The organism is Mobiluncus holmesii ATCC 35242, assembly GCF_000185445.1.
In the GTDB taxonomy this organism is placed as follows: domain Bacteria; phylum Actinomycetota; class Actinomycetes; order Actinomycetales; family Actinomycetaceae; genus Mobiluncus; species Mobiluncus curtisii.
On the sequence record NZ_GL622346.1, the window covers coordinates 1138569 to 1195025 of the forward strand.

At 56.2% G+C, this 56457-nt stretch carries 58 protein-coding genes, 1 pseudogene and 1 riboswitch (1 of these 60 cut by a window edge); of the genes and pseudogenes, 10 read left to right on the plus strand and 49 right to left on the minus strand.

Features of this window, described 5'->3' with window-relative positions; all coding sequences use genetic code 11:
- Positions 1-376 precede the first annotated feature (376 nt).
- On the plus strand, positions 377-1612 hold the full coding sequence (locus HMPREF0576_RS04935) for a DUF6688 domain-containing protein (RefSeq protein WP_004010942.1): 1236 nt from the start codon (positions 377-379) through the stop codon (positions 1610-1612).
- A gap of 253 nt (positions 1613-1865) precedes the next feature.
- Here the strand turns inward: HMPREF0576_RS04935 and HMPREF0576_RS04940 are convergent, their stop codons facing one another.
- The 3 genes and pseudogenes from HMPREF0576_RS04940 to HMPREF0576_RS09305 all read right to left on the minus strand — a co-directional run bounded on the left by HMPREF0576_RS04940 (position 1866) and on the right by HMPREF0576_RS09305 (position 5169).
- The gene (locus HMPREF0576_RS04940; RefSeq protein ID WP_004010943.1) at positions 1866-2906 is read right to left on the minus strand and encodes a trypsin-like serine protease; all 1041 of its coding nucleotides are present in this window, start codon (positions 2904-2906) and stop codon (positions 1866-1868) included.
- A gap of 2 nt (positions 2907-2908) precedes the next feature.
- Positions 2909-3865, minus strand: a complete 957-nt coding sequence (locus HMPREF0576_RS04945) for a DUF418 domain-containing protein (RefSeq protein ID WP_004009283.1) — start codon at positions 3863-3865, stop codon at positions 2909-2911.
- An 80-nt stretch (positions 3866-3945) separates the two neighbouring features.
- A pseudogene (locus tag HMPREF0576_RS09305) lies at positions 3946-5169 on the minus strand (IS3 family transposase).
- Between the two features lie 71 nt (positions 5170-5240).
- Here HMPREF0576_RS09305 and HMPREF0576_RS09650 point away from each other — a divergent pair.
- Positions 5241-5432, plus strand: a complete 192-nt coding sequence (locus HMPREF0576_RS09650) for an IS3 family transposase (protein WP_004010946.1) — start codon at positions 5241-5243, stop codon at positions 5430-5432.
- Between the two features lie 39 nt (positions 5433-5471).
- On the plus strand, positions 5472-5645 hold the full coding sequence (locus tag HMPREF0576_RS09310; protein ID WP_004010947.1) for an IS3 family transposase: 174 nt from the start codon (positions 5472-5474) through the stop codon (positions 5643-5645).
- Between the two features lie 262 nt (positions 5646-5907).
- Here HMPREF0576_RS09310 and HMPREF0576_RS04960 read toward each other — a convergent pair whose 3' ends face one another.
- Positions 5908-7131 carry an MFS transporter gene (locus tag HMPREF0576_RS04960; RefSeq protein ID WP_004010948.1) on the minus strand — a complete coding sequence of 408 codons (1224 nt, stop codon included), beginning with the start codon at positions 7129-7131 and terminating at the stop codon, positions 5908-5910.
- A 93-nt stretch (positions 7132-7224) separates the two neighbouring features.
- Here HMPREF0576_RS04960 and HMPREF0576_RS04965 point away from each other — a divergent pair, with 93 nt between their 5' ends.
- Positions 7225-7926 (plus strand): TetR/AcrR family transcriptional regulator, encoded by a 702-nt coding sequence (locus tag HMPREF0576_RS04965; protein WP_004010949.1) that lies wholly within the window; start codon positions 7225-7227, stop codon positions 7924-7926.
- 204 nt (positions 7927-8130) lie between these two features.
- Here HMPREF0576_RS04965 and HMPREF0576_RS04975 read toward each other — a convergent pair whose 3' ends face one another.
- Positions 8131-8775 carry an alpha/beta fold hydrolase gene (locus HMPREF0576_RS04975; RefSeq protein WP_004010950.1) on the minus strand — a complete coding sequence of 215 codons (645 nt, stop codon included), beginning with the start codon at positions 8773-8775 and terminating at the stop codon, positions 8131-8133.
- The gene (locus HMPREF0576_RS04980; protein WP_004010951.1) at positions 8772-8957 is read right to left on the minus strand and encodes a hypothetical protein; all 186 of its coding nucleotides are present in this window, start codon (positions 8955-8957) and stop codon (positions 8772-8774) included. The genes HMPREF0576_RS04975 and HMPREF0576_RS04980 overlap by 4 nt, the downstream gene beginning before the upstream one ends.
- A gap of 239 nt (positions 8958-9196) precedes the next feature.
- On the opposite strand from HMPREF0576_RS04980, the gene HMPREF0576_RS04985 reads away from it, so the two are divergent.
- The gene (locus tag HMPREF0576_RS04985) at positions 9197-9469 is read left to right on the plus strand and encodes a hypothetical protein (protein ID WP_004010952.1); all 273 of its coding nucleotides are present in this window, start codon (positions 9197-9199) and stop codon (positions 9467-9469) included.
- On the opposite strand, the gene HMPREF0576_RS04990 is transcribed toward HMPREF0576_RS04985, so the two are convergent.
- The 17 genes from HMPREF0576_RS04990 to rpsB form a co-directional block, all read right to left on the minus strand.
- Positions 9459-10094, minus strand: coding sequence for a histidine phosphatase family protein (locus HMPREF0576_RS04990; protein ID WP_004010953.1), 636 nt, complete (start codon positions 10092-10094; stop codon positions 9459-9461). The genes HMPREF0576_RS04985 and HMPREF0576_RS04990 overlap by 11 nt on opposite strands.
- 48 nt (positions 10095-10142) lie before the next feature.
- Positions 10143-10604, minus strand: coding sequence for a ribosome silencing factor (gene rsfS / locus HMPREF0576_RS04995; RefSeq protein ID WP_004010954.1), 462 nt, complete (start codon positions 10602-10604; stop codon positions 10143-10145).
- Positions 10601-13003 (minus strand): hypothetical protein, encoded by a 2403-nt coding sequence (locus HMPREF0576_RS09545; RefSeq protein WP_245527340.1) that lies wholly within the window; start codon positions 13001-13003, stop codon positions 10601-10603. Before HMPREF0576_RS09545 ends, rsfS begins: the two co-directional genes overlap by 4 nt.
- Entirely contained in the window at positions 13000-13746 is a 747-nt protein-coding gene (nadD, locus tag HMPREF0576_RS05010) for a nicotinate-nucleotide adenylyltransferase (RefSeq protein WP_004010958.1), read from the minus strand. The genes HMPREF0576_RS09545 and nadD overlap by 4 nt, the downstream gene beginning before the upstream one ends.
- 169 nt (positions 13747-13915) lie before the next feature.
- Positions 13916-15457 (minus strand): GTPase ObgE, encoded by a 1542-nt coding sequence (gene obgE, locus HMPREF0576_RS05015; protein WP_004010959.1) that lies wholly within the window; start codon positions 15455-15457, stop codon positions 13916-13918.
- Positions 15458-15559: 102 nt separating this feature from the next.
- Positions 15560-15820 (minus strand): 50S ribosomal protein L27, encoded by a 261-nt coding sequence (gene rpmA / locus HMPREF0576_RS05020; RefSeq protein WP_004007117.1) that lies wholly within the window; start codon positions 15818-15820, stop codon positions 15560-15562.
- A gap of 11 nt (positions 15821-15831) precedes the next feature.
- The gene (gene rplU, locus HMPREF0576_RS05025) at positions 15832-16140 is read right to left on the minus strand and encodes a 50S ribosomal protein L21 (protein ID WP_004009268.1); all 309 of its coding nucleotides are present in this window, start codon (positions 16138-16140) and stop codon (positions 15832-15834) included.
- A gap of 75 nt (positions 16141-16215) precedes the next feature.
- Positions 16216-17643 carry an MATE family efflux transporter gene (locus HMPREF0576_RS05030; protein WP_004010960.1) on the minus strand — a complete coding sequence of 476 codons (1428 nt, stop codon included), beginning with the start codon at positions 17641-17643 and terminating at the stop codon, positions 16216-16218.
- Between the two features lie 2 nt (positions 17644-17645).
- The gene (locus HMPREF0576_RS05035; protein ID WP_004010961.1) at positions 17646-18854 is read right to left on the minus strand and encodes a M50 family metallopeptidase; all 1209 of its coding nucleotides are present in this window, start codon (positions 18852-18854) and stop codon (positions 17646-17648) included.
- A gap of 25 nt (positions 18855-18879) precedes the next feature.
- Complete coding sequence (gene dxr, locus HMPREF0576_RS05040) at positions 18880-20094, minus strand: 1-deoxy-D-xylulose-5-phosphate reductoisomerase (RefSeq protein WP_004010962.1); 1215 nt, start codon at positions 20092-20094, stop codon at positions 18880-18882.
- A 103-nt stretch (positions 20095-20197) separates the two neighbouring features.
- A complete protein-coding gene (locus HMPREF0576_RS05045; protein ID WP_004007122.1) occupies positions 20198-20782 on the minus strand; it encodes a DivIVA domain-containing protein in 585 nt (194 codons plus the stop codon).
- 38 nt (positions 20783-20820) lie between these two features.
- Positions 20821-21993: a dual-specificity RNA methyltransferase RlmN gene (gene rlmN / locus HMPREF0576_RS05050; RefSeq protein WP_004010963.1), complete on the minus strand. Its 1173-nt coding sequence runs from the start codon at positions 21991-21993 to the stop codon at positions 20821-20823.
- A 43-nt stretch (positions 21994-22036) separates the two neighbouring features.
- Positions 22037-23068: a phosphatidate cytidylyltransferase gene (locus HMPREF0576_RS05055; protein WP_004010967.1), complete on the minus strand. Its 1032-nt coding sequence runs from the start codon at positions 23066-23068 to the stop codon at positions 22037-22039.
- 47 nt (positions 23069-23115) lie between these two features.
- Positions 23116-23673: a ribosome recycling factor gene (frr, locus tag HMPREF0576_RS05060; protein ID WP_004007125.1), complete on the minus strand. Its 558-nt coding sequence runs from the start codon at positions 23671-23673 to the stop codon at positions 23116-23118.
- 61 nt (positions 23674-23734) lie between these two features.
- Positions 23735-24472, minus strand: a complete 738-nt coding sequence (gene pyrH, locus HMPREF0576_RS05065) for a UMP kinase (protein ID WP_004010969.1) — start codon at positions 24470-24472, stop codon at positions 23735-23737.
- Positions 24473-24587: 115 nt separating this feature from the next.
- Positions 24588-25457, minus strand: coding sequence for a translation elongation factor Ts (gene tsf / locus HMPREF0576_RS05070; protein WP_004007127.1), 870 nt, complete (start codon positions 25455-25457; stop codon positions 24588-24590).
- Between the two features lie 78 nt (positions 25458-25535).
- Complete coding sequence (rpsB, locus tag HMPREF0576_RS05075) at positions 25536-26381, minus strand: 30S ribosomal protein S2 (protein ID WP_004007128.1); 846 nt, start codon at positions 26379-26381, stop codon at positions 25536-25538.
- Positions 26382-26748: 367 nt separating this feature from the next.
- Here rpsB and HMPREF0576_RS05080 point away from each other — a divergent pair, with 367 nt between their 5' ends.
- On the plus strand, positions 26749-27315 hold the full coding sequence (locus HMPREF0576_RS05080; protein WP_036324555.1) for a M23 family metallopeptidase: 567 nt from the start codon (positions 26749-26751) through the stop codon (positions 27313-27315).
- 32 nt (positions 27316-27347) lie between these two features.
- Here the strand turns inward: HMPREF0576_RS05080 and HMPREF0576_RS05085 are convergent, their stop codons facing one another.
- From HMPREF0576_RS05085 to HMPREF0576_RS05155, 15 genes are all read right to left on the minus strand, one after another.
- The gene (locus HMPREF0576_RS05085) at positions 27348-28079 is read right to left on the minus strand and encodes a DUF6318 family protein (RefSeq protein WP_004007130.1); all 732 of its coding nucleotides are present in this window, start codon (positions 28077-28079) and stop codon (positions 27348-27350) included.
- A gap of 192 nt (positions 28080-28271) precedes the next feature.
- Entirely contained in the window at positions 28272-29243 is a 972-nt protein-coding gene (locus HMPREF0576_RS05090) for a tyrosine recombinase XerC (protein ID WP_004007133.1), read from the minus strand.
- A 9-nt stretch (positions 29244-29252) separates the two neighbouring features.
- A complete protein-coding gene (dprA, locus tag HMPREF0576_RS05095; RefSeq protein ID WP_004010973.1) occupies positions 29253-30641 on the minus strand; it encodes a DNA-processing protein DprA in 1389 nt (462 codons plus the stop codon).
- Positions 30642-30653: 12 nt separating this feature from the next.
- Positions 30654-32219 carry a YifB family Mg chelatase-like AAA ATPase gene (locus HMPREF0576_RS05100; RefSeq protein WP_004010974.1) on the minus strand — a complete coding sequence of 522 codons (1566 nt, stop codon included), beginning with the start codon at positions 32217-32219 and terminating at the stop codon, positions 30654-30656.
- Entirely contained in the window at positions 32216-32707 is a 492-nt protein-coding gene (locus HMPREF0576_RS05105; protein ID WP_236589646.1) for a YraN family protein, read from the minus strand. The genes HMPREF0576_RS05100 and HMPREF0576_RS05105 overlap by 4 nt, the downstream gene beginning before the upstream one ends.
- A 139-nt stretch (positions 32708-32846) precedes the next feature.
- Entirely contained in the window at positions 32847-33155 is a 309-nt protein-coding gene (locus tag HMPREF0576_RS05110; protein WP_004007137.1) for a DUF2469 domain-containing protein, read from the minus strand.
- Between the two features lie 26 nt (positions 33156-33181).
- On the minus strand, positions 33182-33889 hold the full coding sequence (locus HMPREF0576_RS05115) for a ribonuclease HII (protein WP_004010984.1): 708 nt from the start codon (positions 33887-33889) through the stop codon (positions 33182-33184).
- 10 nt (positions 33890-33899) lie between these two features.
- Positions 33900-35234, minus strand: a complete 1335-nt coding sequence (gene lepB / locus HMPREF0576_RS05120) for a signal peptidase I (protein ID WP_004010985.1) — start codon at positions 35232-35234, stop codon at positions 33900-33902.
- Positions 35235-35401: 167 nt separating this feature from the next.
- A complete protein-coding gene (rplS, locus tag HMPREF0576_RS05125) occupies positions 35402-35749 on the minus strand; it encodes a 50S ribosomal protein L19 (RefSeq protein ID WP_004007140.1) in 348 nt (115 codons plus the stop codon).
- A gap of 253 nt (positions 35750-36002) precedes the next feature.
- Entirely contained in the window at positions 36003-37469 is a 1467-nt protein-coding gene (trmD, locus tag HMPREF0576_RS05130; RefSeq protein ID WP_004010986.1) for a tRNA (guanosine(37)-N1)-methyltransferase TrmD, read from the minus strand.
- Between the two features lie 58 nt (positions 37470-37527).
- Positions 37528-38106, minus strand: a complete 579-nt coding sequence (locus HMPREF0576_RS05135; protein WP_004010987.1) for a ribosome maturation factor RimM — start codon at positions 38104-38106, stop codon at positions 37528-37530.
- A 79-nt stretch (positions 38107-38185) separates the two neighbouring features.
- A complete protein-coding gene (locus HMPREF0576_RS05140) occupies positions 38186-38425 on the minus strand; it encodes an RNA-binding protein (protein WP_036324558.1) in 240 nt (79 codons plus the stop codon).
- 5 nt (positions 38426-38430) lie between these two features.
- Complete coding sequence (gene rpsP / locus HMPREF0576_RS05145) at positions 38431-38940, minus strand: 30S ribosomal protein S16 (protein WP_004009246.1); 510 nt, start codon at positions 38938-38940, stop codon at positions 38431-38433.
- Between the two features lie 183 nt (positions 38941-39123).
- On the minus strand, positions 39124-39771 hold the full coding sequence (locus HMPREF0576_RS05150; RefSeq protein ID WP_245527341.1) for an NUDIX hydrolase: 648 nt from the start codon (positions 39769-39771) through the stop codon (positions 39124-39126).
- 46 nt (positions 39772-39817) lie between these two features.
- Positions 39818-40246: a NifB/NifX family molybdenum-iron cluster-binding protein gene (locus HMPREF0576_RS05155; RefSeq protein ID WP_004009242.1), complete on the minus strand. Its 429-nt coding sequence runs from the start codon at positions 40244-40246 to the stop codon at positions 39818-39820.
- Between the two features lie 189 nt (positions 40247-40435).
- Here HMPREF0576_RS05155 and HMPREF0576_RS05160 point away from each other — a divergent pair, with 189 nt between their 5' ends.
- Positions 40436-41161 carry a Type 1 glutamine amidotransferase-like domain-containing protein gene (locus HMPREF0576_RS05160; RefSeq protein WP_004010989.1) on the plus strand — a complete coding sequence of 242 codons (726 nt, stop codon included), beginning with the start codon at positions 40436-40438 and terminating at the stop codon, positions 41159-41161.
- Positions 41162-41170: 9 nt separating this feature from the next.
- Here HMPREF0576_RS05160 and HMPREF0576_RS05165 read toward each other — a convergent pair whose 3' ends face one another.
- The 6 genes from HMPREF0576_RS05165 to HMPREF0576_RS05190 form a co-directional block, all read right to left on the minus strand.
- On the minus strand, positions 41171-42976 hold the full coding sequence (locus HMPREF0576_RS05165; RefSeq protein ID WP_004009240.1) for an ABC transporter ATP-binding protein: 1806 nt from the start codon (positions 42974-42976) through the stop codon (positions 41171-41173).
- A complete protein-coding gene (locus HMPREF0576_RS05170) occupies positions 42973-44973 on the minus strand; it encodes an ABC transporter transmembrane domain-containing protein (RefSeq protein ID WP_004010990.1) in 2001 nt (666 codons plus the stop codon). Before HMPREF0576_RS05170 ends, HMPREF0576_RS05165 begins: the two co-directional genes overlap by 4 nt.
- Positions 44974-45954, minus strand: coding sequence for a helix-turn-helix domain-containing protein (locus HMPREF0576_RS05175; RefSeq protein ID WP_004010991.1), 981 nt, complete (start codon positions 45952-45954; stop codon positions 44974-44976). It abuts the gene before it with no gap.
- 81 nt (positions 45955-46035) lie between these two features.
- The gene (locus tag HMPREF0576_RS05180) at positions 46036-46797 is read right to left on the minus strand and encodes an amino acid ABC transporter ATP-binding protein (RefSeq protein WP_004010992.1); all 762 of its coding nucleotides are present in this window, start codon (positions 46795-46797) and stop codon (positions 46036-46038) included.
- On the minus strand, positions 46794-47705 hold the full coding sequence (locus HMPREF0576_RS05185; protein WP_004010993.1) for an amino acid ABC transporter permease: 912 nt from the start codon (positions 47703-47705) through the stop codon (positions 46794-46796). The genes HMPREF0576_RS05180 and HMPREF0576_RS05185 overlap by 4 nt, the downstream gene beginning before the upstream one ends.
- Positions 47706-47739: 34 nt before the next feature.
- Positions 47740-48603 carry a transporter substrate-binding domain-containing protein gene (locus HMPREF0576_RS05190; RefSeq protein WP_245527342.1) on the minus strand — a complete coding sequence of 288 codons (864 nt, stop codon included), beginning with the start codon at positions 48601-48603 and terminating at the stop codon, positions 47740-47742.
- A gap of 97 nt (positions 48604-48700) precedes the next feature.
- A riboswitch (Lysine riboswitch) is annotated at positions 48701-48878 on the minus strand.
- 210 nt (positions 48879-49088) lie between these two features.
- Between HMPREF0576_RS05190 and HMPREF0576_RS05195 the strand changes: the two genes are divergently transcribed.
- Entirely contained in the window at positions 49089-49709 is a 621-nt protein-coding gene (locus HMPREF0576_RS05195) for a cadmium resistance transporter (RefSeq protein ID WP_004010994.1), read from the plus strand.
- Positions 49710-49890: 181 nt separating this feature from the next.
- On the opposite strand, the gene HMPREF0576_RS05200 is transcribed toward HMPREF0576_RS05195, so the two are convergent.
- The 3 genes from HMPREF0576_RS05200 to nagA all read right to left on the minus strand — a co-directional run bounded on the left by HMPREF0576_RS05200 (position 49891) and on the right by nagA (position 52638).
- Positions 49891-50607, minus strand: coding sequence for a nitroreductase (locus HMPREF0576_RS05200; RefSeq protein ID WP_004010995.1), 717 nt, complete (start codon positions 50605-50607; stop codon positions 49891-49893).
- 65 nt (positions 50608-50672) lie between these two features.
- On the minus strand, positions 50673-51464 hold the full coding sequence (gene nagB / locus HMPREF0576_RS05205) for a glucosamine-6-phosphate deaminase (protein WP_004009234.1): 792 nt from the start codon (positions 51462-51464) through the stop codon (positions 50673-50675).
- Positions 51465-51516: 52 nt separating this feature from the next.
- A complete protein-coding gene (nagA, locus tag HMPREF0576_RS05210; RefSeq protein ID WP_004010996.1) occupies positions 51517-52638 on the minus strand; it encodes an N-acetylglucosamine-6-phosphate deacetylase in 1122 nt (373 codons plus the stop codon).
- Positions 52639-52995: 357 nt separating this feature from the next.
- Here nagA and HMPREF0576_RS05215 point away from each other — a divergent pair, with 357 nt between their 5' ends.
- A complete protein-coding gene (locus HMPREF0576_RS05215; protein WP_004009232.1) occupies positions 52996-53265 on the plus strand; it encodes an ACT domain-containing protein in 270 nt (89 codons plus the stop codon).
- Between the two features lie 81 nt (positions 53266-53346).
- The gene (locus tag HMPREF0576_RS05220) at positions 53347-54711 is read left to right on the plus strand and encodes a PFL family protein (protein ID WP_004010997.1); all 1365 of its coding nucleotides are present in this window, start codon (positions 53347-53349) and stop codon (positions 54709-54711) included.
- 157 nt (positions 54712-54868) lie between these two features.
- Here HMPREF0576_RS05220 and purT read toward each other — a convergent pair whose 3' ends face one another.
- Positions 54869-56137, minus strand: coding sequence for a formate-dependent phosphoribosylglycinamide formyltransferase (gene purT / locus HMPREF0576_RS05225; RefSeq protein ID WP_004010998.1), 1269 nt, complete (start codon positions 56135-56137; stop codon positions 54869-54871).
- Positions 56138-56199: 62 nt separating this feature from the next.
- On the minus strand, positions 56200-56457 hold the 3' portion of the coding sequence (locus HMPREF0576_RS05230) for a GlsB/YeaQ/YmgE family stress response membrane protein (protein ID WP_004007162.1). The gene runs 6 nt beyond the window's last position; 258 of the gene's 264 nt are visible here — the last part of the coding sequence; its start codon lies beyond the right edge, outside the window; its stop codon occupies positions 56200-56202.

Sequence of the window (56457 nt, forward strand, 5' to 3'; positions counted from 1 at the left end):
TCGTCTCGAAGCCGGTCAAACACCAACCCGACAGCACAATCCCTAAACTCCCGCGAATAATTCCTAGGCATAACACAACCCTCACAAAAAACAAAAAACCTAGGAACAAAACCTGGGACACTTCATTCCCCGACCGCATGGAACCCCACCTATAAACCCCCACTTACACAAACAACTTGACAAGCCTACTTATAGTAGTAATCGACAATATTCGCTAACCACGCGCATATACTGGGCGCGACTTCGAGCTATTTGGGGTCGCGCCCGTTACGTGTGCGACATCAACGGAGCTAAGCACTATATGGCCGGTAAAGTCCTGCGCTAGTTCAAGGGTCTAGAAAACGCGTGTATCGTGTTTTGCAGGAGAGGAGGACAAGTGAAGCTGTACCGCTACGCCAGCAAGCACCCCTCTTTTTCGCGAATCGTTTTGGCTCTGTTGATCGGAATCACCGGAGCGATTGCCTACCTCGTATCCCTACCTCCTTCAGGCGCAAGTCAGATTCTCGGGCAGATTCTGGTTGGAGGAGCCCTCGTCGCGCTCGCGGCCGGTTACCCAGTAGCGCTGACTGTCAGCCAAATAATCCGTGCGGCCAAAGCGGGGAGTGGTAAGGACCTGCCGGTTCTCGATGCGGGCCTGGACGTTTGGACCCTGTGCGTCTTAGCGGTTTATGAGTTCGGATACCTAGGGTTCTTCAAAGAGGTTGTGCCTACTGCGGACTGGCACGTTCAGCTGGCAAACTATCAAACTCATGCGCCGATTTACACGCGGGCATGGCCACACGTGCTGTTCATCTCGTTACTGTTCGTATTCGGGTTCCTCATTTTGCGCTTCAACGAGGCCAAGCAGTTGCCGCCCCTAGTAGTTGTGATTGCGATTGCGGGGCTCTATTTGGGTGTCGCGTTCGGCCTGGCGTGGACTATTCAGATCACAACCTTTGAAAAGCGCCTAGACGCGCTGTTAGTTCTACCTTTGCTGGCTGTGCTTGCGATTGTGGTGAAAATAGTTGCGATCCAAGTTCGAGCCTACGAAGCTGATGAAGACAGACGAGGCCGCATTGATGGCTCCTCAATATTGAGCAAACTGGATGCAATGGTGGCTGATGCGAAACGCTGGCCCGTTCTGGGGTTTGTAGCGGCGCTCCCGCTACTTGCCGTGCTGGTCGGGATTCTAGCTTTGTTTGGCCAATCGCCGAGCTTAGTGGTGAGGGCGTTTACAGAGACCAGTGATTGGAACCTGTCACAGCAGGTTGCCCCGCAAAACGTGTATTTTGACGAACACTACCTTTGCACCGTGGCGGCTGGCGGACACCGAACGGTGGTAAAGCCGATTCGCATGGGATTGCGTCATGGACGGCCGGTAGTTGTCAATCGCCAGTTGCTTGTGGCAAATGCGTTTGAGCAGATGCTGGAAGAGCGTGTGCCCAGAACCCATCGGGTTATTCGGCGCTTATATGACACGTATGGCTTCCCGATTGCCAAGCTAATCAGATCGCAGTGGGCGGCTGATGCTGTGTGGTTTTTGATGAAACCAGCGGAGTGGTTCTTCCTGGCCGTCCTCTATCTGAATGATCGTCATCCGGAAGATCGCATAGCCCTCCAGTACACGGCCTAACGGAGCCGTACACTTTTAACGCCCGTGTTTCGTGACCCGAGCACGGATTGAGCCAGGTTTCGGTTACTGGCTTTCTATGATCTTCCTGTTGGTTCAGCAGCAATGCTGATCGGTTGTGAACTTCAGTAGGCAAGGGGGTCAGATACGGGTCGCATGACTGTAAAAGAGCTAATGTTTGAAGCCGCCACCCAGTTTTCTGGGAGACGGCTTCAAAGGGTGAAATGCTATTCGCTAGACAGTCCAGTAGGAATCCTTACTGGCGCGCATTGCGGATACGTGAGCCGATTGCTCCCACCGCAAGGCCTACGAGTGCGATCGCAAGGTAACCCCAAATATTATCGCCACTGGTTTGAATGTTCTTTGGCGGTGCAGGAGTGTTTTCTGCAGTTAGAACGCTTTGGGTGTCGCGGCCAGAGATAATGTTGTCAATCCATTCGGCGGTGCCTGCAACTGTGGTGATTGCAGCACTAGGGGAGGGAAGGTCCGGATCCCCATTGGCAGTTCCAGCGGTAGCAAGTCCCGCAAGCTTTCCGTCGACAAAGAACGGGCCACCAGAGTCACCGCCCTGCATGCCAGCTCCAGAAACTGACTGCACATCCAAGATAGAGGTTTCGATCCTAGGCTGTATGGAGTTGTCGGCTGGGACTTCCGACATCCCCTCAGGATTAGACTCGGTTTGGCCAGTTTCTGTCATTCCAGGTTTTGACTGTGGAGCCTGTGGCGGGGCAGTCTCTGTAGACGCATCAGCGCCGGTAGGTGCCTTGGAATCGGAAGGAGTTTCGGGAGCACTCGGCGTGTCAGAACCGGAAGGTGCGCCACCTAGTAGCTCTTTGACAACCATTTTGGCCATTGGTAGCTGTCCAGATCGTGCCATTGACGAGCTGCTACTCCAACCGTAAAGAGTTCCCGTCTGACCTGGGGTTGGAATATCGTGGGAGATTTTTGCGGGGGTTGCGTTAGTCACTTTCTCAGTCAGGTGAAGTAACCCCGCGTCAGATGTGGGCGAAAGAGCCCAGGAATCAGCGTTGTAGACCTTTCCAGCGATGCGTGCCTGGGTGCCTTCATTGTTGACTGACTCTAGACAGTGGCGCGCTGTGAGTACCCACTGGTCGGCAATGAGTGTGCCTGTGCAGTCACCAAAGCTGCCGATTTTGCCCATTTTGAGCGCGGCAACGGAACTGCTTTCCGCATTATCGGGCGCCGGATCTCCATATTCGAGTGCGAGAGCCGGAGTGGCAGTCATTAGCAGGGTGGCGCTGACAATGGCAGCGAACGAAAAATGTGATTTTTTCACGGTTAATTCCCTTTCTTAGAAGGAACAATGACCTTGATCGTGGTGGCAACGAGTTTCTCAGCAGGACCCTGTCCTGCAAACTTCTTCCAGAGGCTGGCTGCGACGAGGAAGAATACGATGAAACCGATTGCTGACAAAGTGGAATGCAACGCGACATTTTGCTGCCAGTAGAAAGCGGTGAGAATGTGCAGAATGTAAATGGTTAGCGACATTGTTCCCATGGCAGCGAAAGGGTAAACCAAGGTTGAAGAGAGATCGCCTATGAGCACACATAGGTGGATCACTACGGCTGCAACGGCAACGGAGAGGATAATCTCTCCGGCAACACCGGTGTGACCGGTAAAGCTGAGCCAGCTGGGAATGTCTGGGTCAAATCGGAAGTAGATGCCGATACCAGCGATGACAACGCTGATAGCGGTTACGATCCAGCTCAGTCGAGTGTTAGGGTTGCTGTTCTCATCGGGGTTGCGATGTAGTCGGCCGCGCAGGTACACATCGAAAAGAAGCATGCCACCGATGAAGTATGCAATCCATGCCAATAGCGGATAAATCTGTGGCAGTTCGATGGGGGCGTAAACGATTGTTGCGGCGATTGTGGCGGCAATAAATAGACCGAGCCTCCACCACGTTCCCAATGCGGGCATCCAGGAAACTAGGATCATTACCAGCCCCATTACGATGAGAACCACTTGGATTTGTCCACCCACGGGCAGTAGTGCCAGGCCGATGAGGATGATTAAAGCGCCTCGGGCTATCAGCCGCAAGAAAGTGGCGCTGGTGTAGTTTCGTCCAATAATCATCATCGTCGCGCCGGCGATGATGGCAAATAATGATGCGGGTAGACCAGAGAGTATTACTTTGGTACTCCAAAGTAGCGAGGCCATGTGGATAACTATCATTCCGATGATCGCGAGTGAACGCGCTACATCAAGCCCCACGATTCGTGAAGGTTTAGACACTCAGTTCCCTCCTTTACTAGTGTACTTTAGCGAACTGTTCTTTGGTTAAACATGAAGCGTACTGGGTTTTGTTCCGCTTCTTATACGGGGGTCAGTTCGCTGACCCGAGCTTGATTATACATATCGATGATGTCGGCTGCAGTGCGGTATCCGAGTGCTTCGTGTAGGCGCTCATTGTTCCACCAGTGAACCCAGTTCAGGGTGGCCCATTCGACCTCGGTGCATGAGCGCTAGGCATGGGAATAGATAAGTTCGGTCTTGTACAAGCCGTTGACTGTCTCGGCCAGGGCGTTATCATAACTATCGCCCACGGTTCCGGTAGAAGACTTGATTCCGTAATCAGCGAGTTTCTCACTGTACTTAATGCTCGTGTATTGCGAACCATGATCGGAATGGTGAACAAGACCAGCGATATCTTTAGCGTTCATGATTGCTTGCTCAAGGGCTTCTAGCGGAAGTTCCTCGGTTTGCATGGTCGACCTGGTAGCCCAACCCACGATTTTCCTGCTATAAACATCAGTCACAAAGACCGTATAGACCAACCCGGACAAGGTAGGCACATAGGTGATGTCCGCAACCCACAGCCGGTTCGGCGCGTTGGAGCTGAACCGGCGTTGAACCAAGTCCGGGCGAGTATCAAGCGTAGGCGATGGTCGGGTAGTGACCGGTTTACGACCGCGACGAACCCCACTAATCCCAGCAACACTCATTAACCGTGCTACCTGGTCACGACCGATATTCCAGCCCTCCCGACGCATCGCGTGCCACAGTTTACGCACCCCGTACACCCGATAATTTTCCTCGAAAACCCGGCGCACCACACCAACCAAAACCTCATCACGCAAGGCTCGGCTACTCAGCGGTCGCTTCTTGACCAGACGATAGCCACGAGAAGTAATAAACCCGCCAACCATGTGCTCGTTCAAGACCCGGCAAATACACTCGACCGAGAAACAATCACGACACTCAATCAACAAACGCAATCATCTCATCCCGGGCTGGTCGAGCTCTTTGGCAAAAAAAGCCGAAGCAAGCTTCAGAATCTCGTTCGTACGTCTGAGTTCTGCGTTTTCTTTACGCAAACGTCGTATCTCGGCAGACTCCTCTCGAGTGACCCCGGATCTCTCGCCCTGATCTATTTCAGCTTGATTCACCCAGCGGCGCAGTGATTCCCGGCTGACACCGAGTTTCAGTCCGATATCGCTGATAACCGCCCATCTCGAAACCCCAGAATCGTCTCGAAGCCGGTCAAACACCAGCCCGACAGCACGATCCCTAAACTCCTGCGAATAATTCCTAGGCATGAAACAATCCTCTCAAAAAACCTAGGAACAACACCTGGGACACTTCATACAGTGTTTATGGGATACCTAAGATGTGGCATGATCTTCGCCGTGAGGGTATCAGTATTGGTCGTGAGCAAACAGCTCGCATAATGCGTCTAGCAGATTCGAGAGGGAAGATGCAGGGCAAATGCCCGATAACTACCCGGAAAGCAAGTAGGGAAGATACCCGTCCTGATTTGGTAAAGCGTGACTTTAGAGCGCCAGCCCCGAATCGTTTGTGAGTAGCAGATATTACCTATGCTCACGCAGTCAAGGGATTTGTGTATGCAGCGTTCGTAACTGACGTGTTTTCCCGCAAGATTGTTTGTTGGGCGCTATCGGATTCGATGCGTACGAAATCCCTACCGTTGCAGGCACTCAATCAGGCGGTCGTATCAGCTAAGGAAACTGCGGGTCTGATACATCTCACTCAGATTATGGATCCCAATACGTAAGTATCGTCTATGCCGACACGCTCAACAAAGTTTTCCGTCTTGCCTATATAGCACCAGGTGTTCTCAATAGCTTCAGGGTCATTACCAAGAAGGACATACACACCATTACAAGCGATTGAGCTGAATGCCCCCGTGTTTGCATGGGGTTTTTGAGACGTTTGAGTTTGTTTGAATCTCGTAGCGACTAGACATCATAGTTCGGCTTAAGTCAACACCGCTTTAGCAGGGATTTTTATGGTTATTGCTTCTAATCATAAAGAGATTATTCGCGGAACTCGGGATGGTAAAAACTCAGCAAAATTGCCGCAGCTATCAGGACTGTGCAACATGTCATTGGTAGCCACGGAGAGAGTCCGTAAAGTGCGGTGGAGGCTATCGGTGCCACTACATAGGCTGCACCATTGTTAGCATTAATCAACCCGACCAGTCCACCTTGTTCTTCGGGCTTCATTTGCAAAGTAGGCGCCGTGTTGTAGCCAGGCATCGCCAGGCCTAGACCAAAGCCTGTCAAGATGCTGGCCACGATGAACAGTCCAAGATTTAGTGGATAAACCAAGAGCAGTAACCCGAGAAGAACGATTATTAATCCTCTTCTAAAGAGTTTTTTAGCACCCCAGTTTAACCTTGGAGCCACCAAGGCCTGCGCCAGTATCATCACCACACCCATTATTGACATGCACAAAGCGGTGAGCCCTGCTGTGGCGCCGGCCGCTAGCTTCAAAACATCCTGCAGTAAAAAGCCGAAAAGTGTAGCCACGGTAGAAAAAGCGGTAAACATTAGGAAACCGCAAGCCAGGAACACGAATACTCTTGAATCAAAATAGGAAACTTTTGCCGGTTGAGCGACTTTTTCTTCGCCACCTGTGGGTTTGAATGTTAGCAGCAAAACGGCAACGCCCAAAAGCATGACCAGAGGCATCACCAGCAAGGGCATCATGAAACCTCCTATAGCTGCAAGGCTGCCACCCAATAAGGCTCCAAGAATAGACGAGAATCCTTGTGCAGCGCCCAAGACTCCCAGACCTTTTACCCGTTGCGTCTCATTGTAGGTATGAGTCACAACGTAGGTTTGCGCGGCTGGGGAAACTGATGCGATGGCACCGCCGTACAGCACTCCCCTAGTTATGACTACTCCTAGAATCAACGCTATGCCGGTGAGCAGACCCTTAAATCCTAGCCACACCACCATAGCGAATCCGCTTAGCGCCAGGATTCCGGCAAGCATGCCAATAAGCAAGATACGCCGAGATCCCCATCGCAATGAGATCCGTCCCCACCTGGTGGAGGTAAGAGAAAACATTATGGCAGCTAACGAAATGGTGGCGCCAATGTGCCATTCCTTCAACCCGATTTCGCGCGATAGCGGAGCCAGAATTGGATTAAGAATCATCTGCCCCATATATGCCAGTAACACCGTCAAAAACAGGGGAAACAGTCCCGTTATTTTTGATTCGACTTTCTCGTTTCGTTCATTAGTGGCGCACATTAAAACATCCTTTCCAAAGTGAGCAGCCAATCAAGCTGAAACAATACTAGAACAATGTTCTAGTATTGTCGAGGTTGAGGGTATGCTGTTTTCGTGGGAAATAAAGACAAACGGGTAAACACGGGTAGACGCGCCTGGCTGACGCAGGAAAAGATTATGTACACCGCAATGGAACTGACCCGAGAGTGCGGTCTAGAAAAATGGTCGATTCGTGACCTTGCGCAGCGTCTGGGAGTAGTTCCCTCTGTCATCTACCACCATTACCAAAACCGTGACGCCATTACTGCTTCTGTAATAGGCGAGATCACTAGCACCATCGAGCTACCGGACGAGCAGCTGGAATGGAAAGATTGGTTCATCTCCCTAGCAGAAAATGTCAGACCCGTCTTTCTTGAATTCCCCGGAGTCACCGACAAACTGATGTATGGACATATGGACGCCGCGTTGATACCAATCTTGGAGGTGGCTTACGAAAAACTACGGGACGCTGGTTTTAGCAAGTACATTCACATCGCATACTCAATTATCATCAACACGATGCTGTGGAGCATTACTGCCCGCAACTTGCGCAGCCCAACCAAGCAGGAACAGCGCCACGACCTAGACCAAATGATTACCCAACTTCAGCCCCTAGCTGCCTGCTCCACAACGCTGGCTGACATCATCCAAGGCTACTTAATTCCGCTAGCCAATCCGAAAAACGAAGACCGCATGAGTCAGGAATACTTTGAAATCATCATAGAAGTCGTACTCGCCGGTTTAGAGATAGCAATCTTGCCTCGCGAAAACGCCTAACGAACCCGTGAACAAGAGAAATCATCAAACAGGACGAATTGTGCACGAGGATGCGGCTCTTGACGTACGTGAAAATTTCGCTGCCATATGTAAAGCATCAGGTTGGCAGCCTGTAGACCCATCTGTTCGGAAGATGATATAAAATCCAAGGGGTCGGAAATAGCTGCCAATTTAGAACTTTGGTACCCGCCGCTGCCATATACTTTATTCTTTTCCATCTGTTTCTTGAGCAGTCCCGGCACGCTGCAGATATTCGGCAAATAGTTGAGGATGCGTAGCATGCCACTGATGCCCCACTCCCGGAACGACTGTGAAGCGAGCCCCAGGAATAAGCCGAGCAATTTTACGCGACGCCGGCAGGTTCGCTTTATCTCTGCTACCGCAAGCCACAGTTACCGGCATCCGCAAAGCTGGCAGCTGCGCAGTGAGATCTAAATATTTCAAGCTATCGAGCACCCCGAAAAGGTCAGCTTTACTCAGCTGCGGTGGACAGACCCACTTCGCGGGCAACAGTCGCATCAGCACGCGCTGCAGGCTCATCAACAGTTTGGGCAGCTTGGCTTGCGGAGCCGAAATAAACAACGAAACGACCTTTTCAGGGTGAGAGATGGCGATTTGTAAAGCTATCACTGCACCTAGTGAGAGCCCGACCAGGTGCACAGGTTCAGTGAGCGTATCAGCAATCTCGTTACTTATTTCCTCTAGTGACCAGTCAGCCATCGGCGATTTTACTTTTAAAACCTCGGGACCTGCGCACTCAGTTTGCGGTAGCCGCTTGGCTATTGGATTCCACACCTCACAGGTCTCACCCAACCCGTGCAAGAACACAACTTTGGGAAAATCACTCATTTACGCACCGCGAGAACCCCTATAACCAGGCTGGTTACCAGGAAACCAGCGACATTTCCGATAGCGGTAACCGGTGAAACCACATGCGTGACACCGAGAACAGCAAAACAGATAGCTGCCAGCAACAGTCCAACTGTTGACAACAGTAGCCAGTGGCGTGTTCGCACGTTTTTCTTTTTCATAAGCGTCCTCCCCCCCGGAAGCGTTTTCACCGATTATCCCATAAGTGGGTGAGAGCTATCCTTTCCCCAGAGCCGGCTAACTATTTTTCGATGTTTCGTCTGGTTCCTGGCGGTATGTCTTTCCCAAGGAGATTAAATACGGTCACATGAACCACATAAACAAGGCTACGCAAAACCGGGGACGCTTCAAGAACGCGGTAAAATAAGGGTGACTACTTTCTATCGGACGGAGGACTAAAATGGATGAGGGCGAAGCGGAAATACGTTTGGTTCTCCAGCACCTGCTTGACCACAAAATAATCAGCGAAAAAGAGTTTACGGGCATGTGTACCGCCATTAAGTATGACGGAACTTTGACTGCTCTGGCTGGTATAAGCGCTGTGGTACAGAATGACCCAAATGGCATTCCCTCAGAACTGCTTGACGAAATCCTCGCCCTCGAACCAGTGTTTGACGAGGATTATTATGAAGAAATGCTAGATGCGCTAGCCGACCGAACGGCTATGCCCTAACCGCGGTGTCCGACACTCCCACGTTATAGGAATCAATCCGCCAGTACGGCTCGCGATGCTCGGACTGAATCACCGCCCAATGGCAGTTATCCAAGCCGTGCAGCCCATACCACTGGGCGGGGTCGTGCCCCAGCAAACTCACGATTCCCTGCGAAGTGGCAGACCCGTGAGAGACAAACAAAATCGTTTCACCATCAGCGATTTTGTCAGCCCAGTCGCGGTAAGCCTGGGACACACGCAGCCCGACCTCGTGACGCAGCTCTACTTTCGTAGCCTCCGGGTCGGGATCGCCAAAATCACGCCACGAGGTGAAGTCGTCAGGCCAGCCTGCCTTAATCTCCGTGGCGTTGAGCCCTTCCCAATCTCCAAAAGACCGTTCCATCAGGCGTTCGTCAATCTCAATGGACAAACCAAGCCGATCTGCCAGTGCGTGAGCGGTGTCGAAGGCACGACCCAAAGGTGAGGAAACCACCCTTGTGAAGGGAAACCGAGCCAACCCGGCTGCGGCTTCTTGAGCCTGTGCAATGCCCGTCTCGTTGAGAGGGATGTCAATCTGTCCCTGAATCCGTTGCAGCTTGTTGTAATCGGTTTGCCCATGCCGCCACATCACCAAAGTTTTCGGCATCGCCCTGTCCTCCTGTTCGGTCGGCGCATAAGTCCCTGACCCACGTGTTTAGGAAAAATCCTCGCCAATGAGGTCCAGCGGCGAGATCGGTTGAGGCATCTGCGGGGTGGCACTGGAAGGTGCCGGACCGTCACTCTGCGTGACCGGCACTTCTGAATCAGGTACCTCAATCAGGGGCGCGTCCGCCCACAAACGTTCCAGCGCATAAAACTGCCGGTCGTCCTCTTGCTGGACATGCACCACCAGCAGCCCGTAATCGAGCAACACCCAATGAGCCTGCTCCAGCCCCTCCCGGCGGAGCAACTTTAAACCAGCTTTCGTCATCGCTTCGTCAACAGCATCAACAATCGCCCGCACCTGACGGTCGCTATTGCCCGTAGCCAACACAAACATGTCGGTCAGCACCAAGCGCTCAGAGACATCCAGAGCGATAACCTCCGTGGCTTTCTTTGATTTTGCGGCTTGACCTGCTGCTATGGCGAGTTCGATGGACTTAACGTCAGCACTCATACAGAAAAAATCCTCATTTCAATGGTGGAATCGGGTAAAGAAGTCTGTCCCGGCGAGACGGCGGGAGGGTCTGGTGCTGTTGCGCTCAGCGTAACTCCCGGTTCTAGCGTTGTTCCCGAAGCAGTTGTAACCGCAGCGTTCTTGTCCAGAGCAAAGATGAGCATGGCGACAACCAGGACGGTCACCAACACGACCAACGCCCAGCGCGCTGCTTGCCCCAGCATCAGCAAAGTTTCGCCCCAACGCCCGGACTTGCGAATTAAACGTTCGGTTAAGGACTCCTCAAACTCGAACTCTTCCCAGTCGATGTTTTCCAGTTCTTCATCGGTGATGTCATCGCCGAGTTCCTTACGCAAAACCTCCACGTCGGCCTCATGGAACTTCTTTTCAGCTTCTTTAAGTTCCTCAAGCTGCCGAGCCTCTGCCTGTTCCAGGCTCTCACGGCGAGCCGAGCGGGTTTCTTGCGGATTCCACAAGTTAGGCATTCCAGGACGAGTAGGCATTCCGGGGCGACCGTAGGGCATGGGTGGCATCCCATAACCGGGCATTCCCGGCATCCCAGGCATACCCGGCATTCCGGGGCGACCGTAAGGCATGGGTGGCATCCCATAACCGGGCATCCCAGGCATACCCGGCATTCCTGGCATACCGGGCATTCCCGGCATCCCAGGGCGACCGTAAGGGTTCGGACGCCCCCACATGCCATAGGGAGAACCCGGCTGTCCCGGCATTTGCCCTGGTTGTCCCGGCTGACCAGGCATTCCGGGGCGGTTCGACATTCCCGGCTGGTTCGGCATTTGTCCCGGTTGGTGTGCCGTTCGCGGATTACCGGACGGACCTGCCGAAGTGTGGACCAGCATCTGTCCGGGTTGCCGTGGTTGATTCGACTGACCAGCTTGACCGGGTACCGGCTTGGCTTGACCGGGCATCCGACCCGGTTGCGACGATTGATTCGGCTGACCGGGCTGTTTAGGTTGGCTGAGTTGATTCGGCTGCCCCTGATTTGGCTGACCCGGCTGGGTGGGCTGCCCTGGCTGAACAGGTTGTTTAGGTTGACTGGGCTGATTCGACTGCCCCGGCAGGGAGGGCTGCTCCGGCTGCACCGGTTTACCTGGCAGAGTGGTCGGCACCGGTTGACCCGGCATTTGCCCCGGCTGACCAGGCTGGCTAGGACGCCCTGTCTGACCAGTTTGACCGGGCACCGGCTTGGCTTGACCGGGCATCCGACCCGGTTGCGGCGATTGATTTGGATGACCAGTTTGACCGAGCGCCTGTTTAGGCTGCTGTCTCAGCTGGGCAGGCTGACCTGGCTGAACAGATTGTTTAGGTTGACTGGGCTGATTCTGCTGTCCCTGATTAGGCTGAACCGATTGGGCGGGCTGCCCTGACTTCCCGGGCTGCCCTGGCTGCACCGGTTTACCTGGCTGAGTGGTCGGCACCGGTCGACCCGGCATTTGCCCTGGCTGACCCGGCTGGCTAGGACGCCCTGGATGCCCAGTTTGACCGGGCACCGACCTAGCTTGACCGGGCGCCTGCCTGGGCATTTGTTTGGGTTGCCCTGGCTGAGCCGGCTTACCCGGCTGGTGAGTCTGTCCCGGTTGCTTCGGTTGCCCTGCCGACAGGGGCGGACGGGCTGCAGAGCCCGGTGTCATTCCCGGAACCGCAGGGTTAACTCGCTGCTGTCCAGCCAGCCCCGACTGCGCGGGAGCTGCCTGCGGAGAAGTCGGCTGCTGACGCGGTGTGGAACCCAGCTGACCGGCGCGTGGCACCGGAGGATTCGACCGTGTACCAGGCGTCGTGGCTGGTGCTGCTGCTGGAGATGGCACCCCACCAGGTCCTGGAGTCCGCGGACGTTGCGGAGTCGCACCACTTCCAGAAGCCCCTGGCTGGTGCGGGGTGGAACTGGTCGGAGCGGACGAGGGCGGACGGGACGGGCTGCTCGGAACGGGAGGGTTCGCACCTGTCTTGGGCAGCTTCGCAGAACCTGTCGAGTTCGGTGCCACCGTGGGAATCATACCCGTGGTAGAAGGGGGCACCGGAGTCCCCGGAGTAGGCAACTGACGAACCGGGGTGTCCGCAGGACGATTTCCCACAGGAACCGCCGGCTTTTCCGGCACCACTGGAGTCGTGCCATGCACGAGTGGGCGCTTCACTCCAGCGACTTGTGGTCCCGCAGCACTCACTGCTTGGGCTTTACCAACGACCGGAATCATGCCGGTCAACGCACCGTCCTTGTCAACAGCACGCACAGCTTGGGCAGTGTTGGGGACTTGCAGAGCAGGACCGGTCGGACCGGCACCGGGCAGCACTTGTCCAGGCCTAGGAGCACTGGCTCCCAAGCCTGGAAGATTAATCGACTGCACCGGCACGGGGCGCGGTCTTGGCTTGCCCTCGCTCACATTCCCCCTCTCGACAAGGTCATTACGGATTCCTCTGGTGAAGCTGCATCATTGACAGCCACCGCCGTCAAAGCCGCCTTGGGGACAGCGTAAGACGCATCCCCCGAATCTGACTGCAGTCGCGCATCATCAGCATAGAGTCCGTATTTAGCAATATATTGAACGACACCGTCGGGCACTAAGTACCACACCGGTTGGTGCGATTTTACCCGATTCCGACAGTCGGTTGAGCTGATTGCCATGGCAGGAACCTCAACCAGAGAGACATGCTGTGCCGGAAGGTTGACCGGGTTAAAGGAATGCCCCGGTCGAGTAACCCCTATGAAATGCGCCAGCTCGAAAAGCTGGTCGATATCTTTCCAGCGCATGATGTCAGAAATGGCGTCAGCCCCGGTGATAAAGAATAGTTCCACGTCACCTAAAGCGGATTTCAAGTCGGTCAACGTGTCAATCGTATAGGTCGTGGTAGCTCGGTCTATATCCACACGAGACACCGAAAATCGCGGGTTAGAAGCGGTCGCAATCACTGCCATCAGGTAGCGATGCTCCGCTTCCGTGACTGGGCATCCCAGCTTAAATGGCTGTCTAAAAGTGGGCACAAAAATGACCTCATCCAGACCGAAAACCGCCTGAACCTCGGAAGCTGCCACCAGGTGACCGTGGTGAATCGGGTCAAAAGTGCCACCCATCACCCCAATACGACGCCGACGCTGGTTTAACTTGACCGAATTCTCGGAATCCAACGCCCAAACGCATCTGTGCGTGCGAGACTCCATGACGGCCTTTCTTGATCATTTGGTGCTCCAAAATGAGCGCAAAACTTCCTTTATGAAATTATACCCGTCCAGACCTGAGTGGTTCCTGAAAATGGCAAGGAAATCTGTAACCGGGACTGACACGTGCATTCTGCGCTTAGTCAGTCTCCCCAGGATCATTCCACAGACCCGATTCACGTTCGGCGTCCAATTCCTCACGAGCACGTTTCTTGGCGTCCATCCAAGCGTGATAGTCGATACGACGCTGCTGGTTGGTGCGGCGAGTGTTTTCGTAGAGTCGCGAGTCCGTGCCGCGCGCGCCCAGCAGCTCAGCCCCGGCTTGCAGAGTCGGCTCCCAGTCAAAGACCACACCTGTATCGAGGTCCCCGATGACGACGGTGTCTCCCGCTTGTGCTCCGGCTTTCAGCAGGTCGTCCTCGACTCCCAAGTTTGCCAGGCGGTCAGCCAGGTAGCCTACTGCTTCATCATTGGTGAAGTCGGTTTGTTTGACCCAGCGTTCCACCTGTTCGCCACGGACCGAGAATCCCGGCGTGCCCTCAATAGTGGTTGTCTCAATAGTGTAGGTCTTGGCGGGGCGAGCCGATTTCGGCTGCGGACGCAGCACGGGGCGCTCGGGGTCATTCTCTGGCAAGTGGGAACGGTATTCCTGGACCATTTCAGCCAGCCCAAAAGCGAGTTCTTTCAAGCCTTCGTGAGTGGTCGCCGAAACCTCAAAGACCGGCCAGCCAAGTTTCGCAAGCTCCGTTTCCATCAGGGCTGCCATATCTCGCCCGTCCGGGACATCGATTTTGTTGAGGATAATGGCGCGTTGGCGCTCCATCAGGGGTGGTAGGAAGTCTCTGCCGGGTCGATACCGGTCCAGGGAACTGGCGTAATGCGCCAGTTCGCGCTCCAAAGTCTTAATGTCTGCCAGCGGTTCACGTTCCGGATCCCACGCCGCCAAGTCCACCACGTGCGCAATCACGCAGCAACGTTCGATGTGACGCAAGAAATCCAGTCCCAGTCCCTTGCCTTGGGCAGCACCGGGAATCAATCCGGGCACGTCCGCCACGGTGTAGCGTGCCGCCGGATTATCCACCACTGCCAGGTTCGGCACCAGGGTCGTGAAAGGATAATCCGCAATCTTGGGACGCGCCGCGCTCATAGCAGCGATGAGGGAAGATTTTCCCGCCGAAGGGTATCCCACCAGCGCCACGTCTGCCATCGACTTGAGTTCCAGGATGACGGTGCGTTCTTCACCGGGTTCCCCCAACAGGGCAAAGCCCGGCGCCTTGCGTTTCGCGGATGCCAGACCGTAGTTGCCCATGCCCCCGACCCCGCCACGAGCGATGACCAGTTGCGCCTCCGGGGAGTCTAAATCTGCCAAAAACTCGCCATCCTCGCTGGTGACGACCGTGCCTTGGGGAACGTCCAAGAACAAATCCTCACCGCGACGTCCATCACGGTAATCGCCCATCCCCGCTTGACCATTCTCTGCTTTCACGTGCGGGCGATGATGGAAAGGCAGCAGGGTCGTCTCTTGCGGGTTGACACGCAAAATGACGGATCCTCCGTGACCGCCAGCCCCGCCATCCGGTCCCGCCAACGGCTTGTACTTTTCGCGACGAATGGACGCGCAGCCGTTGCCACCAGTTCCGGCTTGGGCAAAAATTTTTACGTAGTCCACAAAGCTGACCATTTGGGCTGCTGACCTCCTCCGGCTCTCTCAGAGAGCCATCGTTACGTTAAACAGCAAGAGGGCTCGAACGAGCCCCCTCACAACAGTAGTCACTACCAACATTTAGGCGTTGGCAACTTCCTTAATGCTCACGATGCGGCGATCGCGATGACGACCGAACTCCACTTCGCCGGTCTTAAGGGCGAACAGTGTGTCGTCCTTGCCGATGCCCACGTTGAAGCCGGGGTGGTAGTGGGTGCCGCGCTGGCGTACCAAAATTTCACCAGCGTTGACCAGCTGACCGCCGAAACGCTTGACGCCTAGGCGCTGTGCGTTCGAATCGCGACCGTTGTGGGAGGAACCGAGACCTTTCTTATGTGCCATTGTTACGCCCCTTACTTAATGGAAGTTATCTTAATGCGGGTCAACGGCTGACGGTGACCTTGACGCTTCCGATAACCAGTCTTGTTCTTAAACTTGACAATGGAAATCTTGGGACCCTTGGCAGCACCCAACACTTCTGCGCTGACCTTTACCTTAGCCACGTCGGCAGCCTGGGACGTCACTTTGGCGCCGTCAACCAACAGAATCGCAGGCAGCTCAATCGTCTCTCCCACTGCCTTATCTACCTTTTCTACCAGCAGCTCTTCACCGACAGAGACTTTCTCCTGTCGACCGCCGGCCTTAACGATTGCATATACCACGTCGAAACTCGCTTTTCTGAATGTATTTCGTTCAATTGTGCCCTCACTATGCGCAAGAAGCACCGAAGTTCTAAATTAGCGGATTTCACCTGGTTTTGCAAAATCGAGTTTCATCCACTGGTCTTGGCGGATGCGCCAACCCAAGGTTGCCATTCTTGCCAGGAAAAACACCCCGCAATAACATCCCCACAGCCACGCCAATCCCAGGATTCCGTCAGGTGCGAAACGCCACACCAACACCAGAGCCGGGATATAGACGACCAGGTTAATCAGACCCGCGAGAGCCAGGTACCACGTGTCGTTAGCACCAATCAAGACCCCGTCGAACACAAAAACTACCCCCGCGAGCGGCTGGAAGAACGCCGATACTAGCAGCGCCAGTGCGGCGGCAGCCAGAACCTCGGAGTCGTTAGAAAAGACCCGCGGCCAGAGCGGAGCCAGAACCGCAATAATCACCCCCAGCACGACACCCAAACCTAATCCCCACAGTGTCACCCGGTGAATCAGGTCGCGCACTGCCCGGCGGTCGGCACGCCCCAGCTCGAAACCAATCAGTGCCTGCACTGCGATAGCCAGCGAATCATGCAGGTTCGCCCCCAAACTCCAGGTGTTCGCGGCAATCTGACGCCCGGCAATGGCAACTTCCCCTTGAGACGCCGCCACCCACAGGGTGCCGAGAACAACAATCTGTATGGTGAGGGTGCGAATCATCAGGGGCACGCCCCCGGTCAGAGCCGCGAAGATTGCTCGGAACTCGGGATGCAGCGCGACTTTGGCGCGCCGGGCTCCGACCATAATTTTCAGCGCAAATGCCACCCCCATGCCGATACCGGCGAGAGAAGTGCCGATTCCTGCCCCGGTGACACCCAGCTTGAAACCGTAGATAAACGTGGCGTTGAAAGCCACATTAGCGATAGCCCCGCTCACGGAAATCACCAGGGGAATCTTGGCGTCCAGCATCCCGCGCATCGCGCCGGTTCCTGCCAGTACCAGCATCATTCCCAGCATCGAGGGAGCCGCCGCGCGCAGATACGCCGCTCCCTGGATATTAACCGGCTCGGCAGCTCCAAATAACGAAACAATCGGCAACGCCCCGACCCACAGGACTGCTGCCAACACCGCTCCCACCAGCAGCCCCAACCAGGCACCATCCACCCCGGTCTTGACCGCGCCACGGCGATTCCCTGCACCCAGCTGACGGGACGCCACCGCGGTCGTGGTATAGACCAAGAAAATACAAATCCCTACCAAAAACACGTTGACCGACGAGCCGAGGGTCAATCCTGCCAGCTCAGTGGTACCCACGTGCCCAATCATGGCAGAATCCGCCATCACCATGAGTGGTTCAGCCAGCAGCGATCCCAAGGAGGGCACAGCGAGGGACAAAATCCGGCGGTTCAGGGGCTGGTTCTCCGCTTCAGCGGTCGCATTCTCCGATTCAACAGCTTGGTTTTCCGGTTCAGCAGGTTCGTTCGCGGACGGCACGGTGTCCCCCGGTTTCATGTTCACAGTACCGGTTTCAAAATATCGGCAACAATCAGCAACACCGTCATCGCGATGAAAGCGATAACCACCGTAGCGGTCACGGGCAGCATTGCTGCCAAATCGACCGGACCGCCATCATCCAGACCCCGCGCCCGGCGCACCCGCTTGCGGATTCCTTCATAAATCGCACCCACGGCTTGCCCGCCATCGAGGGGCATCAGCGGAATCAGGTTGAACATGAACAGGGTCATGTTCAACGAGCCGAACAACAGCAGGAAAGACCGCAACTTTTCCAGGAAACCGTAGCCGACAGAATCACTGGCAGCGATAGAACCCGCGACCTGCCCCATGCCGACGATTCCCATCAGCGAGTTCGGGTCGCGTGGCTGATTCGGTTGAAACAGCCCGATAGTGGTCTGCCACAGTTTCACGGGCAGCGCCAGCAGGATTTTCGCGGTGCCTTTCCCGGTCTCCCACTGGTAGTTAGCGACTTCTCCCCAGGTGGCATAGTGGCGTTCGGTGGCAGCAATGACACCGATGACGGCACGTTTTTGCCCGTCCATAGCTTTGGGAGTCACCTGGATAGTCTGGGTTTTGCCGTCACGCCGAACCGTGAGAGTGGCAGGTTTCCCCGGCTGACTCACCGCTACTTGGCTGATAACTTCGTCCCAGGTCTTTGCAGGTTTACCGTTCCATCCCGTGATAATGTCTCCGGGCATCACCCCCGCCGCGGCAGCGGGAGAATTCGGAGAAACCGTGGCAACTTCGCGAGTGGGCAGCTCATAGCCAATTGCGCTTAACGCCACCAGCACGCACAGGAAACTCAACGCCAAATTCACCAAAGTGCCGCTGACCATCACAATCAGACGCTGCCAGATGGGCTTGGCATAAAACGCCCGGTGTTCCTGACCGGGAGGGATTTCTTCGTTCGAGGCGAGACGGGCTTCTTCCGCCGCGGTCAATTCACCTTTGCGGTTTATCGTGCGCCGCCCCGGATGCCCCGGCGCGTACATCCCCACCATTTTCACGTAGCCACCCAGCAGCACCCACTTCATTCCGACTTCGGTTTCACCGATTTGGCGCGAAAGTATCTTTGGTCCGAACCCTATGAAATACTGGGTACACAGGATGTCGAAACGTTTTGCGGGAATCAGGTGACCCAGCTCGTGCAGGGCAATAGACACCAGCAAACCCAGCACGAGGGCAATGATTCCAGTTAAATAATCCATAGCAGTGACGGTTCCCGTAGCGTGTCTAGCGGTTCTCGATGAGCGCAACGGCTCGCTGTTTGGCCCAATCCAAGATGTGCTCCAACGCGGACAGGTCCGGGTCGGACACTCCGTGGTGTTCGCTCACGACCTGCTGCACCACGTCATAGATGCCCAGGAAAGGCAGACGTCCGTCCAAGAAAGCATTAACGGCAATTTCATCCGCACTAGCCAGGACCGCGGGGTGGGTATCAGAAGCAGAGATAGCGTATCGAGCCAAGCTGACCGCCGGGAAAATTGATTCGTTGAGAGGCTCGAACTGCCAGGTAGCGGCACTGCTCCAGTCACAAGCGGGGGCTACCTCACGCAGCCGGGCGGGTGCGGACAGACCCAGGGCAATCGGAATACGCATATCGGGCGGGGAGGCCTGGAGCAGGGTCGCGCCGTCCCGGAACTGTACCATAGAATGCACAATCGATCCGGGATGTACCACGACGTCGATGTCTTTCGGTTCAATGTCGAACAGCAGCGAAGCCTCGATAACTTCCAGCCCCTTGTTAAACATGGTGGCTGAATTGACGGTCACCAGCGGACCCATGTCCCAAGTCGGATGGTTCAGGGCTTGCTCTACCGTAACGTGTTCCAGTTCCGCGCGGGTTTTCGACCGGAACGGACCGCCACTGGCAGTCAAGATGAGCCGTTCCACTTCGCTGTAGCCGGTGACGGTTGGCGAGCACAAGCCGCGTTCGTGCTTGCCGGAGCGGAGTGCTTGCCAAATCGCGCTGTGTTCGGAATCAACCGGCACGATTTGCCCCGGTCGCCGCAAAGCGTCCCGCACCAGGGAACCGCCAATGACCAGGGATTCTTTGTTTGCCAACGCCAACCGTGCCCCGGAATCTAACGCCCGCAGGGTCGCGTGCAAACCGGAAATCCCTGCGATGGCGTTCAACACGATGCCCTGAGGCACAAATCCAGCCGCCGCTTCGACCCCAGCAGGACCGGTCAGCAGGTTATGGCTGGCACGAGACTTGCCCAGCTGGATTTCTGCCTCCCGGATTGCCTCATCCAGCTCCCCCACGGAGCCGTTCGCGACTGCCACCATGGGGACTTCAAATTCGACGGCTTGACGCGCCAACACATCCAGATGCCGCCCGGAGGCAGCCAAACCTTGCACCCGAAAATGTCCGGGATGAGCGCGAACGATGTCCAGAGCCTGAGTTCCGATTGAGCCGGTAGAACCCAAAATTACGATGTCTTGCACCAGTTCATTCTAACGGCAAGTTTAGTTTTCGCTCATTTATAGCGACCCGGAACCCCGCCAGGGGACGGACGAAGCCGCCCCAACGCCCTCGTGAAAGGCAAAATCACTCGACTGCCAGCAACACTTCCACCGCGCGAGCCAGGTACGCGTCAACGGGACCTTCCAGGTATGCCCTGGTTCCTTTCGCCTCCGCAAACACCGAGTCCCGGATTTCTTTGCTGGTCAGAGGCTTATTTTCATCGAAATATGCGACCAGGCGATCCAGCAGCGCGTCCACGTCCTCAATGCGGTAGCCGCGCTGGCGACCCTGGGGATGAGCAAAACGTTTCCCCACCGGACGCAACAGTCGCGGATAGAGGGTCGTGGCCTGTTCCGCCACCAACGACATCCACGCCTTTTGCCCGTTCACCGCAATATGGTCAGCCCGCGCCCGCGCCACAAAGGCAGATTCCAGCCGGTCCATCGCCGCGTCTACTTCGACAAAGTTGTATCCCCCGCGCACCACGTTGAATCCCTGGGCGCGCACCTGTGCCGCCCCGAAATTTGCTGGTCCACCATTGCCTTCGTATGCCGAACGTGCCTTCGCCAAGAACTTGTCGACCTGGTTGCGGTCGTAACCCTTGCCGAGGAGTTTAGCGGTGCGAAACGTCGTGTCGCTCACGTTCCGGCCCTTTCTTTGTCTCTCCATGCTCTCAACAGTCTGTCCACGCGCTTTCGGAGTGTTCCCTAGGCTGCGGGAGACTGCTTCGCTTTCGCCGCGAGCTGCCCGCAAGCTCCGTCAATATCCGAGCCACGGGTATCTCGTAGCGTAGTGCTGATTCCAGCTTGCCGTAAAATCTCCATGAATTCGTCCATGACACGCGGCAGAGACGCATCCCAGATGCTCCCAGGGGTGGGATTGAGCGGAATCGGGTTCACATGCGCCCAGGTTTTACCCCGTTCATTGAGTTTATCCGCTAGTAGCTGCGCTCGCCACGGGTGGTCGTTCATGTCCCTAATCAGGGCATATTCAATAGAAACACGTCGACCGGTGGCTTGAAAATACGCATAAGCGGTGTCCAACAGTTCGTCGACTTGGTAGCGCCGGTTCATGGGTATCAGTTCGTTACGCAGCTCATCATCGGGGGCGTGCAGGGATACCGCCAAAGTGACCGGCAGCCCTTCCTGAGTCAGCTTGCGTATTCCGGGCACCAAACCGACGGTGGAAACGACCAGGTTACGCGCCGAGATGCCAAAGCCTTGCGGGACTTCCGCAGTGAGGGTCCGAATCGTGTGCAGCAGGGATTTGTAGTTGGCGAGCGGCTCGCCCATCCCCATAAACACCAGGTTAGACAGCCGGGCGGGGCTGCCAAGTTCCCCGTCTTGGGCTGCCCTAGCTGCGAGCCGGACTTGTTCCAAGATTTCTGCCGCCGACAGGTTTCGGGTCAAACCCAGTTGACCGGTCGCACAAAATGGACAGCCCATACCGCAACCGACCTGAGAGGATACGCACAAGGTGACGCGCTTCGGGTAGCGCATCAGGACGGATTCCACTTGGGCGCCGTCGAACAGCCGCCACAGGGTCTTGCGGGTCCATCCCTTATCCGCGACCTGAGTCACGACCGGGGTAATGAGCTCGGGCAACAGGTCCCGAGCGCGTTCCCGATCAGCGGGACCGAGGTCTGTCATTTGGGCGGGGTCAGCTTCAAAACGTCCAAAATAGTGGCGCGCCACCTGGTCGGCACGAAACGGGCGCATTCCTGCCGCGACTACCGCTTCACGACGCTGCTGAGGATCAAAGTCCGCGAAATGCTGCGGGGCGCGACCACGAGCATGAGCTCGAAAGCTGAGTTCTGCCGTAGCTCCCGCGTGCGTAGCCCCGACCGGAGGTTGGTGGTGGGGCAGAACCTGTCTTTCCATAAGTCTAAGTTTAACGGTTTTTCCGAGAACGTCCGGGTGGGGTTTAGGACAGCACCGGACCTTGTTGGGAAAAAATGGCGAATTTCAACACGATATACGCCACCGGCGCTGCCATCAGGATGGAATCCATCCGATCCAGCAGACCGCCGTGCCCCGGCAAGAGGTGACCCATATCTTTAATGCCCAGTTCCCGCTTCATCAGTGACTCACTCAAGTCCCCGATAGTCCCCACCACAGCCATCAAAACGCCCAAGATAATCCCGTAAAACCACGGAATCCCCATCCAGAACGTGCCCGCTACGGACACGGTGACAGCAAATAAGACCGAACCGGCAAACCCTTCCCACGTCTTGCGCGGAGAAATAGACGGTGACATATGGTGACGTCCCAGGAAACGCCCACATAAATAGCCGCCGGTGTCTGAACCTAAAGTGACGGACAGGACAAACACCGCCGTCGCGGGAGCCCCGCACTCCACCGCCAGCAAAGCCAGGAAGGACCCCAGGAAAGGAATATACGCCACGGTCAGAGTACTGAGAGTAACGTTCTTGAGGGCATCTTCACCGCGGTAGGGACCCGCTAACTGCCACAGCAGGGCAGCCGCCATCGTCAGTAGAGTCGCGGTCAGCATGGCTTCCAGACCGACTTGCCAGGCGCAGATATAAATACCAATCCCGCCGATGACGACGATGGGCATCCCCAAATGCCGGTCGGTAAACCGGATGGCGTGGCGAAACTCAATCAGACATGCCACAATCGTCACCACGCACAAGGCTGCGAACAGCGGTTTCACCAGGAACAGGGTCAGTCCGTAAGCCGCCAGCAGACCCGCCCCCACCCCGGTGGCAGCCGCGAGATTACGGCCACCCTTCCGAGATTTGCTTCGCGAAGACGTCACCGGTTGGGGCTTCACTTTTAGAGAGGGAATACCCCAACCCAGTTTACGGCGTTGCGTTGCCGCGCGATTTTCGCGGCGACTGGGTCGGGTCACCGGATGCACCCCAGTTTCCGGGGTCGCCGGCGACACCGATGCTTCGGAAAATCGCGGCGGCTGGAAATTTTCGGTATCAACCATGCTCTTGCAGCCCCAGGTAATGACGAGTAATAACGGGTCGACGGCGCCTAAATAGTCATCAACTCTGATTCTTTGGCAGCCAGCAGCTGATCAATTTCATCAGTGAACTTTTTCGTGATGGAATCAAGTTCCTTTTCCCCGCGTTTGATTTCGTCCTCGCCGAGTTCCTTATTCTTTAGCATAGCTTCGAATTCGTCCTTGGCTTTGCGGCGCAGTGAACGCACGGACTGGCGTCCTTCCTCGGCTTTGGTCTTGGCAATCTTAACGTATTCTTTACGCCGTTCCTCCGTCAGGGCAGGCAGGACGATACGGATGGTTTTACCGTCATCAGTGGGGTTCACGCCCAAGTCTGCTTCCGCAATGGCACGAATGATGTCTTGCGAGGCTGACTTGTCAAAAGGCTGAACTATGACGGTACGAGCCTCGGGAATGTTAAAGGAAGCCAACTGCTTTAACGGGGTGGGGGCGCCATAGTAGTCGACCATAATGCCGTCAAACATAGCAGTATTAGCACGACCGGTACGAATGGAAGCGAATTCGTCTTGGGTGGCGCTCAGTGCCTTTGTCATCATGGTCTTGGCAGATTTGAGGGTGTCTTCAATCACGAGTTTCTCCTTTTATTCTTTGCTTTCTCCACAGGTTCCCCGGTGGGTTTCGTTATCTCAATTACTTTTCGCTGTACAGCACAGTGCCGATTTCATCGCCCAGCAATGCCTTAGTGACGTTGCCCGGCTGGGACATGCCAAACACGCGCATCTTCAGTTTGTTTTCGGAGCACAGGGAAAAAGCAGCCGCATCTACGACCTTTAAACCGTCGCGCAGCGCTTTCTCATAGCTAACCTCGTCAAGCTTTACAGCCTCCGGGTTCTGGCGCGGATCGTCAGTGTAGACCCCGTCCACCCCGTTCTTGCCCACCAGCAGTTCCTGGCAATGTGTCTCCAGGGCACGCTGGGCACTAACGGTGTCGGTAGAGAAATACGGCATCCCGGCACCCGCTCCGAACACGACCACGCGCCCTTTTTCGAGGTGACGAATGGCACGTAACGGCACATAAGGTTCAGCGACCTGGGTCATCGTGATGGCAGACTGAACCCTGGTGCGCACCCCGGCTTGTTCCAGGAAATCTTGCAGAGCCAGGGCGTTCATCACGGTACCCAACATCCCCATGTAATCCGCTCGTGCGCGATCTAAACCGTGCTGGCTCAGCTCCGCGCCACGAAAGAAGTTTCCGCCACCAACCACAATGGCAACCTGTATTCCCTGAGTCACCGCCGCAGCGACCTGCTGAGCGATATTGGAAACGACATCGGGGTCCAACCCCACTTGCCCGCCACCAAAGACTTCACCGGAAAGTTTCATCAAAACCCGGCGTTTACCGGGGGCTACAGAGCCGTTGTCGCTCATCTATCTTCTCCCTTGAAAGACCAACATCCTTAGTCATTATACGCAAATGCCCCAAAGCCTTCATCGACCCTGGGGCATTTACCTAGTGTAGATGGGTTTCACGAACCCTTCGGGCTTACTCGCCAGCCTGCAAACGCGCGAAAGCGGTGACCTTGCCCTTGGAAGCTTCCACAATCTTGCCGACCGTGGTCTTGGGATCCTTCGCAAAGGGCTGTTCCAGCAGCACGCAGTCCTTGTAAAAGCCCTTCATCCGACCTTCCACAATCTTTGCCACAGCAGCTTCCGGCTTGCCTTCAGCCTTGGTGGTTTCAGTCAGAGTGGCGCGTTCCTTTTCGACTTCCTCGGCAGGAACATCCTCGCAGCTCAGGTACTCCGGGCTGTAGGCAGCGATGTGCATCGCGACATCGTGAGCGACTTCGGCACCAGCCTTGTCGGTAGCCACCATGACGCCAACGGTCGGGGGCAAATCCTGGGAAGAACGGTGCAGGTAGACATCGACGGCTTCACCTTCAACCTGGCGCACGTTGCCGACTTCCAGTTTCTCACCGATAATCGCCGCAACCGCCTCAATGGTGTCCTTGACCGTACCATCAGCAGACTTGGCAGCCAGGAGTTCCTCTACGGTAGCCGCACCGGATGCAGCAGCAGCCTCCAGCACCTTGTCTGCCATCGCGATGAATTTGTCGGTCTTGACCACGAAGTCGGTTTCGGCGTTGACCTCAACCATGGTGCCGCGCTGACCAGCCTCGGTGTCGGTGACCTTGGCAGCAATCAGACCGGCTCCGGCGGAGCGACCTTCGCGCTTAGTCAGGGACTTCAGACCCTTGACTCGGATGATTTTCAGGGCTTCCTCGCGGTCGCCGTTTGCTTCTTCCAGGGCTTTCTTAACGTCAGCTAAGCCCGCACCGGTTTCTTCGCGCAAGTCCTTGAGGTCTTGCATGTTATATTTAGCCAATTTTTCCTCCAGTTTCAGAGCAAGTTTCATGCACCGGGAACTTCTATATTCCCGATAATCCTTTTGAGTGAGCGTTGAAGTGTTATCTCCCCGCTCAGCTGCAGCCGATTACTCGGCTTTTGCGTCGGTAGCTTCGCTCGCAGCGGGTGCAGTTTCCGCCGGCTTATCCGCGGCAGGAGCCTTCGCGTCATCGCCTGCCAGAAGCTCGCGTTCCCACTCCGCCATCGGTTCGGCACTTTCCGGGTTCTCGCCCAGCTGTTTCTTGGAACGAGCCAGCAGACCCTCTGCACAAGCGTCAGCAATCACCTTGGTCAGCAAATCGACTGCGCGAATCGCGTCGTCGTTGCCGGGAATGCCGTAATCTACCTCGTCAGGGTCACAGTTCGTGTCCAGAATGGCAACGACCGGAATCCCAAGCTTTTGGGCTTCCGCAATCGCCAAGTGTTCCTTCTTGGTGTCAACCACCCAGATAGCCGAAGGGGTTTTCGCCATGTCGCGGATGCCGCCCAGGGTCTTGGCGAGCTTGTCCTTTTCACGTCGCATCATCAACAGTTCCTTCTTCGTCAATCCCGAAGCGGAAGTGTCCTCAAAGTCGTACTGTTCCAGTTCCTTCAGTCGCTGCAAGCGCTTGTGCACCGTCGAGAAGTTGGTCAGCATCCCGCCCAGCCAACGTTCGTTCACGAAAGGCATCCCCACGCGGGTAGCCTGTTCCTGAATGGACTCTTGAGCCTGCTTCTTGGTGCCCACGAACAGCAGCGTGCCGCCGTGCGCCACGGTTTCCTTTACGAATTCGTAAGCAATATCAATGTCAGCAATGGTTTGCTGCAAATCGAGAATGTAAATGCCGGAACGGTCGGTCAAAATAAACCGCTTCATCTTGGGGTTCCAGCGACGGGTTTGGTGCCCGAAGTGCACGCCGCTTTCCAAAAGCTGGCGCATGGTAACGACTGCCATGTGGCGTCCTTCTTTCAGTTATGGGACACAGCTGTCCCGGCGCACAAGCGCTCCGGAGACGTCTACGTCCAGTTTCGGTTAATGCCTGGTGTTCGCTCGCCTTCCCCACCCCATAGGGACCTGGAGGATTGCGCTTATCACGGCTACGCTGGCAGTAACACCGGCAACGCCGCCATTGCGAACACGCGAAGTCAGCTGCATGGGCAGCTGCGAGGGTTAACTTTACCAAAACTTCCTACAGAAAAGCTAATTCGGCGCGACCTGGCGCGGTTTTGTGGTTTTTCCACAAGCGGGGTCAAATCGGGGTTTTCCACAGGTGAAAGTTTGTTCTCTGGTGCGGGCGTTTCTTTCACGTCACACTGCAGTCATGAGAAAAGTTTTTATCACCTTCTGCTGTTGCCTGACCCTGAGTCTGGTGGGAGGCCCTGCTTCACCTGCCGCCGGAATCACCGTCACCCCAAACTTACCTGCGGTCACCAGCCCAGCCTCGTTAACGACCTTTTCACCAGGGAAAACGTCAGGTATACGGGATTTCCTCTATTGGCCCACCGGTCACCCTACCGCAGTACCGCGCAAGTTTGACCCGCCCGCCCAGAAATGGTTGGCAGGGCACCGCGGTATCGATTTGCGGGTCAGCCCCGGTGAGACTGTCTTTGCCGCGACTGACGCGACGGTACTCTATGCCGGTAATCTGGCGGGACGTCCCGTGATTTCACTCGAAGACACGACGGGGCGGCGCTATACCTACGAGCCGGTAGAACCCGCGGTCGCAGTCGGGGATGAAGTGACTCGCGGTCAGGCCATTGGGACGGCACTGGGAGGGCACTGTTCCCCTGGGGACTGCCTACATTTCGGAGTCAAGGACGGCCCAGACGGCTACGTGGATCCGCTGCGTCTGTTGGGGGGAAGGATTCGCCTGTACCCAGTGAGCTAGGTGAGTCGGGGAACACGCCGCGGCGCTACCGCTCACTCACCAGTATCGGAATACTTGGCGGGAGCTTTATAGATGCCGGTAATCACGTTGTTTCCGTGAATATACTCGACCCGGTACTGGGATACGGTGTTCGAAGGGGGATCGTAGTTCAGGACTTCGCCCTTCTCAGAGCGCGCGATAATCGGCGGTTCCGCATTGCGAGCCACAACCCAAAAAATGGATTGATTCTGTTTGGACTTTCCCGCGGAGACATCGAGGATTTCCGTGCGTGGCACCCCGGTCTCTACGTGAGAATACTTCCGGGTGAAGTCAACGGACCACTGCGACATCTCCTGACACTTCGTGCACGCATCGGTGTAAACCTGGTTTACGAAATGCGCATCTTTCGACGCAAAGCTGTAATACATCGCATAGGTAAAGTACTTCACCACGGTGGCAGCACCGTCCACGGAGAACTCGTGGAAGAATTTCGGCTCATCAAACGGCGCCACTTTCATCATCTGATCTGCAGGAATCTCTTTGAGTTCAGCGGGGGAAGGGTTGTCTTTCACCGTCGCGGTATAACTCGGCGCTGGCTCTCCTGAAACCGGGTCTTTAGTCGTGTTCGGAGCCGCAGGCTCGACCAAGGGAATATCCGCGGTCATCATCTCGCGCGCAGTTCTCTCGGATCCGGAAGCAGTAACCGCCGTACCGCATCCCGTTAACACTGCGGCGGAGCACAGCATCATCAGCGATGCTTGCAAAATCCGCAGTTTTCCGACCATGACGCTCCTCCCGAGACACCATTACCTTGCTTTTCATGATTCATTGTATGTGGTTTAGGAGGAAATTCATAGAGTCAATCCAGCTTTTTCTCAGTTTTGTAAAGACATTCCAGGGACACTATCTTCCCAGCTCACAGGCTTGCTTTTTTCTAGCCTTTAGATATTTTTTGGGGAAACATTTAAATTAGGACTTTAGGCCCGCGGATGCGCCTGCAGATACACCGCACGGAGCTTATCCATCGAGAGGTGTGTATAGCGCTGGGTCGTGGCTAAGCTGGCGTGACCCAGAATCTCCTGGACACTGCGCAAATCCGCCCCTCCATCCAACAGGTGCGTGGCAGCGGTGTGACGTAGCCCGTGCGGCCCCAAGTCCGGTACCCCCGCCTGCGCCGTCAGTCGATGCAGCATTCCGCGGACGATCCGCGTATCCAACATTCCGCCTTTTGCCCCTAAAAATACCCGGTTCAGCGCAGGCTTTTCCGGATTCACCAGGGCGGGGCGTCCCTTTTCCAGGTACTCTTCTAGCGCCAGACCCGCAGGAATGCCGTACGGCACGACTCGCTGTTTGTCACCTTTTCCCGTCACCCGGACAGTGCGTTGGCTTTTATTAATGTTGCCCAGTTCTAACCCGGTCAGCTCGCTGACCCGAATGCCGGTGGCATAAAGCAGCTCTAAGGCTGCCCAGTCACGCAGTTTCACCGGATTGGGAGCGGTAGAGGCTTCAGGATAAGCGGCGGCACGTGCCGTTTCCAAGAGGTGTGCCGCGTCCGTGGCAGACAAAACCGTGGGCAGGGCGTTATCCGGCCGCGAAGCCCGCAAGTTTTGCCCAGCATCGCCCGGGACTATGCCGCGGACCTGCGCCCACGAGGCAAAAGTGCGAAAGGACGCCACTCGACGAGCCAGCGTGGCGCGGCTCATCCCCGCGCGGCTCATTGCTCCCAGCCACGCCCGAATCCGGGCAGGATTAGCCAAATCTGCACGCAGTTGCTGCGCCGCGGGACCATCCCCGGAATCGGAGTCCACCAGGAAAGTCATTAATTCTCGCAAATCCGTGAGATACGCCCGCACGGTTTGCGGGGAAAGCCCCCGGTTTACGCTCAGCCATTGCCCAAAATCTGCGGTAATTTCTCGGGCAAAGACCGCTGCTGGGTTATTTTCACTCACCTCTTGATTCTACCGGGCGGTTGCTTTCGACCTCAGGCGATATCTCCCTTTTCGGGTTTCAACCTTGCCATCCAGTTCCATCAACCCCAGCTCACTTTGCACCGTACGAGTGCCCAAACCGGCGGCACGCGACACCTGCTCCAAGGACTTCCAAGCCGTTTTCGATAAAACATCAATGACTTTTACGCCGTCACTGCTCAATCCAGCAAAAAGCGAGGGCGCCGGGATTTGTCCGGTCGAGTCGCGCTGGGGCGAAGCCGATACCACCCCGGAGATGCCCTTTCCTGCTGATCCCCCGACTCCAAACAAACTTTGTCCCGCCACATTCAGCGGAAACATGAGTTCCATGATTTCTGCCGCGTTCGTCACCAGGGCAGCGCCTTCCCGAATCAGTCGATGGCATCCGACGGAGGCGGTGGAAGTGACCGCTCCGGGCACCGCGGCAACCTGACGTCCCTGTTCCGCCCCATGGTTGGCGGTGGACATCGCCCCGGAACGTTCCCCCGCCTCAACCACCACTACAACTTGAGACAAGGCTGAGATGATGCGGTTACGAGTCAAAAACAGGTGTTTAGCAGGTCGCTGTGAGGGCGGGGCTTCGCTGACAATCGCCCCCGTTTGTTGGATTTGGGAAAACAGTCGCGCATTCATGGCAGGATAGAGATTCCCCAGCCCTCCAGCCTGCACGCTGATGGTCTTACCGCTCGAAGCGAGAGCCCCTCGATGCGCAGCAGCGTCAATCCCATAAGCTCCCCCACTGATGACCCAGATGCCACGCTCTGACAGTTCATACGCGATTTCTTGGGCTATATCGGTTCCATAGTGAGTCGCGCAACGTGCCCCGACCAGCGCCACTGCACCCTCAGATGCCAGCGCTTGCAAAGCCTGGGGATTACCCCGCACCCACAACGCCAGTGGCGCCACAGCGCCCAGACTATCGACTATCCCGGGCCAAGCCGCGTCGCCAGGCACCACCAGTGCGCCGCCGTCCCGGCTCAGCAGCTGATATTCCATCTCCAGGTTTAGCTCCCGCAGTCGCAAAGCCCAGCCTTCGATTTGCGCCACCGACGCGGGCAACTGAACCGGTTGAAACACAGTGCGAATCATCATGTCGTCAATTTCCGGCAGCTTTGCCGCCAGAAATTTCACGCGTTCCAGGGCTTCCCTCACCCCAAAATGCTCGATGACCTGACCCACGACAGGCTCTCCCGGTTGGGAAATCGCGGTCCATGCCGCACGAGCCTGGCGATCTTCTGGGCTTGGTGGCAGCACGACAGGGTCTCCACGCGATGGTAACGCCACCATTTCGTTCGAGTGTGACAGTTCTTCCGAGACCACATCCGGTGGGGACTTCGGGGCATTCAAGGGCACGTTCTCAGCTAGGCTTAACGTTTTCATAACTTCCTCTCTTTAGGACAGACAGAATCCTTCGTTTTGGCGCCGTAGTGTCATGGCAGTTCCCAGTTCGGGCAACCCCGGAACAGTTTTTCCGCTCAAATCGGCAACGGTCCACGCCAGGCGCAAGACCCTTTGAGCTCCCCGCATGGACAGGCGCCCCTGTTCCACCACGGTGTCGACCCGCCCAATCAGCTCCCGAGTGAAACCACCTTCGGGCTGTCGCAAAAATGGTCCCGGAATTTCCCGATTCAAATCCCATCCTCGCCCCTTCCACCGTTCCCGCTGCACATCACGAGCACGTTGCACACGGGCGGCGACCACCGTGGTGGTATCAGCGGGTTTCGCTCCCGCGAGCGAGCCTCGCCCCGGAGACTCCACCTGGATTTGGATGTCCATCCGGTCCAACAGCGGTCCGCTCAATCGTTCCAGATATCGTTTGCGTGAATAGGGTGTGCAGGTACAGGTGGCACACCGACTACCGGCGTTACCGCAGGGGCAGGGATTAGCCGCCATAATCAGTTGGAATCGAGCCGGATACTGGGCTGCACCCGCCGCCCGATGCAGCGTAATCTCCCCGTTTTCCAGCGGTTCTCGGAGGGAATCCAAGACCCGCGCCCCGAACTCGGGAGCCTCGTCCAAGAACAACACTCCCCGGTGAGCCAGGGAGGCGGCGCCGGGACGCGGCACTCCCGAGCCTCCTCCCACCATCGCTGCCAGCGTCGCCGAATGATGCGGGGCTTGAAAGGGAGGCTGACGAATTAATCCGTCCAGCGGAGACAACGTTCCGGCGAGGGAATGCAAGGCGGTGACTTCTACGGACTGTTCCAGTTCCAGGGGCGGGAGGATTCCAGGCAGCCGCGATGCCAGCATGGTTTTTCCCGAGCCCGGAGTGCCAATCATCAACAGATGATGACCTCCCGCGGCCGCCACTTCCATCGCCTGACAGGCAGCGGCTTGTCCGCGAATATCCGAAAAATCCCCGCCCAGACTGCAGGCAGGAGCCGGGGTGGTGTCCCCCTCCGCTGCCTCCGCCGGTTCTTCCGGCTCAGGCAGCGGCATCATCAAGTCTCCCCCCAATAACTCGATGACTTGCCCCAGGTGATGCACCCCTACCACATCCACCCCAGGAACCAGGGAAGCTTCAGCAAGGTTCGCTTGTGGCACCAAAATCTTTGTTTTTCCGGTCTTCATGGCGCCGATGACACTGGGTAAAATACCCCGGATTCCAATCACACGACCATCCAACCCCAGCTCTCCCAACATGATGCATTGCCCAGCTCGGCTGCGGGAAATGACCCCCATCGCAGCTAAAACGCTGACTGCCATCGCCAGGTCGTAGCCAGAGCCGGTCTTTGGCAGTGATGCCGGGGAGAGATTCAACACAATCCGCGTTCCCGGCCATTCATACAGGCAGCTGGTCACCGCAGCGCGCACCCGGTCTTTGGCCTCGCGCACCGCCGTGTCCGGCAGCCCGACCAAGCTGTAGGCGGTCATTCCATCGGAGATATGAGCCTCGACCCGCACCGGACGTGCTTGCATCCCTACCAAGCAAATCGACCAAGCAAATCCTGAACTCATTTCAACCCCTGGAGATGTTTCACCACGGGTTCACCGTGTCCGTCCCAATCCACGCTGCACAAATCTAGGCTGACCGCTCGATGGACTGGGACAATATCCCGTTGCGCTAACCATGCCCCCATAACCCGGCGCATCCGCGCCAGCTTTTTCATGGTGATGGCCTCAATAGGCAACCCGTGCCGATGATTGGAACGAGTCTTAACCTCCACGAACCCCAGAACTCCCTCGGGGCTGAGGGCGACTATGTCGACTTCCCCAGCACGACATCGCCAATTCCGATCCACAATTACATATCCCGCAGCTTTGAGCGACTCTGCAGCCACTTCCTCTCCAGCCATGCCCAGCTGACGATTGTGTAAGTTGTTCCGTGGTGGTGAGACAATTTGCCCCACTGTCCGCAGTGCGGAGTCACCGACTGTATCGTGGCATCGAGGGTTCGTCTCGGTACTGGCTTTATGACTGGTTTCAACGGTATTTGCGTAGCTCATGAACTCAGCTTTGCGCGCGCGACCGCCCTGACCAAGCCCAAACATTTTTACCTGTGGAAAACCGACTTATCCACAGCCCTATAAATGGCGAAAATCCGCCAATCAACCGGTTTTAACGAATTTATTGACGAAATCGAAGCTAGGGAATTTCGATTTCAGGCTTGGTGAGTTCCTCAACGTTGACGTCTTTGAAAGTAAGCACCCGCACGTTTTGCACGAAGCGCGAGGAGCGATAGACGTCCCAAACCCAGGCGTCCTCCAAAGTAATCTCAAAGAATACGTCCCCGCCGGCATTATTGTGCGTGGTGACGTCTACCTTGTTCGCCAGATAAAAGCGCCGGTCGGTTTCCACCACATAGCTAAACAGGGAAATCACATCGCGATATTCTCGGTATAAATCCAGTTCCAGCCCATTTTCATAGGACTCAATATCGTCGTTGTTGACCATCACGTAACCTTTCGTATTCCTCTACCCTACCGGAGCTTCCAAGTTTTGCGATGCCAGACACTCGCACCCAATTCAGCCAGACCTGCTTTGTGAGCAGGAGTCCCGTATCCGACGTTCCGGGCCCAGCCATATCCGGGGTCATGCAAGCTGCGCATGAAGGCGTCCCGATACACTTTAGCCAGTACCGCGGCGGCAGCGATTACAGCTGCTTTCCCATCCCCTTTCACCAGGGTTTCCACGCTGACTTCGGGGGAACTCACCAGGTTTCCCGCCCCGGCAAACAGGTCGGGTTGCCGCGGTGAGGCGAGATAGTCGAAGTTTCCGTCCAGCAGCAGCCTCTGGGGCAGGTGTCCCCTGGCATCCAGCTCGTTTAAAGCACGCCATCCAGCCAAACGCAACGCGGACATAATCCCTAATTCGTCGATTTCCGTATTCGAAGCCTGACCGATAGCAAAATCCCTGACCCACGCCTGAATGGGGTCTTGCAGCGCTACCCGACGCCGGGCGGTGAGCTGCTTAGAATCGTTCAATCCGACAGGAAAGCCCTGGGGGAAATCCGGATTCTCTAGGCTGCGTTGATCCAGCACTGCCACCCCCACGCACACCGGACCTGCTAACGCGCCACGACCGACCTCGTCCATCCCGCCTATCAGCGGTAGACGTCCTTCGTGACCGTAGCTCCCGCACTGTGCCAACTCTGCCAGAGCCGCAGTCTCCCAAGATAAATCGACCACCGCGGTAGCCTCATTGCGTGGGGGGCGGCGCTTCGTCGGCTTCGGAACTGAATTCATCATTCGGGGTGGCAGGCTTGGGAATGTTATAAAAAGCGCAGCTGGGAGTGATGAATTTCATACGTTCGACCGGCCAAACGACGACGAAAGCGCGACCCACCACGTTCGATTCAGAAACAAATCCATGCGAAGGTTTGTCTTGGTGCCAGCGGGAATCAGCAGAATGAGGTCGATTGTCCCCCATGACCCACAGCGAATTTTTCGGCACGACGACAGAAAATTCTATATCTGAAGAGACTCCGGTTTGGGGGATATAGTCCTCATCAATAGCTTTGCCGTTAATGGTCATCAGACCATCCTCGTCGCAGCAGGAGACATCATCGCCAGGGATTCCAATCACGCGTTTGATCAGATAACCTTGAGAGTCTTCCGGCAGCAGACCCACGAAAATCCCGAAATTCTTCACCTTGGTCGCAATCTGGAACGGAGTACGGTCAGGAGGACGTTTACGCAGCTGCTCCGCAGCAGTTTGGCTCCATCCTTCCACGTCTTCAAAGACCACAATATCGCCACGGTTAATGTCTCCGTGCCGGGCAGAGAATTTGTTGACCAGCACAGAATCGTTAATCATCAAGGTCTTTTCCATAGACTGCGAGGGAATGTAAAACGGCTGTAACAGGAACAGTCGTACCAGCGAGCTGATTGCCAGAGCCGTAATTACCACCGCGATAAACTCAAAATACCAGGGCAGGTCCAGAGCTAAATGTGGACGCTCGAGACCGTCGAGATTGCCCCGCACCCCCGGTGGCAAGGCATTCATGCCCCGGAATCCAGGCATCCCGGCGCCGCGTCCCGACTTGAACTCGCCGTCCTCATCATCAAGTTTGAAGTCGGTTTCGTCCTCCGCCAAGGCGCCATCTTTCCCTGAAACGTCAGGGATTTCCTCATTATCAAACATCATACCTGGAAAAGGTATAGAACCGTACGGAGGGTAAGGCATTCCCGGATACGGTTCCATTCCCAGGGGCGAGAAACCCGGCGGCATTTGCGTTGGCGGCATCCCATTGGGGTCCATACCAGGAAATTCCGCCCCATCTGGAAATGCGGGCTGCGGGGGGTAGCCTCCCGGAAAAGCCTCCGGAGGAAAAGGCATTCCCATGCCGTCTGGCGCGTATGGCGCTCCTTCACCGGGCATTGGTCCACCGGGGAAACCTTCATAGCCAGGAGGAAAAGACTCTGACATGGTCCCAGCTCCAGCAAATTGCGGGTTCGTGTTGAAGCCATCCGGAGACGTGCCCGAGGACGGGGCGTCTCGATTGGCGTTCTCAGGCTGCTGGGGCTTCGTCATAGTAAAAAAGAATAGCCTAAAAGGCTAAAGGAAACCCAAACATTTCCGGTTTGGGCTTCCTTTAGGATGAATTTTTGGGGCAGCACTCGCCTTGTCTTTCGACTGCCCGGCTGGTCTCACGAATCTCGTATTACCCCAGCGCGGCGACTGCCACAAATCATTGTAAGTTACCGCTTTTCGGCAACCTTAGCAGCCTTGCCGTGGCGATTACGCAGGTAGTACAGCTTGGCACGACGCACATCACCACGGGTCACGACCTCAATCTTGTCCACAGTCGGGGCGTGCAGCGGGAAGGTACGTTCTACACCGGTTCCGAACGACAGCTTTCGGACAGTGAACGTTTCGCCCACTCCACCGCCGTGGCGAGCGATAACTACGCCCTGAAAGATCTGAATACGGGAACGGTTCCCTTCGATAACCTTTACGTGAACCTTTACGGTGTCTCCCGGACGAAACTCCGGAGTATCCTCACGCATGGCGGCTTTGCCGATTTCCTCAACCAGAGGCTTCTGCATTATTTCTCCTTGACGCTCCTGCCACAGGTCAAAAACGTCTCACTGCGGGCACCTTCAGTGCCGATGGTGTTTCACTTCGCTATCGGGTCCCCCTGTGGCAGGTTGCCCGCGAAGCCGTACCATTTTGCCACAAATCAGGACAGAAACGCCACTTTTGCCCTTCCGGACGCTACGCAGCGCTTCTCAATGTGCTTATCCGTCGCTGGTTTGCGCATCACACGCCCTCGCGACACGTCCGACGATCGGACGTCTCTCAGGCATTGTCACGGTCGAAAACTCGGCGCATCACCACATCCTGGTTTTGCACGTCTCCCACCGTAAATGTCCGTTTGCCGATACGCCGAAACCCATGATGCTTATAGAATTTTTGAGCACGCTTGTTATAAATCGAAGTCCCCAGGCACACCCCCGGCGCATCGCTGGTACTAGCCAAATCCCGCACCGCCACTTCCAGCAGCGCCCCGGACAATCCGGTGGAATGCAGGGCTTCGCGCACGTAACACTTTGACAGGTAAGCGTCTCCGGCGACGATTCCCGCCTGGTCGACTTCTGACTCGCCCAGCCCCACTTTTGCGTAAGTGTATCCCACCAGTTCACCGCCCAGTTCTGCCACCCAGTAGCGGTTTTCTTGAGGTGTATTCAGACGCGCTTTCACCGACGTGGTGTCGAACTCAACGGCTATAAACTGGGCAATTGCATCGTTGCTGAGGTATGCCGGGCACGCCATAGGAAATGTCTCCGACCCTAAAGCGGACAAAGCCAGCGCCTCCTCTCGGTTCGGCTGACGAATTCGCAAGGGCACCGGCAGCAACTCCGCGGTATTCTTCTGCGCACCACCGATGCCTCGCGTCTCGCACAGCCGGGACAGCCCGATAGCCTCCAAATCCTGTGGGGACACGTAAAGCCATCCTAGCGAAGCGAGCTTTTCCCGCCCGCGCTTGCTTAACCGTCCGACATCCAGCCCTGCCAGCAAATCCGGACGCCGCGAACAGGTCTTTTCAATGGCTCGTTCGCGACGCCAAGCTTCGATTGCCGCGTGGTTTCCACCTTTCAGCACCTCGGGAACAGCCAGGTCACGCCAGATTTCGGGACGCGTATAGCAGGGGTATTCCAACAGCCCCGTTCCCTCGTATGATTCCTCAACCAAAGATTCCGGGTTACCCACCATGCCGTCAAGGAGCCGCCCAACTGCCTCAATCAGTGCCACAGCAGCGATTTCCCCACCGTTGAGCACATAATCCCCCAAGGAATATTCAAACACTTCCAGGTCGGGATACAGTTGCGGGTCAGTGTAGTGCGAGGCGACTCGCGAGTCGATGCCTTCGTAACGCCCACAAGCGATAATGACATTGTCTGCGTGCGCGGCAATTTCCCGAACTTTCGCCTGGGTCAGTGGAATTCCAGAGGGCGTGGGGATAGCCAGGATAGTTTTTGGGTTCACAAGGTCGGTCGGGCGGTTTTCCGGGTCACTTCCCGCGTACTGGTCTCGCAGCCTGTCCCGCGCCGCGTCAATGGCTTTGCCCCAAATGTCAGCCCGCATCACCATGCCAGCGCCCCCGCCGTACGGTGTGTCGTCGACGGAACGATGCGGGTCATCAGTGAAATCGCGCAGATTGGTGACGTCCCAGCTCAGCACCCCGTTCTGCGCCGCTTTGCCCAGCAGCGACAGACCGAGCACCTCAAAAAACTCGGGGAAAATCGTCAGAATCTGAAAACGCATCGTCCTCACCCTTATTCAGAAAGTCTCTCCCGGCACCTCCGGGAAACGTCAAACCGCCCTAGTGCGAGGGGAATAGCCCTCCGGGCGGATCCATGGTGACCAACCCATTGTCCAAATCGACATCGGGGACGATTTCATAAACAAAAGGCACCAGGATTTTTTCCCTCTCCGCGGTGGTGACTTCCAGCAAGTCTTGGGCAGGCGCCAGCAGCAGGTCACTGATGGTGCCTAATGTTTCACCTGCCAAGTTAATCGCCCGCAGCCCCACCAGTTCGTGACGGTAAAAGCCGTCGTCGCCCTCAGTGTTTTCCGAGTAGTCAGTCGCCTCCGGTTCAGCAGTGGTGTCTGGGGTGTCTCCGGGGTCGGTGCACGAGGGTGGGGCATCGGTCTCTATGTACAGTTTTGTCCCGCTGAGGGTTTCGGCGCCGTTGCGGTCGGGAATTTCCTGAAAGGACACCACGAAGTGTTTACCGCTCATCCGTGCTTGGTCTACTGTCAGCGCAGCGGGACTGTTTCGGTTGGTTAACAAGACAGTGCCGGGTGCAAATCGAGAGCGCGGGTCGTCCGTGCGCAGGGCGACTCGGACTTCACCACGGACGCCACTGGCGCGCCCGATAATTCCCACCGTGAGTTTCACCGCTGACCCCTTTCCTGTCTGATAAGTGCGTTAAAAAGTTTGACCCCTGCTATCGGCAGGGGTCAAACCAAATGACTATTTAGCGCCGATCTTGATCGATAACATCGACACGGACGCTGCCCTGGGTAGACAGTGCGGACGCCACCGAACGCAGCGCTTTCGCGGTGCGACCGTTACGACCGATGACTCGACCCAAATCCGAAGGGGCAACGTGTACTTCCAGGAGCTTGCCGCGACGCAAAGATTTTTCGCTCACGCGCACGGCCTCTGGCTCGTCGACGATGCCGCTAACCAGGTGTTCCAAAGAATCTGCAAGCATCGACATTATTCTGCCGCTTCCTCAGTCTTTTCTTCTGCCGGAGTGTCCTCAGCCTTTTCTTCGGCGGGGGCTTCAGCAGCGTCTTCCGCAGCTTCAGCTTCGGCAGCCTTCGCGGCTTCTTCAGCTTCCTTCTTTGCCTTGGCTTCGGCTTCAGCCTTCTTTGCCTTGGCCTTTTCGGCAGCGTCATCAGCAGCCTTCACAGCTGCCTCTACGTCAGCGCCGGCATCCTTTACCTGAATCCGGTTCTCAACGACCTTGGCGCCCTTAAATTGCGCCCAGTCGCCGGACAACACCAGGAAACGGTGCACCGCATCGGAGGGCTGAGCCCCTACACCCAGCCAGTACTGGATGCGTTCCGAGTTCAGTTCAATCAAAGACGGCTGCTGGTTGGGGTCGTACTTGCCAACCTCCTCGATAACACGACCGTCGCGCTTCTTGCGGCTGTCGACCACGACCACTCGATAGATGGGGTGGTGAATCTTACCAATTCGCTTCAAACGAATACGTACTGCCACTGTTGTGACTCTCCTTGTAACTCATGTCGCGAGCCTACAAAACCCCAGGTAGGGAAACACTAAAGCCTTGTTTTGCTCAAAATCCGAGGCCATGGTCACGAGAGGGCGGCAACCAAAGCCCAGTACAACGTTTCATTATGCCCGATTTATCCCGATTTACGCAATTCAATAACCAGGTTAAACCTAGTCAAAAATGACCTGCCAATTGGGATTGTGATGCGCCTCCAAACACATCTCTAGTTGTTCAGGGGTGGTCTTGCCCAGGGACATTTCCGGTAGCTCGTCAATTCCGAACCAGCCAATCTCAGTGGTTTCGAGGTTTTCCGCAAAGGTTCCTCCCAAGAGGGTACATTCTACGAAAAATGTGTAAACATGAAATATACCTTTACTGGGATTATGTTTGCGCTTGTCAATTACCGCTAACAGCCTGCCGGTTTTTACCTGCATCCCGGATTCTTCATAAGCCTCCTTGATGGTGTTTTCCCGAACGCTCAAACCCTCGTCAATCCAACCTCCCGGCAGGGACCACCGCCCATCCAGACCTTCATGTACCAGCAAAATCTTGTCTCCATCTGCCCCTGGACGTCCCGTGCCGTCACCAAAAATGACAGCCCGCGAATCTACTTTCGGTGTTCGGTAGCCATAATCCTCCAGCAGTACTTCCCGAGCTTGTTCGGGATTGTTGCCCGTCAAGCGCACCAAGAGTTCCGTTGCCAGTTCCCGAGTTTGGATTGCCCGGTCCCGGTCATAATCGTCGTGACCATAGAACTCTCCAGACTGACCGATGGCCTGCAGCTCCAAAATGAGGTCTACGACATCTTTATCCACCATTTCCATTAGCCTTTCTCGCCATCCTCAGTTTCAATACCAGCAAGTCCTATAACGGAATGACGGGAAGAATCCATTTGTTCCCCTTGGGGGCTGAATCGGGGACGGTGGTATTTCCGCAATCAACCGCACGGACCCGTTTCGCGGCATCTGTAGCGGCGTGACGAGCGTCGCCAGTCGCGGATAGCGGCAGAACGCCAAGTTTCATCATGGTCTTGACCATCGGCGGTCCCATGTGTCCGCTGACCACTGCCACAATGTCATGGTCCCGCATGAAACCCACTATTTGCGCGTGCAGACTACCGTGAGGTCCTTGCTCATGCAAGATGTCCCAACCAACCACAAATTCTTGCCAGGCTGTAATCTCGTCGGCGGTGTTGACGGTTGCTACCGCCATAGTTCGGGCTCTCCCCAGACCACCACCGACCTCGTCACCCATCACATTGATTGCTATATTCAGGTTTTTCGTATCACTCATTATTTATCCGAATTTCAGTATATTTATTCCTTGGCAAAGCTAGGAGCCTAAACAGGTTGTACCCTCCAGCACCACTTGGCCTCTTTTCTCGGGTTTAATCCTATGCCAGGTCCAGTCGCGGTGCCGGACAAACCCCGAATGCCAATTGCTCGGATGACTCGTGCGGTTCCCCCGACTAGGATGGTTCCTATGAGCAAAACCCCAACTATTTTGGCAACCTCCGGTGGATACAAAAACGGAGAACGAATCTTTACCGAGTTCAATCACTTGGTAAAGTATTCCCTCGAACTGTCCGGCACCACCCGTTCCAAACCGAAACTGGGCTACTTGGATACCGCTGCCGGCGACCAGCATTATCGTTTGGCGCAACGCTATGAAGCCGCACGTCTGGCAGGTGTGGAGCTGAACCCGCTGCAACTGTTCGTCATGCCCAACGTGGAGGACATCGAAGGCTATCTCATGGAACAGGATGCGGTCTGGGTCGACGGGGGTTCGGTGGCAAACCTGCTGGCAGTGTGGCGGGTTCACGAACTCGATCAGATTTTCCGGCGAGTCTGGGAATCTGGCGTCGTCCTGGCAGGGGTGTCTGCCGGTTCTATCTGTTGGCACCGGGGCGGCACCACGGATTCTTTCGGACCCGAACTTCGCGCCGTCACCAACGGTCTCGGGCTGATTCCCTACGATAACGGCGTACATTACGACGTTGAAAAGCGCCGCCGTCCCACGGTGCATCGCCTGGTCGCCGAGGGTGTCTTGGGGAAAACCTATTGCACCGATAACAACGTGGGGTTAGTCTACCGCGGCACCGAACTGGCAGAAGCAGTCAGCGAAGTGCCGGGAAAGTCAGCCTGGGTCGTCACCAAAGATAACGACGAAGTCGTAGAGGAACGTCTCGAAACCCGTTTCCTGGGATAATTTCAGGCTCTAGTCTTGCTGCCAAGATGCCCACAGTGAGGCATATTCACCGCCGGCAGCGACGAGTTCATCGTGCGTGCCCAATTCCACGATTCTCCCGTCCATCATGACTGCCACTCGGTCAGCATCGTGGGCGGTATAGAGCCGGTGAGCGATAGCGATAACGCTGCGTCCTGCCAACACTCGCGACAACGACTGTTCCAGCGAGCGGGCTGCAGAGGGATCCATCAGGGAAGTTGCCTCGTCCAGCACCAAGGTGTGCGGGTTCAACAGCACGATTCGAGCCAGGGCCAGCTGCTGCACCTGCGCCGGGTTCAGTTTCATTCCAGCACCGCCGACTTCCGCATATAGCCCGGTTTTTTCCGTTTCTGCCGGTGATTTTCCCTCCGGACCGGATGATGCGCCAGAGGTCTGGCTCCCGGTACCGCCCAGTCCGCGAACCCAGTCCACACCCACCGCGTCGAGTACCGACCACAGTTCCTCATCACTTGCGTCGGGTCGCGCTAAACGCAGGTTGGAGGCGATAGTTCCGGTAAACACGTGCTGTTCTTGCGTGACCAAAGCGACTTGCTGGTGCAGCTCGCTTTCGGGCAAGTCCACCAGCCGCACTCCCCCAACTGTCACGGACCCGCTGGTGGGCGGGTGAATGCCCGCCAGCATTCGCCCCAAAGTGGACTTGCCGGCACCCGATGGTCCGACAATCGCCAACGTTTCGCCCCCGCGAAGTTCCAGAGACACTTCGTGCAGCACATTTTGCCCCGCATGGTAGGCGTAGCAGACGTCCCGGGCCACTATCGCGGGCGCACCGGCGGGCGCGTGGGCGTTGACCTCCCGGTCCGGCTCAACTTGTGCGACACCAAAAATCCGGGCCAGAGACGTGTAAGCCTCCATGGAAATGTCTACCCAAAAAGTCGCCTCCCACACCGGTCCGCGAACCTGATAGGCATAGAGCGCAATCGTAGAAACAGCCCCAATAGTCAAGGCTCCGCTGGGCACCAACCAGGCTCCCAGCAACACGATAACTATCAAGGGAGACAGCGTGGCGCACACAATTCCCAAGAACAACCAGGAACGCATCCAGGTACTGTAGCGCTCCTGACGCCAGATTTCGCGAATAATGACATCGAGCTGAGCAATCCGTTTCCCTGACAACCCCAGAGCATCCACCGTGTCTGCCTGATCCAGAGTTTCCGCTACCGAACCGGACAAATCCGCCCAAGACCGGGCTGAGGACCGATAAGCGGGAACGGTCCGCGGTAAATACCACGCCATCAGCGACCACACCCCCAGCGGTCCAATGAGCAGCACAAATGCCAATTGCGGGGAGGTCAGAAACGCCGCCACAAACGTCACCACCAACGTTGTGGTAATCATCAGAATCGCCGCGATACCCTGGCGAATCATGAATTGCAGGCGTTCAATGTCTCGCGTGGTGCGCCCCACCAAGTCCCCGGTGCCCGCACTTTCCACGGTCGACAGCGGCAGGTGAATGACAGAATCGACCAGGCCATCACGCAGGTGGGCAAAAATCCGCTCGCCCATCACCCGGGCACGGTATTCTGCCAAGAACGAACATATCGCCGCCACCGCGACCACTACCAGGGCAATCACTATTTGTTGACCGACCCAGTCGCGGCTGGCAGTCCCGGCTTGAATACGGTCAATGACGCGTCCCAGCAGCCACGGGAGGGTCACTCCCGCCAGGGACGACACCAGCTGCAGCCCTACCACTGACCCGATTGCGCCACGATAGTCGTGAATCAGGTCTTTGACCCCACGCACCACCAGTTTTCTGCTGGCCAAAGGCAGTTTCATGACGGCTCACCACCACTGAGCACCGAGCGGTTGATGATAGCCAGGTACGAAGCGACCGCGGGATCCCCCGTCCGAGCTCTTTCCCGAAGTTCCCGGTGCGAGCCGCGGACGATTTCCCGCCCCGCATCGTCGAGCACAATGACTTCATCACAATGCTCCAGCACCAGCACTGACGCCGAGACAATGACGGTGGTTTTCCCATGCCGCGCTTGTGCCAAACGCTGGGCGACACGCGATTCCGTGTGCGAATCGACCGCGGAAGTCGGCTCAATAATGACCAGCACCGCCGGATTGGCGGCTACCGCGCGAGCCAGGGCGACGCGTTGGCGCTGACCGCCGGAGAGAGTGCGCCCTTTTTCTGCCACTGCCCCGTCAAGACCGCCATTCACAGATTCCACCACATCATCGGCATCTGCCACGTGCAGCGCTGCCAACCATCGCGAATCGTGCTCATCATCTTCGGGAAAGATGAGCGAGTCCTCCTGCCGAGTCGCGTTTTCGATGACGTCACGCCATACGAGTTCGCGCACCCCCCGTTCACGCGGCACCGGCGTATTGGCTCCGCGCACCTGATCCCGCAAAGTTCCGGCAAAAAGCTGCGGGTCGGTGTCTGACAGTAGGATGGCGCGGCGCACGAGGTCGAGGGGGAACGTCCTCGCGTCGGTTCCATCAATCAAAAGGGTCGGTTGGGTGCTGTCTTCTTGGCGCGCCAGCCGCCGGGCGGTTGCGGCGCTGGTGTCCGGATTGGCGCAGACCAAGCCGGTAATCAAACCCGGCTTCACCGTCACCTCACTAACCGTGTCGGTGAGATGTGCCAAGACAAAATCCTTTTCCTGCCACTGCGCAGGCAATGAGGCAGTTTGGTGCGGCGCATCTCCGGAAACATCCACCAAATCCTCGCTCACCAGGGAGGCAACGCCTTGAATTCGCGCAAGTTTGCGAACCCCGACCCAAGCTCTGGTGAATTCTTCCAACGACCGGGTGGCGACCACGATGGGGTTGCGCAAAAATTGTGAGAATCCAAAGAACGCAACCAAACTGCCTACTGACAGTTCATTGTGAAAGTACAGAATCGCCCCGATACCCACCACCAGAGCGGTAAACAGCATGGGTATGACCGAACGCAGCACGCCGAGCAACGCCGCGGGCAGGGCAACCCGAATCCCCGCGTCACGCACCCGAGCCGATTGTTTCTGGTAGTGATGTCCGAACACATCCTCACCGCCGATGCCACGCAGGACCCGCAGCCCCGCCACCGCATCAGCCGAGATTTCCGTCAGTTTGCCCTGCTCATCGCGATTCTCGGTTTGACGCCGCTGCAGCGGTTTGCTCAACAGCCCTATCAGCAGCGATACGATGGGTAATCCGATTAGTACCATCCAAGCCAACGGCGGTGAAGCGCGAAACATGATGACCAGAATCATGACGGTGGAGAGAATAGCGCCCACCATTTCGGGGAACCACAGTGCCGCTCGGCCAATCCGGTCCACATCTGTCAGCATCGAAGTGACTACATCACCGGATTCCAGTTCTCGGTTCACAGCGCGCCCATCTGAAGCTAACTTTCGACCGGCTACCCGCGCGGGAGTCGCCACCGCCGTCATTTGGATTGCAATCTCAGTGAGCTGTCCCGCCATTTGAGTCAGCGCCACGCCCAGGATAACCAGGGCGAGAACCGCCAACCGAATCCAGATTTCCCTGGTCATGCCGTGTTCTAGCCCGGCATCCAACACCATTCCCAGCGCCCAAGGCACACTGACCGATAGCGCATAGTTTAGTCCTGCCACCAGGGAACCAAGCGCGAGCACACCACCCATAGAGCGAACGAGTTTTCGGGCATAGCGGTGGGGGTCAGCGGGGTACACGGCGGGTTCGCCCTGAGGGCTATGCAGGGGCCAGCGCCAAGTGCGGGGGGTCCTCAGCAGGGGCGGCAACACGACGTGTTCTTCGGCAGCACGACGCTGCAAAAAAACGCGCGCGCGGGCATTATCTTCCACTTACGCAGTCTCCTCGGTGCCGCTGCCAGGGTACGTAATTGAACTGAGGGCATCGAGAATTTTGGGGAAATCCTGGTGCAAGGTGGTCCAGGCAATGCTGGCGTCTAATTCGTCTACTGTTTGCATCAACCGATAACGCAGTTCGCAGAGTATTGCCCACGGGATTTCCGGGTTGACTTCCTTTACATCGGAGTGAATTTTTGCTGCCGATTCCACCAGCAACGAAATGGAGTGATACGCCGCGAAACGTGACTGCACCCCCGCCGGGGTCTTGGCAAAATAAGCCTTTGGGTCACCGGTGGCGATGCCCATGCCTACGTCCAACGTCCGAGACATGTCATCCACACGCCACCGGGCAGCTGAGACATCGTAGGGGAAGAAGGATTTGTGGAATCCCCACTTTTGGAAATAGGGATATTCTTCAATCTCACGAGGCGAAAAAACATTCCCGGATCGGTATAAATCCACTAGTAAAGGCTCGAACTTAGTCTTTTCATCAAGCCGCGTAACTTCGCGAGGAACTCGGTCGACCTTGGCATTGCCCAGTCCGGTATCAATAGACAGGTAGACCGTGGTGCTCAGCTCGTTCTCGAGTTCATTTTGCAAGCCAACCAAATCCAGCATTCCCAGGGGCTTCGAGGTGCTTACCAGGAAATCAATCGGGGTAAACGCATCATCTTGACCGGTAGAGACAGGTCCAAACAAGAAAATCTCATCATAGCCGTGCCGCGAAAAAATCCCGCGCACCACATGGCGTTTCATACCCATCAGGGTGTGCGCCGGAACGCTTACCGCTTTAGCCAAAGCTGTTTCCTCAGCTTCGGAAATACGCCGCTTATGGTTTTCAAAAGCGCTGATATGGGATTGTGGAACTCCGGACATGCCTGCCAGCTCCGCCTGGGTCAAGCCCAGCACGTTGCGGCGCAGCCGCAAAAAAGCGCCGGGTCGGAAATCGCGTAGCGCCATAAATTTCTGTTCCATGCGAAAATTATACTCCTGAGGTGTATATAAGGGAATAGTTTTGTTAGCGGAAAATCACCGCTAACATGTGACCTCGAGAAATCAGAGATAACGTGCCAGGAAATCGCGGGTTCGTTCCCTTTGCGGATGCTGGAACAGCTGTTCCGGAGCGCCCTGTTCCGCGATGACACCATCAGCCATGAACACCACGTTCTTACTGACGGTGCGGGCAAACGCCATTTCATGCGTCACCACCAGCATCGTCATGCCCTCCTGAGCCAACTGCTTCATCACCGCAATGACTTCACCGACCATTTCCGGATCCAGAGCCGAAGTCGGTTCGTCAAACAACAGCACTTCCGGATCCATCGCCAGAGCACGAGAAATCGCCACTCGCTGCTTTTGCCCACCGGACAACTGCCGGGGCTTCGCGTTTAAGAACGGACTCATCCCAACTTTATCCAGGTAGTGCAATGCCTTTTCTCGCGACTCCTCCCGAGAGCGACCCAAGACTTTCATCTGACCAATCATGCAGTTCTTAAGCACCGTCATGTTGTTGAACAGGTTGAAAGATTGAAACACCATCCCCACTTTGGATCGATATTTCGCCTTTTTCATGGAATGATCGAGGATGTCCGTCCCGTGATACAGAATCTCGCCCGAAGTGGGAGTTTCCAACAAGTTGATGCAGCGCAGCAAAGTCGATTTCCCGGAACCCGACGCTCCGATAATGGATGCCACGTCACCAGGACGCACCGAAAAATTAATATCTTTGAGCACCTCGTGAGTGCCAAAAGACTTCGAGAGGTGGCGTACCGTGATGATTTCGTCCCTGGTGTTGTCAGTCGTGTTCACTTCACTCATGAGTGCTGTCCTCCCTCGGTACCTGCTGGTTTACCTGTCGCTGGTTTCTTGGCAGGCTTGACTTTTCGTGACTGACGTTTGGCAGGGTCACGGAAAGTGTAGTTTCCAGCAGCCATCACCAGCTGATCTTCGTTCATTAACTCGTAATCGCGCTGCTCCTGTCCCTCCGCAACGGGCAAGAGTTCGTAGGCATCGTCTCCGTCAATCTTCTTTTCCAGCTTCCGCAACAGGAAGGAGGACAGCAGAGTCAACGTCAAATATCCCACCATCTCGATAGTAGCGGAAGGGAAGTACTTGAAAACAGCACCCGACACCATCTTGTGCACCGAGAAAAACTCCGAGAAACCGATGATAAACATGACCGAAGTGTCTTTTATGTTGATGATGAAATTGTTGCCGATTTGCGGCAGCAAGTTCCGCAATGCCTGGGGCAAGATGACATAGAGCATGGTCTGGAAGTGAGTCATGCCTATCGCCCTGGCTCCCTCGGTCTGTCCCGGATCCACGCTGATGATGCCACCGCGCACGGATTCCGCGATGTAAGCACCAGTGTTGATGGAGACGACGAAAATCGAGACGCCCCACATGGATTGGAACTGCAGCGCGTTATTCGTGAAGTAGGGCAGACCGTAGTAAATGAATACCGCCTGCAAAATCATCGGGGTGCCCCGGAATACTTCCACATAGACGCGGATGATTCCCCGAATAATCGCCAAAACAACTCGCTTGAGCAAGGGATCGGTAGAAGGGTGAGGAATCGTATTCAAGATTCCGCAGGCAAACCCAATCACGCAGCCCAGTAAGGTGGCGATAATCGCCAGCAGTACCGTGTTGACGATACCCGTCAAGTACACGCCACCGTACTTATTCAGCAGGGTTACGATGTCCTGCCACAGTGTCCACAGCATTTTCTCTCCTGACGTGTTTCAGTACCGCGGGGGATTAATCCTCTTGGGGCTGAATCTTCACCGCGTCTGCCATCAGGGCGTCGAAGTCTTTAGCGGTCTTGCCCGACAGAGCTTTGTTGATGGCATTCTTTAGGGCGGTGTTGCCTTTTTTGACGGAGATACCGATGTTAACGTCCTCATCCGAAACTTGGAAGTCGTCACCGTCATCAGGGAAGTCCAGAATCTTCATATCCGGGTATGCCGCGATAGCACCTTGACCGGTGGGCATATCGGTAACCACGTAATCGACTTTGCCGGTTTCCAAAGCCACCAGCATCGCAGGCGCAGATTCTGCGGGAGCCTGCCGTTTGGCATCTTTAATTTGGGGAATCAAGGTGTCGTACCAAACAGTGCCAGTTTGGCTGGTGGTCCGACCTCCCGCCAGGTCAGCTAAACCCTTCGCGTTGGCAAACTTGGAATTCGCTTTGGTCAGCACGACGATGCGGGCGTACAGGTACGGTCCGGCAAAGTCCACAGTTTCTTCGCGCTCTTTAGTCATGGACTGACCCGCAATCGCGGCGTCGATTTCACCGGATTGCACCGCTGGAATCAGGGAATCCCACTCCAGCTGTTTAATTTCGAGTTTCCAGCCGTTGGCGTCTGCAATCTGTTTTGCGGTCATCACGTCGTAGCCATTAGCGTACAAAGCGGAATCTTTGATGGGCACCGCATCGTTGGATTTATCGGGTTGTGCCCAGTTATAGGGAGCGTAAGCAGCTTCCATACCGACGGTGAATACTCCGTCCTCCAAACCGGGAATTGCGGTGTCTCCACCAGATGCAGCTGGGGAACCAGCTCCACAGGCGGCGAGGGAAAAGGCCGCAGCTAAGAGCGCTGCACCACTCAGTATCTTGTTCATCATTTGTCCTTTCAATCGTTGCAAACAACTTTCGAAAGCTCGAACATGACACCAAAAATGGGGTCATGCTCCATGACCCCATACATTTGCGCGTATGCGTCATGACAGCTCTCCGCGATAGCGACAGTCGAACGGATATTTTCCGTTCGCCCGGATGTGAATCTTTGGGAACGATTCACATCCTCGGCAACCTCCCCTTTCGCTCCCGGGCATCCCTATGGGATTTCCCCGCCCTGTCGGAAGTTAATGATGTTGGTTGCGCCTCCGTCATGCTTTATCGCTCTCCAGTCTAAGGCTCCGGAGCGAAAGGTGCAAAAAAGTTAGTAAAATTCGAAGTTCCGCTACCGTTAGCGTCTCTCTCAGGCTCGATTGAGCGGTTCGGCGTCCTCGGCCGATGCACAAGTTCGGTGCGACCGGTCGCCGGTAGGTTACCGCCGGGTGATGTTGACTTTATCTGTTGAACACCTTTCGGTGATAATTGACACGTGAACGCTTCCCTGATTCTTTCCACTCTCGCCCAAGCATTGGTGCTCTTTGCAGTCACTAACATCGACCACTTGATACTGCTGACTTTATGGTTTGTCCACGGTCATCAGCGCCCCGGCACAACGTTGCGTATCTGCGCAGGTCAATACCTCGGTTTCAGCGCTATTTTGGCAGCCACCGTGATCCTGAATCTGATATCCGGTTTCGTCATTCCCGAAGCTCAGTTGCATCTGTTGGGTCTGATACCGCTGATTCTGGGAGTTAAAGCTGGCATTGGGGAAATTTTGGAACGCCGGGAGTCGAACGATTCCAGGGACGCACAGTCAGCCGAATCAAAGCTGGAAGGCAAACCTGTCAGTGTTGGCGCGGTCGCCCTGGTCACCATCGCGAACGGAGGCGACGAAATCGGTGTTTATCTGCCGGTTTTTGCCTTGTCGGCCTGGTGGCAAGTCGCTATGTTCTGCGCGGTGTTTCTGGTGCTGGCTGGTGCGCTGTTGGCTCTGGCGTGGTTCATTACCGGACGTTTAGGGCTCGCGGAGGTTCTGGAACGATTCGAGGCGGTGCTCTTTCCGAGTGTGCTTATCCTGCTCGGGGTGCTCATCCTCGCCGGATGGCTCTAGGCGGCACATGTTTATCCGTCCAGCTTTGTGTCCCCAGCGCAAACCACTTCCAGCACCTCTTTTATCCACAGAGATGCGGAAGCAAATGTTTCTGCCGCTGGACAATGCCATAAAAATTGAAAAGGTGCAAACGAATCGATGGCGCCAACTGATAGTGGAATCGTGTGACAGCTTGATTCCATCATACGTGGCGCGGCTCGGCAAGCGTCAGCGGCGGATGTTCAGCGCGATACGCGTTTACGGGGGCATCCGGATCGGGGTAACCCATCGCTAACCCGGTGATTAGCCCGTAATCTTTGGGGATATGAAACTCCTTATCAACTGGCTTCCGCCAGGTTGCGAGAGTTCCAATCGCGACGGTGCCGAGCCCCCGATTTGCAGCTGCCAGCATGAGGGTAGACAGCATCAGCCCGGTATCTTGAGCGGAAAAGGGCAGTAACGCACGGTGTACGAACACGAAGATTCCCACCGGGGCCTGGAACATTTCGAGGTTTTGGCGCAGCTGCTGGACTCTGCCGGTTTCGTCCCCGCGTTCAATCCCCAGGTGTGTATAGTAGCGTTTTCCGTTCGCTACCTGACGTTGTCGCAGCTCAGGAGGGTATTTGCCCCAGGTTTTAAAGTCGGCTTGGGGCAATTTTCCCTCCCATAGCGCTCGCAGGTAAGCACAGAGTCGACCGCGCAGCATTCCTGATCCAGTTTCCGCATGACTGGCATAGTCCGCGCGGATGCGTTCCAGACGCTCCCCCGTAGCTACTGCCAACACGTATCCGCGTGTATTTGACCAGGAGGCACAGTGGCGGGCGTCATCCAAAACGGCTTGTAAAACCTCAGGCTCGACGGGCTTATCAAGATAAGCTCGCACACTGTAGCGAGCTTGCAGCAGTTCAGAAAAATCCACGTTTGGTAGTCTATCCAGAAAACTACACCAGCTCTATAGATAAGACTTACCTAAGTATGTTTTACTCAGAGTCCCAACCATGCCCCCTGGGGTCTGTTGGCGTAAATCTCACGATAAAAATCTTGGCGTTCTAACTTCGCAGCTGCAGCCTCATCCAACAGAACCTTAACATTGTTGTGCAACTGCAGAGCTGAACCCGTACAAGAGATAGAAACCGGACCTTCCACCATGTCCCGAACCGCGTCAGCCTTATTCGCACCAGTAGCCAGAAGCACAATTTTTTGGGCTCGCAAAATGGTGCCAACACCCTGTGTCAGCGCATGAGTGGGTACCTTGTCGATGTCATTTGAAAAGAACCGGGCGTTATCACGGCGAGTTTGGGCAGTCAGCACCGCGGGATGCGTCAAGGAATTCAGGGACGTACCCGGCTCATTGAAGGCGATATGACCATCCACCCCGATACCTAATATCTGTATATCAATTCCTCCGGCATCGACAATGGCTTGTTCGTAGCGACGACACTCCTCTAACAAGTCAGAAGCCAAGCCATCCTCTCCATATACCTGGCTCGGGTCTATATCCGTGATGCTCGCAAACTCGCGGCGAATAAAGTTGTGATAAGCCTCGGGATGATCCTGAGGCAGTCCCACATATTCATCGAGCTGGAAAGCCTTAGCGTGACGCAGGGATAAACTTCCCGCCTGTACTCGACGCGACAGCTCCTGATAAATCGGCAGCGGACTAGAACCCGTCGCCACCCCCAGTACAGCAGCAGGATTGTCCGCATAAACCTCGCAGATTGCCTCCGCCGCAACGACTGCCAATTCAGCCGCAGTTGGTTTAATGATGATTTCCATAATGATTGCCTTCCGTTGCTCCCCGCTATCCCACTAAGTCTCCCATGACGTCTCACCTCACCTGCTGACCACGGCGAAATACCTGTTGCACCCGCAAGGCGCTCGACTCGACCACCAAATCCGCATAGGCTCCGGGCGCCACTACCCCGATGTCCGTCCTGCCCAACACCGCCGCAGGTCGAGCCGTGGCAGCATGCAGCGCCATCCAAATATCCACTCCTGCGGTATAGGTCGCAAAACGGACTGCCCGCGACATAGTCAGGGTTGAGCCAGCAATAGATCCGTTCGATTTCAACCGCGCCACCGCGTCACGCACTTCTACCTCCAGGGGTCCCAGCAGGTAATCCCCGTCAGGGGCGCCCGCGGCCGCCATCGCATCAGTAACCAAAACCGTGTCGCGCCCCTTGGCAGCAAACACGAATTGCACGGTGGCAGCATGGGAATGCACCCCATCAGCTATGAGCTCTACCGGTAATCCCGGTGTTTCCAAAGCCGCCACAATCGGACCGGGCTGGCGATGATGAATCGGTTTCATCGCGTTAAACAAGTGGGTGACATTTTGTGCGCCACTGGCGAGGGCAGCTTTCATCACGTCATAGTCAGCGTTCATATGCCCGGGGGCAGCAATAATTCCCTGCGACACCAACCAGCGCACGGCTTCTAACCCGCCACGACGCTCGATAGCGAGAGTGACCATCTTAACCGGACCGGCTTGGCAGAGGCGCTGTACTTCGTCCAGAGCCGGGTCGCGCAGCAGCTGGGGGTCATGGGCGCCCTTGTATTCCTCTGCCATCCACGGACCCTCCAGGTGAACGCCCAAAATTTCGCCGGCATCATAGAGCGGAGTCAACTGCTGAATCTGGGATTCCAAGTGGTCCAAAGTGTCCGTGACCAGGCTCGCCATGATAGAGGTCGTGCCCTCGTAAAGGTGGGTAGCAATGACGGTACGGGCTGCTTCAACCCCGTTGGTGAAAGCCTCTCCCCCGCCACCGTGCGAATGAATGTCTACGAATCCAGGAGCGAGGATTGCCGACCCAAAGTCTATGTCAGCCCGGACTTGTGCGACCGCCGGTCCGCTGAAGACCTCCACGATACGATCATTTTCCACCCGCACCGCACCGGGTCCCAACACTTGGTTGCCATCGAATAGCGTGTCTGCGCGATAAATCGTCATGTTGCTCCACTTTCCTCTCAGTTTGTCCTCATGGCGAGCTATGCTCTGCCTCGCCTACCTTCCCTACGAATCTGGACAGGCAGCGCCCCCAGCCACAACTGACTGAGCCACTGTGGTAGTGGCGTCAGAGCGTCGCATCGGCTCTCCCAGAGGATATTCACCAACGATACCCAGGGGATAATCTTCATGTCCACCTCTTGCGCCGCATGGACGTGGTGAGGACGGAGGCATTAATTTAACCCAGAACTTTCACACCACACGGTCAATAATCGACATTTTTGCAACATCGCAGCACCTCATGTTGGATTCAAGCGCACGTGATACCCCCGCAGGGTCCAGGGAGGGCATAATTAAGCTATGAAAGCAATCATGACTGTAACCGGGATTGATCACACCGGAATTATCGCGGCGGTGGCGAATGCCTGCGCTACCCAGAAAGCCAATATCACCAACGTATCCCAGACGCTGATGGGCTCGTACTTCACGATGATTATGCAGCTGGAACTGGATGACACCCCCACCTCTTTGACTAATTTGCAAGAGGCCATGCACGCGGTGGAACAGGCTCAAAACTTGGAAATCCGGGTGCAAGCCGAGGCCATCTTTAACGCGATGCACACCCTGTAATTGCTAACATCCCACCACGAATTCCGTACCCGCCCGGAAGATGACCGGGAACCCTTCTGACCCCCTATTGGAGCAAAACAAATGAGCTTAGACACCGAGCGACAAATCATGGAAACCATTCAGATGATTTCCGAGGACAAACTGGACGTGCGCACCGTCACGATGGGGCTGTCATTGCTGGATTGCGCCGATTCTGACGTGCAGCGCGCCTGTGCCCGTATCGAAGATCGCATCGTCAAGGCCGCGTCTCGCCTGGTGGCGACCGCTGGAGAGGTGTCGCGGGAGTTCGGAGTGCCGATTATCAACAAGCGGATTTCAGTCACGCCGATTTCCCTGGTGGCAGCCGCTTGCCGTACCTCGAATCCGCTGCCTTTTGCCCAAGCGTTGGATCGCGCCGGCAAAGCCGTCGGGGTCGACTTTGTGGGTGGATATTCCGCGTTGGTGGATGCCGGTGCGACGCAGAGTGACCTGGCGCTGATTGATTCCATCCCCGAGGCTCTGGCCAGCACGGACATCGTGTGTTCGTCGGTCAATATCGGTTCTACCCGCACGGGAATCAATATGTCGGCAGCGCGGCGGATGGGTCAGGTGGTCGTGGATACGGCACAAGCAACCGGCGCGGCTGACGGGATTGGGGCGGCAAAGTTGGTCGTGTTCGCCAATGCGGTGGGTGACAATCCGTTCATGGCAGGGGCGTTCCACGGGGTCAGCCAGCCCGATACGGTCATTTCCGTAGGGATTTCGGGACCGGGAGTGGTGCAGCGCGCCTTGCAGACGGTGCGGGGGCGCCCTTTCGAGGAATGCGCCGAAGCCATCAAGAAATCGGCATTTAAGATTACCCGGATGGGTCAGCTGGTGGGGCAGACCGTGGCGCAGCGTCTGTCTGTGCCTTTTGGAATCGTGGATTTGTCGCTGGCTCCCACGGCGGAAGTCGGCGATTCCGTGGCGGCAATTTTGGAAGAAATGGGCGTCTCCGCGGTGGGCGCGCCGGGCACTACCGCCGCCCTGTTCCTGCTCAATGACGCGGTGAAAAAGGGCGGGTTGATGGCATGCTCGATGGTGGGCGGCTTGTCGGGGTCTTTCATTCCTGTCTCAGAGGACATGAACATGATTAACGGGGTGCAGCGCGGCTCCATCACAATGGCAAAGCTCGAAGCCATGACGGCGATTTGTTCGGTGGGATTGGATATGATTGCAATTCCCGGCGATACTTCCCCCGCTACAATTACCGGTTTAATCGCTGATGAAGCCGCGATTGGTATCGCTTCGGGCAAGACTACTGCGGTACGGGTCATCCCGGTTCCGGGCAAGAGCGTGGGTGACAGCGCCAACTTCGGAGGTCTGTTGGGGTGGGCGCCGGTGATGGGAGTTTCCCAGTTTTCTTCCGCTGACTTTGCGGCTCGGGGCGGGCGGATTCCCGCACCGGTCCATTCCTTTAGGAACTGATTTCCACCGGTTTTCAGGAAATTATGCCCCTGCACGGGGCTTACTTCCGTGCGTAATAAAATTTGAACTGACCGGTCAGTTCAGCTGCCTATGCGCCCGTCATGAAAACACCGCGCACGCTCGCGCTCCCCGCGAAACCCCACCGGAAAAGTCGCGTTCACCCCTCGTGAATGGTGATTTTGCTGATGACCTCGCGGGCTTTCGCGCGCGCCCGGTCGGTATCAGCTCCGACAGCCAGGGCCACCGCCATGCGTCTGCCGACGTGAGCCTCTGGTTTTCCAAAAATTCTCAGCTGCGCATCCGTGCTCGTCCGCAAAGCCGCGTCCACCCCGGTGAAACACGGCGATGCGGATTCAACTGCAGATTTCAAGGGCGCAGATGCGCCCGCGGCGACCTCGGGAAACATGGACGTGTCCACAGGCAGCCCCAAAATCGCCCTGGTGTGCAGATCAAACTCGTTTTGCGGCTGGGTAATCATAGTGACCATGCCGGTGTCGTGAGGGCGCGGGGAAAGCTCCGAGAAGTACACGTCCTCTCCTTTGACAAACATCTCGACCCCAAAAATGCCCAGCATCGGGTTTTCGCCGTCTGCGTTTGCTGACTTGCCGCTCGCTGCGGCCGCCCGTGCGGTATCCTCCGCCAACGCATCGAGGACTTTTTTGGCAATGTTCTGGGCTTTCTTGAGGACTTCCGGGTTCATCGCCTGGGGCTGCCAGGATTCCACGTAATCTCCCGCGGACTGGCGGTGTCCGATGGGTGCGCAAAAACTGGTGCGGACCTGTGTCGGTTCGCTCGGATCCCGGTGGCGTACACTCAACAGGGTGATTTCATAATCAAAAGCGATTTCGCCCTCGACAATGACCCTTCCAGTATCGGCGCGGGCCCCGGAACAGGCTTCTCTCCACGCGGCGGGCAAATCCTCGGCGCGTTCGACACGAGACTGACCGTGCCCCGATGAGGACATAGTGGGCTTTACGAAACAGGGAAACCCGACCTTTGCGGCTCCTTCTTGCAGTGCCGCCAACGAGTCAGCGAAGGCAAAAGGTGAGGTCGGGACTTGCGCCGTCGTGGCTGCCAAAGTGCGGATGCCCTGGCGGTCAAAAGTCAGTTCCACCACTCGTGCGGAGGGAGCTACCCGTGTTCCCTGCCTCGCCGCCGCTACCAATGCACTGGAGGCGAGTTTTTCAACTTCGGGAACAATCAGGTCAGGACGCTCCGACTCAATCACAGCGGCAAGGGCGGTGGTATCGGTCATATCTAACACGCGCTTTGCGGTAGCAACCTGCATCGCTGGCGCCCCCGCGTAAGAATCGCAAGCGATGACGTGGCAACCCAGCCTTTGCAGGGAAATCGTCAGTTCTTTGCCCAGCTCACCCGAGCCAAGCAGCAAGATGCGTACTGGAAAAGTCAGGGGGAAATCACTCATGAAGCTATCCTAGCTTTCCCCACCGTAATTATTTACTGACCTTTTGCCGGCTCACTGCAGTGTTATTTCTTTTTCCCGGTAACACCCATATAAATCCCGATGAGAATCATGGCCACGATAACAGACACAATCCACTGAATCCACTGCACCCCACCATTGGCATTTTGGTAGCCAAACATGCGCACCAGCCAACCGCCGATACCCGCGCCAAGCGCCCCGAGGATGATGGTCCACAAGATACCGATGGGCTGCTTTCCGCGCTTAAAGAGTCTCGCCAAAGCACCAATCACCGCGCCGGTCACAATCATTCCAATGAGCTG

Bases quoted from the DNA above. Each gene is read 5' to 3' on its own strand.
- HMPREF0576_RS09650 (WP_004010946.1), top strand. From the start codon at position 5,241: ATGTGGCATGATCTTCGCCGTGAGGGTATCAGTATTGGTCGTGAGCAA.
- HMPREF0576_RS04960 (WP_004010948.1), bottom strand. From the start codon at position 7,131: ATGTGCGCCACTAATGAACGAAACGAGAAAGTCGAATCAAAAATAACG.
- HMPREF0576_RS04975 (WP_004010950.1), bottom strand. From the start codon at position 8,775: ATGAGTGATTTTCCCAAAGTTGTGTTCTTGCACGGGTTGGGTGAGACC.
- HMPREF0576_RS04980 (WP_004010951.1), bottom strand. From the start codon at position 8,957: ATGAAAAAGAAAAACGTGCGAACACGCCACTGGCTACTGTTGTCAACA.
- HMPREF0576_RS04985 (WP_004010952.1), top strand. From the start codon at position 9,197: ATGGATGAGGGCGAAGCGGAAATACGTTTGGTTCTCCAGCACCTGCTT.
- HMPREF0576_RS04990 (WP_004010953.1), bottom strand. From the start codon at position 10,094: ATGCCGAAAACTTTGGTGATGTGGCGGCATGGGCAAACCGATTACAAC.
- rsfS (WP_004010954.1), bottom strand. From the start codon at position 10,604: ATGAGTGCTGACGTTAAGTCCATCGAACTCGCCATAGCAGCAGGTCAA.
- obgE (WP_004010959.1), bottom strand. From the start codon at position 15,457: ATGGTCAGCTTTGTGGACTACGTAAAAATTTTTGCCCAAGCCGGAACT.
- rpmA (WP_004007117.1), bottom strand. From the start codon at position 15,820: ATGGCACATAAGAAAGGTCTCGGTTCCTCCCACAACGGTCGCGATTCG.
- HMPREF0576_RS05030 (WP_004010960.1), bottom strand. From the start codon at position 17,643: ATGAAACCGGGGGACACCGTGCCGTCCGCGAACGAACCTGCTGAACCG.
- HMPREF0576_RS05035 (WP_004010961.1), bottom strand. From the start codon at position 18,854: ATGGATTATTTAACTGGAATCATTGCCCTCGTGCTGGGTTTGCTGGTG.
- HMPREF0576_RS05045 (WP_004007122.1), bottom strand. From the start codon at position 20,782: ATGGAGAGACAAAGAAAGGGCCGGAACGTGAGCGACACGACGTTTCGC.
- rlmN (WP_004010963.1), bottom strand. From the start codon at position 21,993: ATGGAAAGACAGGTTCTGCCCCACCACCAACCTCCGGTCGGGGCTACG.
- HMPREF0576_RS05055 (WP_004010967.1), bottom strand. From the start codon at position 23,068: ATGGTTGATACCGAAAATTTCCAGCCGCCGCGATTTTCCGAAGCATCG.
- pyrH (WP_004010969.1), bottom strand. From the start codon at position 24,472: ATGAGCGACAACGGCTCTGTAGCCCCCGGTAAACGCCGGGTTTTGATG.
- tsf (WP_004007127.1), bottom strand. From the start codon at position 25,457: ATGAAACTTGCTCTGAAACTGGAGGAAAAATTGGCTAAATATAACATG.
- rpsB (WP_004007128.1), bottom strand. From the start codon at position 26,381: ATGGCAGTCGTTACCATGCGCCAGCTTTTGGAAAGCGGCGTGCACTTC.
- HMPREF0576_RS05080 (WP_036324555.1), top strand. From the start codon at position 26,749: ATGAGAAAAGTTTTTATCACCTTCTGCTGTTGCCTGACCCTGAGTCTG.
- HMPREF0576_RS05085 (WP_004007130.1), bottom strand. From the start codon at position 28,079: ATGGTCGGAAAACTGCGGATTTTGCAAGCATCGCTGATGATGCTGTGC.
- dprA (WP_004010973.1), bottom strand. From the start codon at position 30,641: ATGAAAACGTTAAGCCTAGCTGAGAACGTGCCCTTGAATGCCCCGAAG.
- HMPREF0576_RS05100 (WP_004010974.1), bottom strand. From the start codon at position 32,219: ATGAGTTCAGGATTTGCTTGGTCGATTTGCTTGGTAGGGATGCAAGCA.
- HMPREF0576_RS05105 (WP_236589646.1), bottom strand. From the start codon at position 32,707: ATGAGCTACGCAAATACCGTTGAAACCAGTCATAAAGCCAGTACCGAG.
- HMPREF0576_RS05110 (WP_004007137.1), bottom strand. From the start codon at position 33,155: ATGGTCAACAACGACGATATTGAGTCCTATGAAAATGGGCTGGAACTG.
- lepB (WP_004010985.1), bottom strand. From the start codon at position 35,234: ATGACGAAGCCCCAGCAGCCTGAGAACGCCAATCGAGACGCCCCGTCC.
- rplS (WP_004007140.1), bottom strand. From the start codon at position 35,749: ATGCAGAAGCCTCTGGTTGAGGAAATCGGCAAAGCCGCCATGCGTGAG.
- trmD (WP_004010986.1), bottom strand. From the start codon at position 37,469: ATGCGTTTTCAGATTCTGACGATTTTCCCCGAGTTTTTTGAGGTGCTC.
- HMPREF0576_RS05140 (WP_036324558.1), bottom strand. From the start codon at position 38,425: ATGCTTGCAGATTCTTTGGAACACCTGGTTAGCGGCATCGTCGACGAG.
- HMPREF0576_RS05150 (WP_245527341.1), bottom strand. From the start codon at position 39,771: ATGGTGGATAAAGATGTCGTAGACCTCATTTTGGAGCTGCAGGCCATC.
- HMPREF0576_RS05155 (WP_004009242.1), bottom strand. From the start codon at position 40,246: ATGAGTGATACGAAAAACCTGAATATAGCAATCAATGTGATGGGTGAC.
- HMPREF0576_RS05160 (WP_004010989.1), top strand. From the start codon at position 40,436: ATGAGCAAAACCCCAACTATTTTGGCAACCTCCGGTGGATACAAAAAC.
- HMPREF0576_RS05165 (WP_004009240.1), bottom strand. From the start codon at position 42,976: ATGAAACTGCCTTTGGCCAGCAGAAAACTGGTGGTGCGTGGGGTCAAA.
- HMPREF0576_RS05175 (WP_004010991.1), bottom strand. From the start codon at position 45,954: ATGGAACAGAAATTTATGGCGCTACGCGATTTCCGACCCGGCGCTTTT.
- HMPREF0576_RS05180 (WP_004010992.1), bottom strand. From the start codon at position 46,797: ATGAGTGAAGTGAACACGACTGACAACACCAGGGACGAAATCATCACG.
- HMPREF0576_RS05185 (WP_004010993.1), bottom strand. From the start codon at position 47,705: ATGCTGTGGACACTGTGGCAGGACATCGTAACCCTGCTGAATAAGTAC.
- HMPREF0576_RS05190 (WP_245527342.1), bottom strand. From the start codon at position 48,603: ATGAACAAGATACTGAGTGGTGCAGCGCTCTTAGCTGCGGCCTTTTCC.
- nagB (WP_004009234.1), bottom strand. From the start codon at position 51,464: ATGGAAATCATCATTAAACCAACTGCGGCTGAATTGGCAGTCGTTGCG.
- nagA (WP_004010996.1), bottom strand. From the start codon at position 52,638: ATGACGATTTATCGCGCAGACACGCTATTCGATGGCAACCAAGTGTTG.
- HMPREF0576_RS05215 (WP_004009232.1), top strand. From the start codon at position 52,996: ATGAAAGCAATCATGACTGTAACCGGGATTGATCACACCGGAATTATC.
- HMPREF0576_RS05220 (WP_004010997.1), top strand. From the start codon at position 53,347: ATGAGCTTAGACACCGAGCGACAAATCATGGAAACCATTCAGATGATT.
- purT (WP_004010998.1), bottom strand. From the start codon at position 56,137: ATGAGTGATTTCCCCCTGACTTTTCCAGTACGCATCTTGCTGCTTGGC.